This is a genomic window from Clostridioides sp. ZZV15-6383 (genome assembly GCF_020657735.1).
Classification (GTDB): domain Bacteria; phylum Bacillota; class Clostridia; order Peptostreptococcales; family Peptostreptococcaceae; genus Clostridioides; species Clostridioides difficile_D.
On the sequence record NZ_JAGWCV010000004.1, the window covers coordinates 1 to 57,671 of the forward strand.

The window sequence follows — 57,671 nt, forward strand, 5'->3', positions numbered from 1 at the left end:
CTAGACTAATATTTTTAAATCTGACCCTAGTTTCCTCAGTAAATGCAATTTTACCTTTATTTTTATAATCTTTTACCCAGTTTTGAACTTGTGTTTTGCTTCTTATATTCAGCATCTCAGCAATTTTATATGATGAGTATCCTTCTTTTATATATAAGTTTACAGCTTTTAGTTTAAGTTCTTTGCTATATTTTTTGTATTTTTTAGACATAGAAACCCCCCTTAGAGTATACGCTTTTTAGACCTATTATAATGGCCTTTTATTTGAATGTCTACTATAAGGGGATTATACTAATTTTGAGATAGCCTAGTTTTTGATATAAATAAGTTTTATTATTTTATAAAAAATTTATATAAAAATAAAAAATTATAATTATATATAAAGTTTGATAAAGTAAAGATGAATTACTATAGATTTAAATTATATTATTTTTTATTATTTTTATACCTTTCTTAGTTATAGATGAACCCTTTCTTCCTTTACCAGAAATTAAGTATCCGTTGTGTGTCAAATATTCGAGCATATTTCTTACTTCGTATTCTGTGACATTATATTCCATAAATTTCATTAGTTTTGTCCTCCCCATTGGCTTCATGTACAATGATTTTAGAATAGAAATACATATGTTTTTGTCATATTGACTCAAATCATTGAATATAGACACATTACTTGACATATAATTATTATTTAATTTTGAAGATATGTTTTGAGGTAAATCATTTATTGTAAGATAATTGGAACCCATGTAGGCCATATATTCAATACAATTTCTCAATTCCCTAATATTACCCATCCAAGTATATGAATTTAAAGCTTCTAAAAGACTTTTATCTAGTTTGATATTTTTATAGGGAAATTCTTTTAAAAATGATTCTAAAAGAATAGGTATATCTTCTAATCTATATCTAAGTGGAGGCAAATCTAAGGTGAACATGCTTATTCTGTAAAATAAATCCATCCTAAATTTATTTTCTGTAATTAATTTTTCTAAATCTTTATTTGTAGCAGCTAATATTCTCACATCAATTGGAATGATACTTGTACCACCAATTTTTCTGATTTCTTTTTCTTGTAAGACTCTCAAAAGTTTAACCTGTAAATTATGTGGCATATCTCCTATCTCATCTAGAAATATAGTGCCAGTATGAGCCAATTCAAATAATCCTTTTTTTCCACCCTTTTTTGCACCAGTAAAGGAGCCATCTTCATATCCAAATAGTTCACTTTCAAGTAGTTCACTTGGTAGTGAAGCGCAATTTATTGCTACAAAAGGTTTATTTTTTCTATTTGAATGATTATGTATTGATTGAGTAAAGGCTTCTTTACCTGTACCTGTTTCACCTGTTATTAATATAGGATTATCTGTAAGAGCCATCTTTTTTGCTTTTTTAATACAGTCTTTTATAACAACAGTATTTCCAATAATATTATTAAATTTATATTTAGCTACGTAACCTCTTTTAACAGAATCACTTCTTATTTTTTGTTCTAATATTTCTATATTGTTTACATCTTTTAATGTAATTAAGCAACCCTCTATATTTTTATAAAGATAAAACGGTTTTTTAGAAAGTATGAATTTTTTATCTATTTCATCTATGTATATAATCATATTATCTATATTTAAATTCTTTGTAATTTTATCTAAGAAACTCTTTGGTAGATATTCCATTAAGGATGGTGATTTTATAAGTTTTTCATCTAGTTCTAACATACTAAGTAAAGATTTATTTACAAAAGTAACTTTGTTAAAGGTATTGAAAAATATTAGACCATCACCTATTTCATCAATGGTCATGTATAGTATAGTTTTTAATTTAGATATATTATCTAAGGATGTATTCAAGAAGTCATGGCTTAATGTCTCTTTGGACAACCTGTATAGTTTTTCTATAAATTTTTCATTTTTTAGCTTTAGTACTACTAGTAATGACATATATGTATCTAATGAAATTTTTCTCCAACCTAGGTCGACTATATTTTTTATGTATTTTGGTATGAATCTAATTTGTCCTGGTGTTATAGCTGTATCTAAGTCATATACTTCATCACAATCTGGATATGTTGGTACAAAATCTATATGATTTATTCCAATTTTATATAGATAAGTGGCCATCTCAAATGCTGAAGTTTTATTGGTGGTCATAAGTAATGATTTTGTACCTGGAGGGAGTTGCATCATTTTTTCATATCCAAGTTTTGAAAGTGCTTTCGTTCCGTGAATAATTTCAATGTCTTCTTTAAAATGTTTTATTAAAAAATTACTAGTTAAAGGTGACAAAGAAAGTACTACATCTCCTTCTAAATTTTCTTTTATGCCATCAAGTATATTTTGTGTTTCTATGATTATTTCATCTCCAAAAAAGCTTATTAACTCCTCTTTGTAGTGGTCACTATTTAATTTATCATATGTTATAAGGATTAATTTTTTTTTGTCCATTTTATTTCTCCCAACAAAGTAATATTTATTTTTAAAGTATAAGATTAGTTATATTATACAACAAATAATAGAATAAATTTAGATATTTGATTAAATAATAGGTTTTTTTAGGTTTTTATCCTATAAAAACCTATTTAAAAATGAATTTTGTTAGATAACAAAAATCAGTTTTTTATATTGTGAAGTTTGTTTTAAATAAGTAATAAAAAAAGAATGTATTTATAAACTTGAGAAGTTAGTAATTATAAGTAATTTAATTATTGGAATAAATTTACAACAATAAATTAAACACAAAAACCTTATCATTAAAGTATTGGCATAAGTTTTGCTTATTAAATAGATATACTAATAAAATTCATTTAAACAGGAGGGAGAATTTATATGAAAAAATTGGAATCAACAACAGAAAAAGTAGAGGTAAAATGGTATGGGTATGTATCATTGATATTGGGTGCATTATTCTTTTCAGGAATATTTAAAGATGCACCAGGTGCATTAAAAGTTTTGGACTTTAATAATGTATTGGGTTCTTTTGGAACACTAGGAACAATCAATGATGGTGTAGGTACATTAGCTGCAAACTTTAGAGGAGATGGAGGTACTGGTCCTCGAGATGGGTGGTTATACGCATTGACACTAATACCATCAGTTATGTTTGCTCTTGGAATAGTTAGAGTTATAGACCATTTAGATGGAATGAAGGCAGCTCAAAAACTTCTTAGCCCACTATTAAAACCATTATTAGGATTACCTGGATTTGCAGGGTTAACTTTAATAGCTAGCTTACAATCTACAGATGCTGCGGCATCTATGACTAAAGAACTTAAAGATGATGGATATATAGATGAAAAACAAAAGGCAGTATTTTGTGCATTTCAATTTTCAGGTGCGTCTGCAATAACAAATTTCTTTGCTTCTGGAGCAGCACTATTTCCATTTATAGGAGATGTACCAATATTTATACCACTTGCTTTAATCTTAATTATGAAATTTGTTGGGGCAAACTTACTTAGATTATATTTAAATAAATTTGACAAGGGGGAAGCTTAATATGAGTGAGGTAGCAAAAAAAGAAGAAAAAGTTAAAAAAGGAAATGTGATAGATGCATTTATTGGAGGGGCTAGAAATGGATTTCAAATAAGTACAAATTCAATGGCTCCAAATGTTATATTTGGTTTTGCTATAATTTCTGTATTCAATTTAACTGGTCTTTTGGATATAATAGGGACAATATTCACACCTGTAATGAGTTTATTTGGACTTCCAGGTGTTGCAGCAACGGCTATAATGACAATATTTATATCAATGGGAGGAGCATCTGGGGTAATAGCAGGTTTGTTTACAGCAGGTCAGATAAGCCAAGCACATGTTGCAATTCTCTTACCAATGTTATTGCTTTCAGGAGCTCAGATACAATTTATGGGCAGACTTTTAGGAACGGCTGAATTAAAGACAAAGTACTATCCACACATGTTTGTGATAGCAACGTTAAATGGTTGCATTGCAATGCTTATAATGAATTATTTCATAGTATAGGTAATTATAATAAAAATTTAATATAAATTGAAGGTTTAAATTTTAAGGAGGAATTATATTATGCAGACTAACAAAGGTTATATTGAGTATGTACATAAAGTGTATGATTATCTACACACTATACCAGAAAAAGGATTTGAAGAATACAAGACATCAGAATTTGTTTTAAAAGAGCTTGAAAAAATGGGATTTGAAAATATTAATAAAGGTATTGCAGGAACTGGTATTATAGTAACTATAGATTCTAAAGAAGAAGGACCTGTATTTGCTATAAGAGCAGATATGGATGCGTTGGAATTTATAATAGATGGAAAAAAGAAAATGATACATGCTTGTGGTCATGATGGTCACACTTCTATGCTTTTAACAGCTGCAAAGTTAATAAAAGATAGAAACCTAGTAAAGAGAGGAAAATTAAAAATACTTTTTCAACCAGGGGAAGAAAAGTTATATGGAGCATTAAGAGTAATTGATTCTGGGTTATTAGATGATGTAGAAGAAATGGTAGGTATGCATTTAAGACCTGGACAAGATTGTAGGCTGGGAAAGGCTATACCTGCAATGTATCATTGTGCTAGTTGTATAATGGAATTTGCGATTAAAGGTACTACTTGTCATGGTTCTAAACCGCATTTGGGAGTAAATGCAGTAGATGCTGTTTGTTTAGCAGTAAATTCGATAAATGCAATAAGAGTAAATCCAGCTGTACCAAATTCTATAAAAGTAACAAATATATCCGTTAAAGGAGAAACATATAATAATATACCAGATGAAGCATTTATGGCTTTAGATATAAGAGCTGAAAGTAATGATATAATAGAAGAATTAAAAGAAAAAGCCATCCATGCTGTAAAAACTGCTGTAAGTTCTATAAATGCAGAAGCTATATTGCTTTCAAAGGATGGAGTACCAGCAGCAGAGTTTGATGAAGGGCTTGTGAAATTGGCTGAAGAAACTATAAAAGATGTATTGGGAACAGATGCGTCGATAGGTATATTTAAAAATTCTGGAGGAGAAGATTTCCACTATTATACACAAAAATTAAAATGTAAAACTACATATATTGGATTGGGAGCTGATGCTACACCAGGATTCCATAACCCAAATGTAACATTTGATACAAAGGCATTAGAATATGGAGTAGATATATGGTGTAGATTGGTTGAAAAGAGATTAGGATAATGTCCAAACGATTAGCTTCACATTTAAAATTTTAGAAACTATAGAAAAAGATTGCCCATGTTAGTTGAAATATAATTAATATGAGCAATCTTGTTTTGATATAATGAAGTTATTTTTACAATATTGAAAAAAACTATAACAATAAAAACAAATATATTTTAAATCTATTGGACAAAAAAGTGCTATTATTATAGTATGTAGAGTTGTAAAATAATACTAAATTATACATAGCTATAGATTTAATAATTATAAAATCTATATTTTTAGGAGGGGAAAAATGAGTAAATATAATTTTGACAGAGTAATAGATAGAGTGGGAACAGATTGTGTTAAATGGGATTTTAGAACTAATTGTTCACCAAAAGCACAAAAATATGGTTTACCTTTTTGGATTGCAGATATGGATTTTGAATGTGCAGAACCAATAATAGAAGCGTTACATAAAAAAGTTAATCACAAAATATTTGGGTATAGTTCCAATGATAGTGAGAAATACTTTGATTCAGTTTGTGGTTGGTATAAAAGGAGATTTAACTGGGAAATAAATAGAGAAGATATTGTTTTTAGTCCAGGGGTCGTACCAGCGGTGGCTATTTTAGTAAGAATATTAACTGATTCTAATGAAGGTGTAATAATTCAAAAACCAGTATATTACCCATTTGAAGCTAAGATAAAAAGTAATAATAGAGAAGTTGTAAACAATCCTCTAATATATGAAAATGGGACTTATAGAATGGATTATGATGATTTGGAAGAAAAGGCTAAGTGTAGTAACAATAAAGTACTTATACTTTGTAGCCCTCACAATCCTGTTGGGAGAGTTTGGAGAGAAGAAGAATTAAAAAAGGTTGTAGAAATATGTAAAAAATACAATTTATGGATAATAGCTGATGAGATACATTCTGATTTAATTAGAAAAGGATTTAAACATACTCCTTTGCAAGCCTTATGTCCAGAGTATAAAGATAAAATAATTACATGTATAGCCCCAAGTAAAACGTTTAATTTGGCTGGAATGCAATTGTCTAATATAATAGTTAATAATAATGAATTAAGAAATAAATATCAAGAAGAAGTTACAGCTGTTGGAGTTGGAACCTCACCAAATCCTTTTGCTATTGTATCTACAATAGCAGCATATAATGAGAGTGAAGATTGGCTTAATGAATTGAATGAATATTTAGATAACAACATAAAATTTATTGATGAATACTTAAAAGAAAATTTACCAAAAGTAAAACTTGTTTATCCAGAAGGAACATATCTAGCATGGTTAGATTTTACTGCTTATGGATTAAATGAAGTAGAACTTGAAGATTTAATGTTTAAAAAAGCTAATGTATTGTTTGATGAGGGTTATATATTTGGAAAAGAAGGAATAGGATTTGAAAGAATAAATGTAGCATGTCCACAGTCTTTATTAAAAGAATGTATGGATAGATTAAAGGCTACGTTTGAAAATTTATAAAGTATAGGTAAAAGTTCTAAAGTGTGTAAAAATAAAAAAATAATAAACTTGACAAATTTTAACTAATCACTTATCATACTATTATGAATAAATAGAAAACATAAGAGAGCTAAATTTTATTGAATTAAACTCTTAAAGACTTTGAAAGGAAGAGTAGTTATAGAATGTAATTAAAGCGAGTTGGTGATGGTGTGAGACCAATATGAAGTCTATAATGAAGAACATCCTGGAGTTGCTAACCGAAATTTTAAAAGAGTAGGCTTAGTCGGAACCAAACCGTTATCATATTGGGATGTATCGAGTAATATCTGTACATTATGAGCTGGGTTTGAATTTATTTCAGACTAATCAGGGTGGTACCGCGGAAAAGCAACCTTTCGTCCCTTTTATATAGGGATGAAGGGTTTTTTTTATGGAAAAATATATAAATATAGGGAGTGAATAATATGAGCACAATAATACCAAAGGATTATAAAAGTAGTTTGAATGTAATTGATACACAAATAGCTATAAAAAAATTAAAAGATTTTTTTGAAATGAGACTAAGTAATGAATTAAATCTTATAAGAGTTTCTTCTCCGTTATTTGTATTACCAGAAACAGGTGCAAATGATAATTTAAATGGAGAAAAGGCTGTAAGTTTTGATATACCATTTATGAATAAAAATGCAGAAATTGTTCAATCACTTGCAAAATGGAAACGATTAGCTCTTAAAAAATACGGCTTTGAAGTTGGCAGTGGTTTATATACAGATATGAATGCAATAAGAAAAAATGAAGAATTGGATAATATACATTCCCTTTATGTAGACCAGTGGGATTGGGAATTGGTTATAGATAAAAGTAGCAGAAATGAAAAGACTTTAAAAGATATTGTAAAAAGGCTATATGGAGTATTTAAAGATACTGAAATTTTTGTATGTAGTATGTATAAAGGTATAAAAGAAATCTTACCAGAAGAAATAACTTTTATAACATCACAAGAGTTAGAAGATATGTATCCTGAATTATCGCCAAAGGAAAGAGAAGACAAAGTTGTAAAAGACAAGAAGGCAGTATTTATAACTCAAATAGGAAAGACACTAATATCAGGAGAAAAACATGATGGAAGAAGCCCTGATTATGATGACTGGGAATTGAATGGAGATATATTATTTTATAATCCTGTTTTAGATTCAGCGTTAGAATTATCTTCAATGGGAATTAGAGTTGATGAAGAATCTCTTGATAGACAATTGAAACTTGCTGGATGTGAAGAGAGAAAAGAGTTTGACTATCATAAGATGCTTTTAAATGGTGAGCTTCCATATACAATTGGTGGAGGAATTGGTCAATCAAGAATATGTATGTATTTCTTGCAAAGGGCTCATATAGGAGAAGTACAGGTTGGAGTATGGCCACAAGATATGATTAAAAATTGTAGCAGTGCAGGAATTGAATTATTATAATTTAAATGTAAACTAATTAATAAAATTTATATCTAATATATTCATCAAATTAATTATATCGGTTATAATGTAGAATAACCTATAATTATAAGAGGTGATAAATATGGAATTTCTAAAAAGAGTCATTAATATAATTTTAGATTTTTTAAAAAAAATTTTGGTGAGATTTAAAAATGCTAAATTTGGTTTGCTTTTTATATTTGATTTACTTAAACTACCTGATTTTATGACAGATAAACGAATCAATATAGTCGATAAAATAAAAGTAGTTTCCGTATTAATTTTTACTATATCGTACTTTGTATCTGGAGTTGATATAGTACCTGAAATGATTGCTGGTGCATTTGGTTTTGTAGATGATGCTATAGTATTAATTTGGAGTATAGGTACTGTGAATGAAGAAATTAATAAGTATAGAATTATTGCAAAAAAGGATAAACATTCAAATATAATTGAAAATGTAGAATTTTCTATAAAAGATGAAGAAGAATAACAATTTATATGTGTTATTCTTTTTTTTATTAACAAAAAATGGTTAAATTGTTGACGGAGAGGTAAAACTCTATTATCATAATAAGTGGATATCCAATATTTAGCTAAGTATTCAATGTACAAGGATGCTTAATTTAAAAAAGTTATGGAGGGTAAATGTTATGAAGAAAAAAATAGGTTTAGTGCCCAAGCTAATCATCGGTATCATAGTCGGTATTTTAATCGGAAGTTATGCACCAGAAATAATTGTACAAATATTAGTAACAGTTAGTACTCTATTCTCAGCATTCCTAAAATTTGTTATACCATTTATAATTATAGGTTTTGTAACAGCAGGTATAGCTGATTTAGCAACAGGCGCAGGAAAGTTATTGGGAATAACTACAGGAATCGCATATGGTTCTACTTTAATAGCAGGATTATTGTCATTTGTAGTATCTACATTAATCTTCCCAAATTTTATTGATGCAAGTGTTGCAAGTCAAATTGGAGACCCAGAAGCAGGAATGTTAGCTCCAATCTTCACAATTCCATTAGAGCCTATGGTAGATGTAACAGCAGCAATCGTATTTGCATTTGTAATGGGACTTGGAATATCAGCTTTAAGAAATCATGGTAAAGGAGAAACTTTATTTAATTTCTTCCAAGAATTCCAAGAAATCGTAACGAAAACGTTGTCAACAGTAATTATACCTTTATTACCTTTATATATAGCAGGAACTTTTGCAAATATAACTATAGCAGGGGAAGTATGGACAATATTAGGGGTATTCTGGAAAGTATATTTAGTAGTAATCCCTTTACATTTTGTATATATGGCATGTCAATTTACAGCAGCAGGAATGTTTTCAGGAAAAAATCCAGTAAGAATGTTAAAAAATCAAGTACCTGGATATTTAACAGCTATAGGTACTCAATCTTCAGCAGCAACTATACCAGTTAATGTTGGTTGTGCAGAAAAAAACGGAGTAAGTAAGCAAATAAGAGAATTTGTTGTACCTCTTTGTGCAACAATACATTTATCAGGTAGTATGATATCAATAACAGGATTTACAACAGCAGTTTTAATGATGAATGGTATGCCACATGGAATAGGCGTATTATTCCCTTATATTGCAATGTTAGGTATAGCAATGGTTGCAGCACCAGGAGCACCAGGTGGAGCTATAATGAGTGCACTTCCTTTCTTACCAATGGTTGGAATACCATCAGATGGTGGTCTTGCAAGTTTAATGATAGCTTTATACTTAACTCAAGACAGTTTTGGTACAGCATGTAACGTATCAGGAGATAATGCAATAGCAGTAGTTGTAGATAAAATAAATGATGGAATTAGTAAAAAAGGAAACAAAGAAAAGCAAAGTGCTTAGTCTGTAAATATATGAAAATGAGGCCGTCTTAAAATACAGATAGGCCTCTTTTTCATTATTGAAATAATGATGAAAATATATTTGATTTCATACAAAAAAGAGTGCCTTAGAACTAAAAAGTTCATTTTGAGACACTCCCATTTTTTATATTGTACAAATTACAAAATAAAGTAATTTTTTTATTTAAAAATTGATTTAAGAGATGATATTAATAATTTATTTTCATTAGGTTTTAATATACATACCCTAAAAAAATATTCATCTAGACCTTCAAAAGAATAACAATCTCTTATTATTCTTCTTTGAGGAATTAGTTTCTCACGAAGAGATTTAGCAGTCAATTCCTTTGTCTTAATTTTGCACAATATAAAATTACCTTTAGTATCATACACATTTAAACTTTTTATATTTTTAAGTTCTTTAAGTAAATAGTTTCTTTCAGTATTCATTAAAGAAATAGTGCTTGATATGAAATTTAAATCACTAAACATGATTTCACCCATCTTAGAAGCAATTATATTTATATTCCATAAATCCAGATTTTTATTTATTTCATTTTTAACATTAGTATCAGATATAATACCATATCCAAGTCTTATACCAGGTGTTGAAAAAAACTTTGATGTACCCCTTATAACGAATAAATTAGAATAATCATCGACTACTTGAGTACAGGAGTACGTATCTGTATCAGTAAACTCTACATAAGTTTCATCAATCATCAAAAATGAGTTTGTATTTTTTAAAATTTCTCTCATTTCTGCGTTAGTAAATGCAAATCCAGTTGGATTACTAGGATTACAGATTATTACCAAATCATAATCTTTAGCGTTGATAGTTTCTATAAGATTTTCTAAATTTATATGAAAATTATCTTCTTCTTTGGCAAAGTATTTGTCGATAGAACAATTAATTTTAGATAGTTCTTTTTCATACTCTGAATAAACTGGAGAAAGTAAAAGAGCCTGTTTAGGGTTAATTGTATGTATAAATGATGAAATTAATTCTGTAGCTCCACTGCCAAGGACTATATTATCTATAGAACATTTGCAGTAATTGGATATAGAAGTTTTTAAGTCTATGTAATCGGGGTCGGGATACATAGATATCATATCTATATTGTTTACAATGTATTGTTTGGCTAAATTTGATGTACCAAAAGGATTTATATTTGAGCTAAAATCCATAAATTCCTCTTTTGAAAAGCCATACTTACTAGATAAACTATATAAATTAGCTCCATGATTCGTGCTCATAAAAGTACCTCCAAAAATAAAATTATATAATTGATAAAAATAACTGATTAATATATGTACATATAGATTATAATACAAAGGAATCTTTAATCCAAATTTTTAATGGAAAAACAAAAAAGTATGGATAAGCTGTTAATTTAGGTTTAAAAATGATGAAAAAGATTTTAATTGACATTTTGGTATGCTATAATATATAGGTTAATAGAAGGAAAGCAGGAGGATACAAAATGTACAAAGTTACAGGAAAAATGTTGACAGAAGAACAAATAAAAGAAAAAGTTTATGAATTAGGCAAAAAAATAGAAGAAGACTTTAAAGGTGAAGATTTACTAGTGGTAGGTATACTTAAAGGAGCTAGTGTATTTGTTTCAGATTTAATAAGATGTATAGATTTGGATGTAAATATAGATTTTATGAGTGTTACAAGTTATGGAAATTCAACAGAGTCTTCTGGTACAGTTAAAATATTAAAAGATTTAGATGTAGATATTGAAGGAAAAAATGTGTTGATTGTAGAGGACATAATAGATTCTGGTTTAACATTAAGTAATCTAGTTGCAGCTTTAAAAACTAGAAATCCAAAATCTTTAAAACTATGTACTCTACTTGACAAACCTCAAAGAAGAAAGGCTAATATACCTGTAGACTATGTTGGATTTGTTATTGAAGATAAATTTATTGTTGGTTATGGAATAGATTATGCTGAGAAGTATAGAAATTTACCTTATATAGGTATAGTTGAAGATGTAGAATAGACTTAAATGTGAATTAAAAGCGCTAATCTCTAAGAGAGTTAGTGCTTTTTAATTAAGTATATAAAATCTTAGTAAAGGAGACATCTATATGGATATTCAATTAAGTATATTATTATTTTTCCAAAATTTAAGAAATCCAATTTTGAACTTTATATTTCTTGTATTCACAATAAGCACAGAAGCACCATTATTAATATTAATTACAACAATCATTTATTGGTGTATAAATAAAAAATGTGGACAAAAAATACTGTTTGCTATAATTGGAAATTTTGTTGTAAATTTAGGCATCAAAGAATTTGTAAAAGCTCCTAGACCAATAGGAATAAAAGGTCTTGAGTCATTGAGAGTTTCTACTGCTGGTGGCTACTCTTTTCCAAGTGCTCATACTCAAACTGCAACTACATTTTGGGTTAGTATCATGACTATATTTAAAAAGAGATATATCCATTTAATAGGAGCAGTGATGGTTTTAGGAGTTGGATTGTCTAGGTTGTATTTAGCAGTTCATTGGCCTATAGATGTGATAGCTGGATGGGTACTAGGCATATTTTTTACAGTGATATTTGTAAAAATATTTGACTATATTGATGATAATAAAAATTATATTTTTCTTGTAGCTTTACTTATACCATTTGTAATAGTAGCTATATTTTTAAATAGCCCCGAATATTTTGAAAAATTTGGTATTATAGTAGGGTTTGTATTTGGATATATAGTTGAGGATAAATTTGTTAAATTTAATACAGATAATAATAACAAAAAAATTAACTTTAGCAGTAAAAATAAGAAGAGTAAAAATATAATTTTTTCAAGAATATGTAGGTTTTTGATTGGGATAGCAACAATAGGAATATTATACATTGGCATTAAGTTGTTTATTTCAATGTTAATAGTCACTTTAAATATAAGTGACTCTAATATGAGTATAATTTTTATGAATTTTATTAAGAATACAGTAGTTGTTTTTTATGGAGTAGCAGGAGCTCCTGCATTATTTAAACTTTTAAAATTAAATTGATTTGAGTTATATGTTAAATAGTTTAAATTAAAAAAATTAAGGGTAGAAAAGAGTGATTATTTGAAGAAAGTAGTAGTAATAGGTGGTGGACCAGCAGGGATGATAGCTGCATCAACTGCATGTGAAAGAGGATTTGATGTAACATTAATTGAGAAAAATCATAAATTAGGCAAAAAACTTGCAATAACAGGAAAAGGTAGATGTAACATCACCAACGCTTGTGATATAGAGGGATTAATAGAAAATGTTCCCACAAATGGAAAATTTTTATATAGTGCTTTTTATACTTTTACCAATGATGATGTAATAAATATGTTTAATAATCTTGGAGTAAAAACTAAAACAGAAAGAGGAAAAAGAGTCTTTCCGGAAAGTGATAAAGCATTTGATGTTGTAAAGGCTCTTGAAAAGCAACTCAAAAATAAAAAAGTAAATATATTATTAAATTCGAGAGTAGAAAAAATAATATCTAAAAACAATAAAATTGAAAAAGTAGTTCTAAACAATAAGAAAGAAATCAAGTGTGACTCAGTTATAGTAGCAACTGGTGGATTAAGTTATCCTCTTACTGGTTCTACTGGTGATGGATATAAATTTGCAATCTCACAAGGACACACAATTGTAGATACAAAACCATCTTTAATTGGCATAGAAGTCCAAGAAAGTTTTACAAAAGATTTAGAAAAATTATCATTAAGAAATGTTGAGATAAGAGTGTTTAATAGCAGAAAAAAGAAAGTTTATAGTGATTTTGGAGAACTTGAATTTACTAAATTCGGTTTAGATGGACCTATAATAAAGTCTGCAAGTTGTAGAATGAAAGACACAAGTAAAGAAAATTACACTATATTGTTAGATTTAAAACCTGCACTAGATGAAGAAAAATTGGATAAAAGAGTTCAAAAAGATTTTCAGAAGTATACAAATAAAAAATTTGAAAAAGCATTGGATGACTTGCTTCCCAAAAAACTTATACCTGTAATAATAAATTTGAGTGAAATTAATCCAGATACAGTTGTTCATCAAATTTCTAGAGAACAGAGAAAAAACTTAGTCCATTTATTAAAAAATTTAAAGTTTACAGTAAAGAGATACAGACCCATTGATGAAGCTATAATAACTTCTGGTGGTGTAAAAGTAAATGAAATAAACTCGAGTACAATGGAATCAAAATTAGTAGAAGGTTTATTTTTTGCTGGAGAAGTAATAGATATAGATGCATATACAGGAGGATTCAATTTGCAAATAGCTTTTTCTACTGGATATTTGGCAGGTTTTAATTGCTAAAAATTACCTGAATTAAAAATGTTTAAAATCACATAATATTATCAGCAACACAAAATAAATTAAACAGAAGGAAGGTAATCAACATGGCAAGTAACAATAACAACAACAGAACAGTAGTACCAGGAGCAAAAGAAGCTTTAAACCAAATGAAATTAGAAATAGCTAATGAACTTGGTATGAGTAATTATCAACAAGTTGATAAAGGAAACCTTACTGCAAGAGAAAATGGTTATGTAGGTGGATACATGACTAAAAAATTAGTTGAAATGGCTGAACAACAAATGGCTGGAAAAAGCAACAGATAGTTAATAAATAATTATTTATAACTATTGGCTATTAGTTTAGCTAGAGCTATCTCAAATATAGAAAGTAATTTCTAAATTGAGATAGCTTTTTTTTATTAAATTTTAGATAAGTACATTTTTGTGTAATAAATTTTAGAAATTTGGATAAAATAATACAAATGAATATGTTACATAAGGAGTGATGTTAAATGAGTAGTGTAAATTTTGAGGATTTAAAAAACAAATTTATTAATAGTGACCTGGATGAAAAAATAAGAATATACACAACAACAGAAGGATTATCAGTAGAACAATTTAAAGAGTTATTAAAATATTATCCAATACAACATTTATCTAAATTAGAAAAAGCACTTGGATAATATTACTTATTCTAAAAATTAAAAAGGCAATTTATTTAATATTAAAATAGTTTTTATTAAATAAATTGCCTTTTTATAATAAATTTAGATTATCATGCTTTTGATATATAATTATAGATTCTCTCATTTCCAAGTTCAATAGACCCAGTATTAATAAGAGTAACGATTCCTTCTATATCTCTAGAAGTTAAGTATTTATATGGAATTAATAAATTATAGCCAGTATTACTTAGTAAATTTTTTAATTGGGTTACTTGAGATATATTCAAACACTTTACAGTTTTATTAGATTTTTTTCTTAAGTTAGATAAATTTTCATTTTGAATCTTTATTAAAGTTTCGATATAGCCTATATAAGATGTTTTAAAGTCAGATTCATTGACTATTTTTTCATCAAGTATACTACTGATAAAATCTTGGGATAATATATTATTTACAAATTTATCTGCTGTCAATTTTCCAGATATTATACCTTTTTGATATTTTCTAAGAATTTTTTTAGTATAGCAGTATATTTTATTTCTTGTTTCTAAATCAAGTTCTTCTATTTGCACAAGACCACTTCCTTCTAATTATAAAATATTTATTAAAAAATCTATACTTAAGCAATAAAGTTTCAATAAATTATTTACAATAAATACTAAATTATAAAATATTTGTTATTTTTTATTATTACCAAGTATAAAAAATATTATAATTGTAAAACTTACAAATATATGTAAAATATTTAGGAGTGGTGAAAATGTTAAATGGGATAATAAAACTTTTTTATTCTGAAATTGTAAAAACGAAGATTAATAATTTAGATTCAAGTGCCTATTCTTTAAGAGATGAATGTAAAGAAATTAGAAATATAACTTTAAAGATAGATAGTGTATTTTTTAAACTTTTAAAGTTAGTTTTTGGTTCAATATTGCTTATGGCAGCATTTAATTTAAATATGGTTTTAGGTATAGGAGTGTTTTTAATCGGTGTAGTTTATATACTATATAAGAGAAATATGGAAGAACAAGTAAAAGAGCATATAAATAATGTGAAAAATAATATCGACATCTCTAAAATTACTTTTATGGATGAAAAAGGGAGAACAGGTCTAAATGCACTGATTACATTACTGCTTATAGGATTATTGACAGGATTTAACTGGATATTAGTTGCTAGTTTTGTCGTTGTTTTTGTTTTTACTATAAAGAATGTATGTTAAAATACTAATAAATAGTTTAATATATAGGGGGAGAAATTGAGTATGACTAATGGCAGTTATAAAATGAAGAATTTAGTGGAGATATCCGCTATGGTGACTGAATCTACAGATTTTTTTAATATAAAAGATGATATAATAGAAAAAATGTTAGAGGTTGTTCACCCCACAAAGGCATGTGTGAATCTATTTTATAAAAATGATTCTAAATATGCCTACTTAGTATGTTCACAAACCTTAGAATATGTACCTCAAATTTTTCCAATCAATAGTCTTAAAGGTGCAAAAATTGATTTTGACACATATCCAGAATATATACATGAAGCTGTAAATGAAAAAAAGATAATATATGTAAAAAATGTATTTGAAGATTCTAGAGCAGAAGGTGAACGAGATTTAGCAAAATCTGAAGGTTATATTGGGAGAATAGTTTTTCCTTTTATAATAAATAATGTAGTTGTTGGATTTATGACTTGCTTTTTAAAAGAGGAGGATTATTTAACAGAACAAGATATAGATTTTATATCATCTGTTGCATCACTCCTAAGTTTATCAATAGAAATAACTAATAAAAATAATAATGTACAAATTTTAATTGATAAGTTAAGAGGTTCAATAAGTGCCATAAATGAAGCTACTAAAAAATTATACCTTAATAAGAGTATTGATGGCTTTTTAGAAAATTTAAGTAAACAAGCATGCAATATTACTAATAGTAAAGAAGCTTTAATAATTATAAATGGTCATCATAATAAGGATACTATAGTTAGTTGTTATAATGTTGAGCAAAAAAAGAAAACAAATTTATATCCTATGATTGATACATTTTTAAAGAAGGAATCATTAGGAGGATATCTAAATAACTTAAAACCATGTTCAAAAAAGGGAATAAACTTGGAAAGTTATATATATTACAAACTTCAGGATAAAAATGAAACTATAGGATGTATAGTTTGTGCAAACAGCAAAAACTATACCAGTGATGATTTAAATATTCTTAGTATATTGTCCAAGCAAGTTTCTGTTGGGATGCAGTTATATGAACACAATGAAAAAGAAGTAAAACACAAAGTTCTTGAAAATGAGTTAAACATATTAAATAAACAACAACAGCTTATTATGGATAAGGGTAAAATGGATTGTAATGATGAGAAAGAACTTTATTTTTATCATAAACCAGCAAGGGTAGTAGGTGGAGATTTTTATTATGCTACAAAAGTAGATGATGAACATATAGTTTATATTGTTGCTGATGTAATGGGACATGGAATGGTATCAAATTATGTTGTTGCAATGATAAAAGGTGCTTTTAAAGTATTATGCAATCAATATAGTACACCAAGAGAAATAATGACAAATTTAAATAGTATGTTGTATGATGAATTTGATAAAATGGGAGTATTTACAACGTGCTTGATAGGTATTATAGACACTAAAGAAAATATGATTACAGTATCTAATGCAGGTCACTATAGTCCAGTAGTTGTAAAGAAGGATGGGACGATAGAAAGTAATTTGAACTGCAAAAAAGGTATACCTATTGGAATAATGGAAGATGCTACTTATGAAAATAATACTCTTTCAATGGAAGATTATGCAATGGTATGTATGTATACTGATGGAATTTTAGAGATAAAGAACAAATCAAAAGAAGAATATGGTATAAACAGATTAGAAAACTTTTTAAAAGAAAACTTTAGATTAAATCAGCAGTTAATAGTAGAAAATCTAAAGTTAGATTTAAAGAACTTTTCATCAAAAGATAATTATGATGATGATATTTTAATAGTTATGTTAAAGGATAGGTAGATTTATTATGGATTCAAATGATAAAAAAGAACTTAAAAGTCCAGAGATTATGATAATAAATGGAAGTCCAAGAAGTAATAAAAATTGCAGTTTTATAGCAACTGAAATAAAAGCTATGCTAGAAGAGCGTGGATTAAGTTGTAAAATATTTAATATATACGATATGGATATTGAATATTGCACTGCATGTGGGTTTTGTGAAAAAACAGGGTATTGTAAGTTTAATGATGATATGAAACCATTATATAAAATGTTTGATGGGTCAAAAGGGACTATAGTAATAAGCCCTGTGCATTTTGATTCAATATCAGCTAAATTAAAGACTGTTGTTGATAGAACACAAGCTATATATGCAAGTAAATATGTATTAAATAAGCCTTCAATTGATAGAAATAAGAAACGTATAGGTATGTATATTGCAGTAGGAGGTAGTAAATCCTATGATTCACAGTTTAAAGGAGGTCAGATTGTTATGGACTTTTTCTTTAAGAGTATAAATACTAAACTTTTACACAATATATATTTAAATAATACAGATAATATACCTTATATGGATAATCAAGAATTTAAAGATATAATATATAAAAATTTAAAAATATATATTGATTCAATATAATTTGATTTTGTAGGTAATATTATGTATAATTGTATTGCAATAATTTAAAATAATTAGAAGGAGGGAATTTCAATGAAATTACCAATAGCATTATCTAATAAACATGTTCATTTAAGTCAAGCTGATATAGACGTATTATTTGGGGCAGGTCATGAGTTAACTAAATTTAAACCATTGTCTCAACCAGGACAATATGCCTGTGAAGAAAAAGTGGATTTAGTAGGACCAAAAGGAACTTTAAAAGGAGTTAGAGTATTAGGACCAGCTAGAGCTCATACTCAAGTTGAAATATCTTTAGCAGATGGTTTCCCATTAGGAGTAAAAGCACCAATAAAAGAATCTGGTGATATAGCTGGGACTCCAGGTGTTAAATTAGTAGGGCCTGCTGGAGAAGTTGAAATGAAAGAAGGAGTTATAGTTGCTTCTAGACATATACATATGAGCAATGAAGATGCTGCTAAATTTGGTGTAACTGATAAGCAAATAGTAAAAGTTAAAACATCTGGACCAAGAGCATTAGTATTTGAAAATGTATTAGTAAGAGCTAGTGATAGCTTTAATCTAGAAATGCATGTTGACATGGAAGAAGGAAATGCAGCAGGTGTTAAAAATGGAGATTTAGTAGAATTAATAGTTGATTAATATTATAAATGAAATTTATGCTAGTGGATATTCTATTTGCTAGCATATTTTTTAAATGTAATAAATTTCTATATGATAAATTTAATCTATTAGATTAATTTATAAAATAAAGGGGTATTATGAAAAATATAATAAAAACTTACAAAAATATGATGTAATATGGTAAAATTATATATATATAAATTTACATATAATAAAGATAACTATTCTATTTTTTATATCAATATATACAAATAGATAAAAAAGTTTGAAAAATCTAACTTAATTTATTATATATTGTATACAAAATTATGAAAAAAACTTAACATATTTAATTTTAAAAAAAATCTACTTAAATATGTAATTAATTTACAATTTTCAAAGGAATTTTATCTAATCTGTAGTATTATATTAGAAGATAGAGTATTTGCGCGACTATATGTGTGTTTATATTTTTGTTGTGTAAATTATATGTAAATATAAAAAAATAGACTTGTTATAAACAAGTACAATTGTAGCTATCAAGGAGGATACATATTATGGCTAAGTTTATGAAAACACTTGATGGAAATACAGCTGCAGCTCACGTTGCTTATGCGTTTACAGATGTAGCAGCTATATATCCAATCACACCATCTTCAACTATGGCTGAAGTAGTTGATGAGTGGGCATCACAAGGAAGAAAAAATATATTTGGACAAACAGTTAATGTTGTTGAAATGCAATCAGAAGCAGGAGCATCAGGAGCATTCCATGGTTCTTTACAAGGAGGAGCTTTAACTTCTACTTTTACAGCATCTCAAGGTTTATTATTAATGATACCTAACATGTATAAAGTTGCAGGAGAGTTATTACCAGGAGTATTCCATGTAAGTGCTCGTGCTTTAGCATCTCAAGCTTTATCAATATTTGGTGACCATCAAGACGTTATGGCTGCTAGACAAACTGGATGTGTATTATTAGCTTCTGGTTCAGTTCAAGAAGTAGCTGATATAGCACCTGTTGCGCATTTAGCTGCAATAGAAGGTAGATTACCATTTATACATTTCTTTGATGGATTCAGAACTTCACATGAAATACAAAAAGTAGAATTATTAGAAAATGAAGATTATGCAAGTTTATTAAACTTTGAAGCAGTTCAAGCATTTAGAGATAATGCTTTATCTCCAAATCATCCAGTTGCTCGTGGTACTGCTCAAAACCCAGATATATATTTCCAAACTAGAGAAGCTTCTAATAAATACTATCAAAATATAGTAGGTATAGTTGAAAAATATATGGAAAAAATGAGTAATTTAACAGGTAGAAAACATAGTTTATTTGATTACTATGGAGCAGAAGATGCTAAATATGTATTAGTTGCTATGGGTTCTGTAACAGAAACAATAGAAGAAACTATAGATTACTTAAATTCTAAGGGAGAAAAATATGGTTTAGTTAAAGTTCATTTATATAGACCATTCTCAATGAAACATTTCTTAGATGTTATGCCATCTACTGTTGAAAGAATATGTGTACTTGATAGAACTAAAGAACCAGGTTCAACTGGTGAACCATTATACTTAGATGTACGTGATGTATTCTATGGAAAAGAAAATGCTCCTATGATAATAGGTGGAAGATACGGATTAGGTTCAAAAGACACTACTCCTTCAGATATAAAAACTGTTTTTGATAACTTAGTTTCAGAACAACCTAAAAATGGATTTACAGTAAGTATAGTTGATGATGTAACTAACACTTCTTTAACTCCATCTGAACCAATTAAAATAGCTTCTAAAGGAACTATAAGATGTAAGTTCTGGGGATTAGGTTCTGACGGTACTGTTGGAGCTAACAAACAAGCTATCAAGATAATCGGTGACCACACTGAAAAATATGCTCAAGCTTACTTTGATTATGATTCTAAAAAATCTGGTGGTATAACTATGTCTCACTTAAGATTTGGTGATACTCCAATAAGAGCAACTTATTTAATAGATGAAGCTGACTATATTGCCTGTCATAAACAATCATATGTTTATCAATATGATTTATTAAAAGGTCTTAAAAAAGGTGGTACATTTGTACTTAACACTATATGGGACCAAGCAGGACTTGAAGAAAACTTACCAGCTCATATGAAACAATATATAGCTAAAAATGATATAAAATTCTATACAGTTAATGCTGTTAAACTAGGACAAGAAATAGGTCTTGGAAATAGAATAAACATGATAATGCAATCTGCATTCTTTAAATTAGCTGAAATAATACCAGAAGAAGATGCTGTTAAATACTTAAAAGATTCTATAGTTAAAGCTTATGGTAAAAAAGGTGAAAAAATAGTTAATATGAACTATGCTGCTGTTGATGCAGGAATAAATGCTTTAGTTAAAGTTGAAGTTCCAGCTTCTTGGGCAAATGCTGTTGATGCAGATAAAAATGAAGTTAAAGAACCAGAATTTATAAAAAATATACTAAGACCAATGACTGCACAAGAAGGAAACAACTTACCAGTAAGTACATTCAATGGTATAGAAGATGGAACATTCCCTTGTGGTACTGCAGCTTATGAAAAACGTGGTATAGCTGTTGATGTTCCTGAATGGATAATAGATAACTGTATCCAATGTAACCAATGTTCTTTTATATGTCCTCATGCATGTATAAGACCAGTATTAGTTACTGAAGATGAATTAGCTAATGCTCCAGAAGGATTTGAAGCTAAAAAAGCATTAGGTAAAGGATTAGAAGGATTAAAATATAGAATTCAAGTTAGTCCACTTGACTGTACAGGATGTGGAAACTGTGCTGACATATGTCCAGCTAAAGAAAAAGCTTTAGTTATGAAGCCAATAGATACTCAACTTGATACAGAGTTAGATAATTGGGCATTTGCAGTAAATCCTGATGAAGTAGCTCCAAAAGGTGATGTTATGCCAGCAAACACTGTTAAAGGAAGTCAATTTAGACAGCCATTAATGGAATTCTCAGGAGCATGTGCTGGATGTGGAGAAACTGCATATATTAAAGTAGTTACACAATTATATGGAGATAGAATGATGATAGCTAATGCTACTGGATGTTCTTCTATATGGGGAGCTTCTGCACCTTCAATTCCTTATACTTGTAACCATGAAGGTAAAGGTCCATCTTGGGCAAACTCTTTATTTGAAGATAATGCTGAATATGGATTTGGTATGTACACAGCTGTTAAGCAAATAAGAAATAAAATAGTAGATGCTATGACAGAGTTAGTTTCTATGGATATCTGTGAAGACGCTAAAGCAGTGTTTACAGAGTGGTTAGATTCTAGAAATGATGGAGAAGCTTCTAAAGTAGCAAGTGCTAAAGTTGTTGAATTATTAGAAAAACCATCTTGTGATTGCACAGATGCAAAAGCTAAAGAGTTAGTAGAAGCTATAAAGGATAGAAAAGATTATCTAGTTAAGAGATCTCAATGGATACTAGGTGGAGACGGTTGGGCATATGATATCGGTTATGGTGGATTAGACCATGTTCTTGCATCTGGTGAAAATGTAAATGTACTTGTATTTGATACAGAAGTATATTCAAATACAGGAGGTCAAGCTTCTAAAGCTACTCCAGCTGCTGCTATGGCTAAGTTTGCTGCAGCAGGTAAAAAATCTAGAAAGAAAGATTTAGGAATGATGGCTATGACATATGGAAACGTATATGTAGCTCAAGTTGCTATGGGTGCTGATAAAAACCAATTTATCAAAGCCGTTCTAGAAGCTGAAAAACATGATGGACCATCTTTAATAATAGCTTATGCTCCATGTATAAACCATGGATTAAAAGAGGGTATGGGAAGAACTGTAGCTAATGAAGCACAAGCTGTTGCTTGCGGATACTGGCATTTATATAGATTCAATCCAGAAGCAAAAGCTGAAGGTAAAAACCCATTCACTTTAGATTCTAAAGAACCAACTGCAAGCTTCAGAGATTTCATACTTGCACAAGTAAGATACTCTGCTATAGCTAAACAATTCCCAGAAGAAGCTGATGGATTATTTGCTAAAGCTGAAGCTGATGCTAAAGAAAGATATGAAGGATACAAAAAATTAGCTGAATAATATTAAAAGTATTATGATGCTTATATAAAATTGATAAAAAGAGAGTGTCTCAAAGTGAGCTTTTTAGTTCATGAGGCACTCTTTTCGTATTAAATGAAATATATTTTAATCATTTCAACAATGAAAAAGAGACTTATCTCTATTTTGAGACAGCCTCATTCTTTATGAAGATATTAAGGTTTTGTTTTTACCTGTTAAGTATCTTTTTTACTTGACCTAGGTATTTTCACTTGGGATAAAGAAGAAAAAAACGTAAATTAAAAGCATTAATTTTAATTTTAGAAAGAAGTTTAGTAACACCTAAAGGAAGTTTTGATTTTTTTATAAGTGATTTTTAAAGGATATACTATTAAATAATATTTATAGTACGTATACTTGGATTTAATAATTTTGAATATAGATACAAAAGAGTATCTCATTTGTGATTTTTTTATCATTTAGAGATACTCTTTTGATATGTATGGAAAAAGAGTATTTTATCCTACAAAAATTTGTGTCCAATAAATTGAACCACCACTTTTTTGTGCTACTCCAACACCTATTTTACTGAAATTTGGATTCATTATATTTTTTCTGTGACCTTCAGAATTCATCCATGCGTTTACAACTTCTTTTGGAGTCTTTTGAGCCATAGCTATATTTTCACCAGCTGTTTTATAGCTTATCCCAAACTTTTTCAACATATCAAATGGAGAACCATAAGTTGGAGAATTGTGTGAAAAGTAATTGTTATCAATCATATCTTGAGATTTCTTTGTAGCAACATTTGATATAGAAGAATCAAGAGTAAGAGGATTTAATCCAGCTTTAGATCTTTCTATATTTACTAAATCAACAACTTCTTTTTGGTAAGCTGAAAAATTTTCATTTGTAGAGCCTGAATTATTGTTGTCATCAGGTTTATTAGACTCTGGCTTATTGTTATCAGGCTTAAGTTCTGGTTTTACAGAACAATTTGGTTTTGCAGAAAATTTGTACTTAGTATTACTGTATACTAAACTTTTATTACTTATATTTACATTGTTTTCAAGTGATGAAGCACTTGCAGTAACAGCACTGGAAGCTGTTGCTAAGGTTAACACTCCTAAAGCTAATATAGTTTTTAATTTTGTTGGTATATTTTTTCTCATTATCAAACACCTCTCAGTCTAAAAATTCTAAAAATGTTACTAAATTGTAACCTTTAGTGTAGGGGGTACCCGTGAATCTATACTAACATAAGATCAAGCATTTTTTTACTGTAAAGATATGTAAAAAATATATACATGGAATAAATAGGTATATTTCAGGGTATTTGTTAATTTGTATAAAAACCTGTGTAGTATGGAATTAGTTCTTTACAGCAAATAATATTTTTATAGTAATTCTATAATGTGAATTTATAGTTATGATAAATTTTTTTATATAGTTAGTGAAATTTACTCAATAGATACTTTAACATTAGTAACAAATTATAATTATTCAAATCTTTAAGAAATAATAAAGGGCTGTTTCAAAATAGAGATAAGTCTCCTTTTCATTGTTAAAATGATGAAAATATATTTAATTTCATACAAAAAAGAGTGCCTCATAAACTAAAAAGTTCATTTTGAGATACTCCCTTTTATATAATAAATTCTAATTTGTTTTAGGTTAATACATTAGTAACCCTAATGTAATTACAATGATTTCTGCTATTAATGAGCCAACTGCAACTACAATAAAAGTTTCTTTAAATCCAGTTTTATGTGTTAACTTAGATAAGCTTAAGAATGTAAGAAAAACACCACTTTGTGGAACCATAGGTAGTATATTTGAAGCTATTGTAGCAACACGGTGAATTAACTCTGGATTAAGACCAGTACTTAAATAATAATCTGCAAAATTTGGCATTACTATTCCTAATGCACCAGAAGATGAGCCTGTTATTGCTGACATTGTTGAAGTCAAAACAGTAAGACTTATAAGTGGACTACCTGGTATTGACATTATAAGTTTGCTGAATACATTAAAACCTGGTGCAGCCATTATCACTGCCCCAAATGCAACAGCAGAAGATGTTGCAAATATAGGACCTATAGAACCACTAGCACCTATACTCAATGTCTGTATCTTAGATGATAAAAATTTACGGAATAAAAAGGCAGATAAAAGAATTGCAACTATTAAAGCTATGTAAATTACATTTTTTTTCATAAATTCTGAGCCAAAAGTACTTCCAGTTATAGCTATAATTACAAGTGCTAATAGAGGAAAAATACTTGCAAGAAACCCTGGTAATTCTCTATCTAAAGATTCTTCTTCTAATTCTGAAGTATAAGTTGCATAAGTTTCACCTTTTCTAATGCTTTTATTTAAAGCATATTTCATGTATACAAGTCCAAATACGGCACAACCTATACTACCTGCGATACTTGGTATAGTCGCTGCAGTAAGAGAAGTATTTAGATATTGAATAGGGATAACATTTTGAATGGCTGGTGTTCCAGGCATTATAGTCATAGTAATTGTTGCAATACCAAGCCAAAGAGGTATCTGAATAAGGTTCCAAGAAATATCAAGTTTTTTAAATAGAGTTCTTGCAAGTGGAATGACTGCAAACATAACTACAAATAAACTTATACCACCATATGTTAATATAAAACTTACTATAAATATAGCAACTAAAACTATATAAGGATGTTTAGAGCCAAATTTATTTAAAATAAAATCAGCTATGGATACAGTAGCTCCACTTTCTTCCATAAACTTAGCAAGTATTGAACCTAATAAGAATATTGCAAAATAGCTCATTATATAGTTTCCAAGTGCACCCATGTAATTGTTTTTGTCAGCACCTAGCATTGATGTTACAACATCCATTTTATTTAATAGAACAACTATTAAAGTTGCTATTGGAGCAGCTATAGTTATATGAATTTCTTTAACTGAAAAATATATAATAGCTATGATACCAATAATTATACCAATTGGTGCGATAATACTCATAAATATCCCTCCTTATTAGAAGGACCTGAAGAATAATTTCTTCAAGCCCTAAATATAATAACTATTGTGCAGTATATCCTCCATCTAGTAGACAAGCTTGTCCTGTAATACCCTTAGCCTTATCACTTGCTAAGAACATAGCATAGTCTGCAATTTCTTGGACATCTAATAGACGTTTTTGTGGCACAAGTGGGTATAAAACCTCTTCTAAGACATTTTCTAATGGTATATTACGAGTTTTTGCAAGGTCATTAAACTGACCTCTGACAAGTGGAGTATCTACATATCCAGGGCATAAAGCATTAACTGTTATACCAGAATCAGCAGCTTCAAGAGCAGCAACCTTTGTTAGTCCTATAAGCCCATGTTTTGCTGAGTTATAAGCAGCTTTACCAGCAAATCCTATTACACCATTGATTGAAGCCATATTTATTATACGACCAAAGCCTTGTTTTTTCATTATAGGGAATGCTTTTTTAGTAGCTATAAAAGGTGCTGTTAGCATTATTTTTATCATAAATTCAAATTTGTCAGTTGGGAAATTTTCTATCATAGAAACGTGTTGAAGTCCAGCATTATTTATTAATATATCTAATCTACCATACTTTTCAACCGTTTTGTCTATAGCATGGTTAATTTCTTCTTCTTTAGTTACATCACACTTTACATTCATGCAATCATAACCTTCTTTTTGTAACTCTGTTGTAGCTATATCTAAGGCTTCTTGATTTATATCAGAGAACATTACTTTAGCACCAATTTTTAAGAATGATTCAGCTATTTTCTTACCTATTCCACTTGCAGCTCCTGTTACAAATACAACTTTGTCTTTAATCATTTTCATTTACTCCAATTTTATTTTTATATTAATATTTTAAGTAATACAAATTTACATCTAATACATTTTTATTTTCTAGTTTTAATTATTTTAAACAACTGATATGTTTCCATTTAATGAATCTGATAATATTAAAGGTGCTTCAGTAGCAGAAATAACATCATCCAATGAGAAAGCAGGATTTATTTCTTTAAGTAAAATTCCATCTGATGTTACTTCCATAACTCCCATTTCAGTAACTATCAAATCTACAGCATTTGTTGCAGTAAGTGGGAGAGTACAATTGTTTAATATTTTTGCTGAACCTTTTGAAGTATGTTCCATTGCCACAATAACTTTTTTAGCTCCAGTTACTAGGTCCATAGCTCCACCCATACCTGGAACCATCTTACCTGGAATCATATAATTTGCTATATTGCCATATTTATCAACTTGAAGTGCACCAAGGACAGTTATGTCAACATGACCTCCTCTGATTATCCCAAAAGAAGTAGCACTATCAAAGAAACACCCTCCAGGAAGTATAGTAACTGGTTGACCACCAGCATTTACAATAGTTTCATTACTCAAGTTTCCATCCTCAGCTGCTCCCAAACCTAAAAAACCATTTTCAGATTGTAAGATAACGTTTACATCATCTGGAATATAATTTGCTACTTTGGTTGGCAGACCTATGCCAAGGTTTACAACGGCTCCATCTTTTAATTCCTTAGACACTCTGTTTGCAATATATTCTTGCATTTCTAATTTATCCATTATAAATTACCTCCTTCAACGATGTAATTCACAAAAATACCTGGTGTAGTAACTTCATTTGGGTCAATATCACCAATTTCAACTATTTCGTCTGCTTCAACTATTGTAATCTTGGCAGCTGAAGCCATTAAATTATTAAAATTGTTCATAGAACCCTTATAAACTAGGTTACCAGCTTTATCAACCTTTGATGCAAATAGAAGAGCAACATCCGCATGAATTGGTTTTTCAAGAAGGTATTCTTTATCATCAACAACAATCTTTTGCTTTCCTTCTTCAACAAGAGTACCAATACCAGTAGGTGTTAGTATCCCTCCCAAACCATAACCAGCTGCACGGATTTGTTCAGCAAGAGTACCTTGAGGAACTAATTCAACATCTGTTTCATTGTTGTTCATTTGTCTTCCAGTTTCTTTATTTAATCCTATGTGAGAAGCAATTATCTTTTTGAATTGCTTATTTACAACCATCTTTCCAACACCTTTGTCAATAAAGCCAGTATCATTACAAATTAGTGTCAAATCTTTTGTATTTTTACTGCATAAATAATCAATTAAATTTTCTGGTGAACCATTGGCCATGAATCCACCAACCATTATTGTATCTCCATCTTTTACTTGAGATAGAGCTTCATCAATACTAACTATTTTATTCATATTTCCTCCTATCGTGAAACTACCATTGATATTCCTTGACCACCACCAATACAAAGTGTTGCAAGGCCAGTTTCAGCTTTACGTTTTTGCATTTCATAAATTAGGGTAACAAGTACTCTAGCACCACTTGCCCCTATTGGATGTCCTAATGCTATTGCACCACCATTGACATTTAACTTTGATGAATCTATTTGAAGTTCATTTTTAACAACTAGTGCTTGAGCAGCAAATGCTTCATTTGCTTCTATTAAGTCTATATCATTGATATTAAGTCCAGCTTTTTCTAATGCTTTTCTAGTTGCAGGAATTGGACCAGTACCCATTAGTTCAGGCTCAACACCAGCTGATGCATATGATTTTATTTTAGCAAGTGGTATAATTCCTAGTTCGTCTGCTTTTTGTTGGCTCATTAGTATCAACATAGCTGCCCCATCATTAATACCTGATGCATTTCCAGCTGTCACAGTTCCATCTTTTTTGAATGCAGGTTTAAGTTTAGATAAGCCTTCAAATGTCATACCTAATTTAGGATATTCATCTGTATCAATAGTTTCCATTTTTCCACGGCGTATTAAAACATCTACTGGAACGATTTCCTCTTTAAAACGATTAGCTTTTATAGCTTTCTCAGCTTTAGTTTGACTTTCTAGTGCTAGTTTATCTTGCATTTCTCTAGTAAATTCAAATTTAGTGGCAATATTTTCTGCAGTTATTCCCATGTGATATTGATTGAAAGCATCAATAAGACCATCTGTTAGCATACTATCTACCATGGTTATGTCGCCCATTTTACTACCAAAACGAGCAGTTGGAACGATATAAGGAGCTTGGCTCATATTTTCTGTACCACCTGCAATGACTATATCATTTTCACCAGATGTGATTGATTGAGCAGCTAGCTGAACACTTTTAAGCCCTGAGCCACACAGTTTATTTACTGTATAACTTGGGACAGAATTTGGTATACCTGCATTTATAGCAATTTGTCTAGCAACATTCTGTCCAAGTCCTGCTTGAAGTACATTTCCAATTATTACTTCATCTATTTCAGATAAATTAAGTCCTACACGTGATATCGCTTCTTTAACGGTGATAGTCCCAAGTTGGACAGCAGAAGTATTTTTAAATACTCCTCCAAAACTTCCTATAGGAGTTCTTACTGCTGATACGATTACTACATCTCTCATGTCTAATAGTTACCTTTCTTGAATGATAATTAAAAATTTTCTGAATAAAACGATTAGGGAACACTATAATAAATTACTTTTAATACAAGCTTGTTTTTAAGTATTTCAATTATTTTTATTCCTAATGCTTTAGGTTTTCCTGTTTCTAATTATAGATTACTGCGAAAAAAGCGTTTTGTCTAAGTCTAATTTTTTATATAGTGTATAAGAAAAATTTATAGGATAAAAATTTGGAGTATTTTTAAAAAAATATTTTGTTAAAATATTAATGAAATTATGTTGATTTTCCTATAAAATATTATTATAAGAAAAAATATAATCTAAAATATACTTTTGGGGAAGGGGGTTTAAAATGGACATAAAACAGTTGAAATATTTTGTTGAAATAGTGAAATCTGGATTTAATCTATCAATAGCATCTAAGACACTTCATATATCTCAACCAGCACTAAGTCAAATTATAAAAAATTTTGAAGAGAGTGAAGATGTATATTTATTTGAGAGGTATAAAGGCAGGTTAAATGGGTTAACACCAGCAGGAGAAAGATTTTATGCAAATGCAGAGCATATTATAGATGAATACAAAAATATGATGGAAGATTTAAGAGAAGATTCAGTTCAGTTTAAAGGAAAAGTTAGAATAGGAATCCCACCACTTATACTTGGAATAGCTTTTTCAGATGTAGTAGCACAGTTAGTTGCAAATAATCCTGATATAGAATTTGATATAGTAGAGAAGGGAGCGTATGATTTAAGTAGAATGCTTATCTTACAGGAATTAGATTATGCAGTCCTATTACATCCACATAAAATTGATAAAAGTGTGGTGACTGAACATATTCTTCAAGAAGATGAACTTACGGCATTCTTAAATGTGAATCATCCACTTGCTAAAAAAGATAAGATAGATTGGAATGATTTAAATGAGCAGTTACTTGCAATATTTAACCCTACTTTTATGATACATCATAAGCTAATGCAAAAGTTTACTGATGAAAATGTCAAGTTAAAAAGGTATATTATGTCTGGTTCATGGGATTTTTTATTGCTATCAACTACAAATTCTGATTTTATAACCATTTTACCATCACCAGTCCATGATTTTTTTGAAAATAGTAAAATTATAGAAAAACCATTTAATCATCCTATTACATGGAAAGTTGTACTATGCAGGCCTAAAAAAGAACGTTATAGCCATGTGGACCAACATGTATTTAAATTTATTATAGATTTTTTTAGTAAAAAGAATTCTTAAGAATGTTATTAAAATAACAAAGAAAATAAATTTATTTTAATTATAATAAACTATTAGTTTTTATTTACATATTTGATAATAATAATAGATTTTACATAACATGCTAGATTAGTATTAAAAATTATAATATACAAAATGTATTTTTTTAAAAACGAAAAATAAAAACAGTGAGTATCTATAGATATGCACTGTTTTTATTTTCTATATAAGATTTATTAAGTATTACTAGAAAACTTTTTGCTTATTATAGTAAAACTCATAACTGTTAAAAATATAAGTAGACCTGGAAATACAGCTAAATATAACTTGTCAAAAATATGTCTTTGAGCATCTTGAAGCATATTACCCCATGATGCAAGAGGTAATTGTATTCCAAGACCTAAAAAACTAAGAGCAGATTCAGTTAAGATAGCATTAGCAATATTTAATGAGCCAGCAACTACAATAGTCTCTTTTAAGTTTAAAACTATGTGTCTTAATAGTATATTTCTAGTTTTAATACCAGTAGCTTTAGCAGCTAGACAGTACTCATTTTCCTTTATTTTTAAGGTTTCTCCACGTACAATTCTTGAAACTTCCATCCAGCTCAAAAATCCAATAATTAGTATAATAGTTGAAACTTTAGGTGTCAGATAAGTATTTAATACAATTAAAACTAAGAAGCTTGGGATACTCATAAGCATATCTACTAGTCTCATCAAGAACTGGTCTAGTCTACCACCAATGTAGCCACTAATAACACCTACAGCAGTACCAAATACTACAGAAATAAGCATTGATAAAATACCAACACTAAGTGAAATTCTCCCACCATAAAGAGCTCTAGAGAAGTAATCTCTCCCAAGTTCATCTGTACCAAAAATATGTTTCAAACTAGGTTCTTGAAGTTTAGAAGTAGTGTCAATTGCATTAGAGTCTATATTTAATATAAAAGAGGCTATAATTAGTAATACTATTACACTAAGAGTAATACATGCAAAAGCAAAGGATTTGTCTTTTTTTAACTCTTTTAAGATATTTGTAAACACAATTAGAATCCTCCCTTGCTAGATTTAATTTTAGGGTCAATTAATAAGTATAGTATATCAGCAACTAAATTACCTAAAATTAAAAAGAGTGCTGATAACATAGTTATTGCCATAATTACAGTATAATCTCTTGAAAAAATTGAATCAATCATTAATCTGCCCATACCTGGCCAAGAGAAAACGACTTCTGTGACGAATGCACCAGTAACTAATTTTTGTATACTCATACCAAGAATTGTAACCAATGATGTCAATGAATTTTTCAAGACATGTTTAAATAGTATGACTTTTTCTGATAATCCTTTTGCTCTTGCTGTAACAACATACTGTTTTTTTAATTGCTCACTTACACTAGCTTCTACATAATTTGTAAAAATAGCAGTATTATATAATCCAAGAGTTATTACAGGTAAGACTAAATGTTTTACTAAATCTCCAAGACTATCATTTCCAATAGTATGCATACCTCCTGATGGAAAAATGTTAAATTTAACTGAAAAAATTGAAATGAGTATCATACCTATCCAAAAAGAAGGAATAGAAACACCTATATAATTAAACATAGATGATATTTTACTAGTTATTGAATTTTTATTTACAGCTAAAAATATTCCAAGAGGTATAGCTACTAATATTGAAAATGCTAAAGAAGTTCCCATAAGAATAAATGTATTTCCCATTTTTTCCATAATTTGTTCTGTAACAGGCATATGGTTTATATAAGAAACACCTAGATTTCCACTTAAAGTATTTTTTAACCAGCTCAAGTATCTTATGTGTACTGGTTTATCAAGACCCATGTTAACTCTTATATTTTCAATATCTTGCGCAGACATTAAAGGGTTTATATATGCATCTGCTGGGTCACCAGGAGCTAATTCTAAAAGTCCAAATGATAATATAGATATTAAGATTAACATAGGTATTAAAACTTTTACTCTATTCAATATTAATTTTAACATAGATAAATTCTCCTAATTAAAGGAGATGTCTCATTTTAAAATAATAAAACAATATTATTTTTAGACATCTCCTTTTCTAATTAATAATATAAAATTTTACAACAATTATTCTATATATAATTTAGACCAGTCTTCAAATAATATTGCAGGAGATGGCTTAGCATCTTTTATTCCCTTTAGATTTTTTTGAGCTGTCATTAAATTCTGTTCATAATCTATAGTGTAAATAGGTGCATCTTTAGATATATCTTGTTGTATTTGTTTGTATATTTCTTTACGTTTTTCTTTGTCTAATTCAGTAAATCCTTTTTCCCATAAAGCATCTATCTCAGCATTAGAATATTTAGTTTGGTTACAATATTGACCAGTTTCAAACATACCTCTATATGGGTTTGGTTCTAATCCCCAAGCATAACCATTTACATACATATCACATTCAGTGCTATTACTAAATAATATATTAAAGAAAGCTTTACTTTCATAAGGAACTATTTCAGCTTCTATACCAATTTTTTTCAACTCTTGTTGAGCGACTAAAGCATAGTTTTTATGTCCAAATCTACCTGTGTTATAACCTATTTTTAATTTATCAATTTTAACACCACTTTTAGCCAATAAGTCTTTAGCTTTATCTGTATCTTGGTCATATCCTTCAACACCTTCTTCTGTATAGAAGTCTGCTTCTGGAACTAATATAGACTTGGCAGGTACAGAACCTTCTTTTCCATATGCTGATTCTATCATTTCATTTCTATTTAAGGCATATGATAAGGCTTGTCTTACTTCTTTATTAGCCATGTTTGCTATATTTTGGTTAAATACAATATAGTTTAATCTTTCTTCACTATAAGTATAAGTTTGTAAGTTAGAATTTGATTTTGCTTTTTCATATCCTTCAGCAGATGTCTTCATAAGTGAAATTTCACCATTATTTAAAGCTGCTTCTTGAGATGCTTCATTAGGTATTATTTTTAGTGCTATAGAGTCTGCCTTAGGTTCTCCACCAAAATAATCCGTATTTTTTTCAAATACTATGCTTTCACCTTTTTTCCATTCTTTGAATTTGAATGCACCAGAACCAACTGGATTATTGTTTTTTTCTGACTTAGCTATGTTTGATTCTCCTTCAAATACATGTTTAGGTATTGGAGAAATCTTAGAGATACCATACAAGAAGGATTCACTTGCAGTTGGTAAAGTAATTTTAACTGTTAAATCATCAATTTTTTCTACTTTAACTGGCTTTTCACCAACTAATAGGTATTGTCTTGATGGTGAATTTTGTTTTTCATCTAAAACTGTATTAAATGTAAATAAAATATCTTCAGCAGTTATTGGTTTTCCATCATGCCACTTCAAGTCAGGTTTTAATTTTATAGTTAACTCCTTGCTATCTTTAAAATCTACTTTTTCTGCTAAATAATTTACTAAATTACCTTTTTCATAAGTATAAAGAGGAGCATAAACTATATTTGATGCAAGAGAATCTTCTTTAACATTTGCAAAAGCTCCATTTATTATATCAGGGTCACTTGCCATAGGAATTACAACCGTTCCGCCAGATTTACCTCCACTAGACTTGTCTTTATCATTAGAACTACAAGCTGTGAATGTAAGCATTAATGCTGAAACTAAGATTAATGATGCCAATTTTTTAAATTTCATATTCTTATAAAACCTCCATAAAATAATATTTGACGCACATTTTTCATTGTATAATAATAATCATTATTAAATCAATATATATAGAAATTAACTATTATACTATTTTAATTAATAGAAAAAAATAATAAAATGTAAGAAAATGTTGTAATTTAAATTTTTATAAAATACAATCAAAAAGTGTATGTTATTTTAAGCAATTTTGCTGAGAGGAGAAAATAATGAATAAAACACTAATTGAGATTAAAGATTTAAAAGTTTATTTTCATACAGATAAAGGGATTGTAAAGAGTGTAAATGGAGTAAGTTTTAATATAAATGAAGGTGAGACTATTGGAATAGTTGGAGAATCAGGATGTGGTAAATCTGTAACAGCTATGTCTTTGATGAAGTTACTTCCAACATCAAAAATAGAAGGTGGAGAAATAATATTTCAAGGTAAAGACATTTTAAAGATGAATGAAAATGAACTTATGGGAATAAGAGGAAATGAAATATCAATGATTTTTCAAGAGCCAATGACATCTCTAAATCCAGCATTTACAGTTGGAAATCAAATCATTGAAGGTATTATGCTACATCAAGATTTATCAAAAGAAGAAGCTAAAAAAAAAGTAATAGATATGATAAAATTGGTAGAAATACCAAGAGCTGAAGAAATATACAATTCATATCCACATGAGTTATCAGGTGGTATGAGACAGAGAATAATGATAGCTATGGCCTTATCATGTAATCCCAAATTACTTATAGCTGATGAACCAACAACAGCTTTAGATGTTACAATTCAAGCTCAGGTTCTAGATATAATGAAAAATATAAAAGAAAAATTAAACACATCTATAATGATGATTACACATGATTTGGGAGTTATTGCAGAAATGTGTGACAAAGTAATAGTAATGTATGCAGGCAAAATTATAGAAGTAGCAGAGGTTGTTGAATTATTTAAAAATCCAAAACATCCTTATACTATTGGGCTTTTAAAGTCAAAGCCTACTCTTGGAGAAAACAAAGAAAAAAGATTGTATTCAATTCCAGGGCAAGTACCAAATCCAATTGGAATACCAGATTCATGTTACTTTAGTGATAGATGTGAAAAAGTATGTGATAAATGTAGAACTCAGACACCTCCTTTAATAGAATTGAATAATGGTCATAGTATAGCATGTTGGTTATATAAAAAGGAGGAGATATAAGTGAAAAAAGAAGAAAGTTTATTAAAAGTAGAAGGTCTTAAAAAGTATTTTGAGGTTAAATCTGGATTATTTAATAAAGAAGTTAAATGTGTAAAAGCAGTAGATGGAGTTTCTTTTGATTTAAAAAAAGGAGAAACTTTGGCTATAGTTGGAGAATCAGGATGTGGAAAATCAACTGCAGGAAGAACAATTCTTAGATTAATTGAAAAAACTGAAGGTAAGGTTGAATTCAATGGTATAGATATATATAATTTAGAGAAGGAACAACTTAGAAAATTAAGACCAAAAATGCAAATGATATTTCAAGACCCATATAGCTCATTAAATCCAAGATTAAATGTAGAGCAAATAATATCTGAGGCAGTTATAGAACATAATTTAGTACCCAAAAATGAGATAAAAGATAATATATTAAATGTTGTAGAAAATTGTGGTCTTTCTAAGTATCATTTAAATAGAAAACCAGGCGAATTTTCTGGAGGTCAAAGACAGAGAATAGGCATAGCAAGAGCATTAGCATTAAATCCAGAATTTATAGTTTGTGATGAACCTGTTTCTGCACTAGATGTTTCTATTCAATCTCAAATTATAAATTTACTTATGGATTTACAGGATAAATATAAACTTTCATATTTATTTATATCTCATGATTTGAGTGTAGTAAATCATATTGCACATAGAGTTTGTGTTATGTATCTAGGTTCTATAATAGAAATTGCAACGAAAGAAGAACTTTACTTAAATTCTCAACATCCATATACAAAAGCACTTATGAGTGCAGTGCCAGTACAAGACCCTACACTTAAGAAAAATAGAATTATATTAAAAGGAGATATACCATCTCCAACTAATCCACCAAGTGGATGTAAGTTTCATACAAGATGCCCTTATTGCAAAGAAATATGTAAAATAGAAGTTCCAGTTTTAAAAGAAATATCAAGAAGTCATTTTGTTGCTTGCCATCTAGTATAAACAGATTTAGTTAATAAAATATACTTTAAGTGAAAAAAATATATAAATTTATGCTTTAATATATTTTGAAATATTAGTAAATTTGAGGTATTAGCAAGGTAAATATACTAATACCTCAAGTTTTTATCCAAGTAAAATTTAAAATAAATTATTTATTCATCTAAAAGGGCAATGTCTAAAGGACTTTTATTGTTTATATAGTTTTTAGGAGATACACCATAGTATTTTTTAAATGCCCTTACAAAACTAGAATAGTCATTGAATCCACATTTACTACAAACTTCACTCATAAGATGACCATTAATTATTAGTGATTTTGCCAAAATTAATCTTTTTTGAACTATATAATTGTGTATGGATGTTCCAGTATGAGATTTAAATTTTCTCATAAGATAGTACTTACTTATAAAAAATTCAGATGATATACTATCTATTGAAAGATTATTATCTATATTTGAATTTATATAGTTTAATATTTTCTTAATAGTTTCATCATAAAAAGCATCTTCTGTTGATTCTATATTTTCATTTTTTAGGAAAATTTTGTTTAAGAATATCATAAGCTGTATAAATAATGTATTTCTCAATATTTTATTTCCAAATTCATTGTTAGATTCAGTAATATTTATTTGTTCAATAAAAATCTTGATAGATTCAATATCATGTATATTTAAACGCAATCTATTACATTTATTTTCTGTAGCTATTTTAAAACATTTTTCTAAGTCGCTAGTAGTATCACTATTTTTTTTCATAAATTCTGGACTAATCCATATTGCAATTCTTTCATAAAATACATTTGAATCTATAACTGGTTTATGAATTTCATTATTACTAATAAAAAGTATATCCCAAGGCTTTAGTTTATAAGGAATTCCTTCAACAAAATAAGTTACATTTCCAGTTATAAATATAATTATCTTATTAAAATCGTGATTATGGTATTCAAATTTTATATCTTTTTTGTCTCTAATATTAAATATTTTAAAATTATCATTTAAGTACCCGATTTTATTATTCATAGTTTTTATAGAATACCTTTCTTGAGTTATATTATAGAAAATTATAGAGCATTTTTTGCAATATTTCAAGCATTTTTAGCCATTCACATAGTAAAAAATTCTTAATATAATATTATATGTAGTGTAATTTTAGCAGAAAGAGTTTAAAGGGAGGAAAGCATTTATGAAATTAAATGATATTATACAGGGGTTGGATATAATCAATGTCAAAGGCGAATTAAATATAGATATTAATAATGTACAATATGATTCAAGAAAGGTTACAGAAGGTACATTATTTATATGTATAAAAGGGTTTGTATCAGATGGTCACAAGTATATAAATGATGCCATAGAAAAGGGAGCAAGAGCCTTTATTGTTGAAGAAGATGTAGAAATAAAAGGATATACATTTATAAAGGTGAAAGATACAAGGAAAGATATGGCAAAAATAGCTGATAATTTTTACAATCATCCATCTCATAAATTTAATGTTATAGGAGTTACAGGTACTAATGGAAAAACTAGTATAACTACTATATTAAATGAGATATTAACTTTAAATAAAAATAAAGTTGGTCTTATAGGGACTATAAAAATTTTTGATGGAGAAAAAGACATTGTTTCTAATTCAACAACTCCAGAAAGTATAGATTTACAATATCATTTTAATAAGATGTTAGATAATGGATGTGATTACTGTGCAATGGAAGTTTCATCACACTCATTGGCATTAAATAGAGTTGATGAAACAGACTTTAAACTAGGCATATTTACAAACTTAACGCCAGACCATTTAGATTTTCATAAAGATTTAGAGGATTATAGAAAAGCCAAAGAGAAATTGTTTTTTAAGACTACTATGGCAAATATAATAAATATAGATGATGAAGGTGGAAAAAAGATATACAAAAATATAAAAGACATAAGTGTACCTTGTTACACTTATGGTGTTGATACTAAAGCTGATTTTATGGCTAGAGATATAAAATCAGATTCAGATGGAGTATCTTACAGATTAATAACACCTTCATATGAAGAAGTTATATTTATACCAGTTCCAGGAATGTTTACAGTGTATAATACTTTAGCAGTTATAGCTGCTTGTTATGTACTTGGTATACCTAAGCCAGTATATAAAGAAGGTCTTAGGCTTTCTAATGGAGTATCAGGAAGATTTGAAACAGTTCCAAATAATAAAGGTATAAGTGTAATTGTAGACTATGCTCATACTCCTGATGCACTTGAAAATGTATTGAAAACAACTCAACAATTTGCAGAAGGGAAAATTATTTCTGTATTTGGATGTGGTGGAGATAGAGATACTGAAAAAAGACCTTTAATGGGAGCTATTGGACAAAAATATTCTGATTTATGTATTATAACTTCTGATAATCCAAGAACTGAAGAACCAGAAGCAATAATAGAAGATATTCTTGAAGGAATTGATAAGAAAAAAGAAAATTATTATGTTGTTGTTGATAGAAAACAGGCTATAGCAAAAGCTATAAGTATGGCAAAAAAAGATGATGTTGTGATTATAACAGGTAAAGGACATGAAACTTATCAAATTATAGGTAAAGTTAAACATCATTTTGATGATAAAGAAATTGCAAATGAATATTTAAGTAAAATGTAGTATGAAAATTCAATAAAAGGTACCATCTAAGAATGTAATATCAAATTTTATTTTGATATTACATTTTTATTTTCTATATGGAAATTATTGTAAAATTGATAGTACGATAATGTAAATTCTAATATCCATACTAATTAATTTATTATTGTAATAACGTTTATAATTTTGTATAATTACAGTAAATATGGAAAAATAAGTATCATTATAAAATGCTTACAATAATTGACATAAGATAATAATTCTATACATATAGGTTCTAGAAAGGCAGGAAGTATAATGTTAAGTGATGCAAAAAATAATAGGCATGGTTTGTCCATAATTGCTGTCATAAGTATCTTAGTAATTACAATTTCCTGTTTGATTTATGGTTCAAGGTTAAATAAGACATTAGGTGAAGAAACGAATCAATATCTTTCAGAAATAGCAAATCAAAGCGTCAGTGTACTAAAAAAACTAATAATGATATTAATGTATATTCTGTACCAGTTTATAAAAATAATGAGGTTAAAGGAGTTATATTTGCTAGACCAATGCCAATAGAAGAATATGAAAAATTAATATTAGATAATTATAATGTTAAAGGCAAAGAAAAAAATTAAATAATTTTATAAAATATAGCACAAAAATTTATAAAAAATGAACCTTGTTAATCAATGCTCACTTTTTTTATATAAAAATATACTATTATAAAAACATAAATCATTATTAGAATATTACATAGTATACCTTTTTATCCATTTGAATGTTTTGGGGGTAAACGTATTTGGGATTGTAGCAAAATACTTTCGATAGTAACAATAGTAATTTCTATAGGTGTGCTATACATGTTTTAAAAAATGAAAAGATAATTTATAAATTTAAATTTTATATATGTATAAGTAATTTTATTATATCAAAGAGAGAGCTTTTTATTATAATTTATACAAATCATTTGAAATAACTCTCCTTTTGATATAAATTTTATACAATTATTATAAGATAATATTACATTATTGTAACCTTAATCTTTTACTTATAATACTTACAATAGTTAAAGTGTATACAATTAATCATTTTAAACATTAAATCTAAATAATATTACATCTCCATCTTTAACTATGTATTCTTTACCTTCCAGTTTAACTAATCCTTTTTCTTTAGCAGCAGCCATAGTACCATGCTCAACTAAATCATCAAAAGCTATTGTTTCAGCTCTGATAAATCCTCTTTCTATATCAGAATGTATCTTTCCTCCTGCTTGAGGTGCCTTACTTCCAACTTTTATAGTCCATGCTCTAACTTCTTTTGGACCAGCAGTTAAGAATGAAATTAAACCAAGTAAAGCATAAGATGATTTTATAAGTTTATCAAGCCCTGACTGTTCAAGACCTAATGTCTCTAAAAATTCTTTCTTTTCTTCAGCAGAATCAAGTTCAGAAATTTCTGCCTCTATTTGTGCACATACAACAATAACTTCAGCATCTTCTGTTTCTACAAATGCTTTAACTTGTTGAACATATTTATTATTTTCTCCATTATCAGCTAAATCATCTTCTGATACATTTGAAGCATATATTACAGGCTTAGATGTAAGCAAATCCAATGAATTTACGAATACTTGTTCATCTTCTGTAAATTGCATAGTTCTTACACACTTACTTTCTTCTAAAGTAGACATAATTGATTTTAATAAATCAAGTTCAGAAGCTAAAGTTTTATCAGCTTTAGCAGCCTTTTGAGTTTTATGAATTCTTCTTTCAAGAATCTCTATATCAGAAAAAATTAATTCTAAGTTTATAGTTTCTATATCACGAAGTGGGTCTACAGAACCATCTACATGTACAACATTTTCATCTTCAAAGCATCTAACAACATGCACTATTGCATCAACTTCTCTTATATGTGATAAAAATTTATTTCCTAATCCTTCTCCTTTAGAAGCACCTCTAACTAAACCAGCTATGTCACAAAATTCTATAGCAGTAGGAACTATTTTTTCAGAATTATATAATTCTTGTAGTTTGTTTAGTCTTTCATCTGGAACAGATACAACTCCGACATTTGGGTCTATTGTACAAAAAGGGTAATTTGCAGATTCTGCACCTGCTTGAGTTATTGCGTTAAATAGTGTGCTTTTACCTACATTTGGTAAACCAACTATACCTAATTTCATATTAATCGTCCTCTCTCTTATTCTTTTTTATATTCTTTATATAACCTTAAACAATCAATCTATAGGATTGCAAAATTGTTTTAATTATAGACATACATATTGATTATACATCATATACATCAAGCTTGTAAACTAGACTTTAAAGCATATTTATTTAAATAATCTTTATATTTAATTTAAATAAAAATATTGCTTTTAGAAAATAATAAAAAGGATATAATTAAATAGAAGGTTTTTATATGTGAGTATATGCAATTAAAAAATAAATAAATTTCAATTTAAAAATTGATGTTTAAATAAAAATAGGAGGTACATATGGTTAATACTAAAAAAATAATAAATTTAGGTAATAATATTGATCTTACTTTGATAAAAACAGAAAAATTTAAATCCAATCTCATAAGCTTATATGTTCAGAGATTACTGGATGAAAAAGAAACTACAAAAAATGCTTTAATACCATCAATAATAGCAAGTGGAAGTGAGAAATATCCTAGTGCTAGAGCAATATCAAATAAATTAGATGATTTATATGGTTCATCTATGGGAGCTGATGCTATAAAACGTGGAGAACGTCAAGTATTGAGTTTTAAAATAATTAACATAAGTGAAAAATATTTAGATGAGAGTATATTTGAAGAAGTAGTAGAATTTTTTAATGAAGTAATAAATAACACTCTTGTTGTAGATGGTGGATTTAAAGAAGAATATTTAAATATTGAAAAAGAAAATTTAAGAGAGAAGATACAATCAATAATAAATGATAAAAAAGAGTATGCACAAGATAAATGTATTGAGGCTATGTGTAAAGGTGAAAGGTATAGTGTAAGTGAATTTGGTTATGAAGATGAAATAGATAGTATAACTGCAAAAGATTTATATGAACATTACAAAAATATACTTAAAACATCACCAATAAATATAGTTGTAGAAGGTAATTTTGATGAAGATAAAGTTGTAGATATAATTAGTAGGAATCTAAAGTTTGAAAGAGAAGATATTATAGATATACCAAGAGCAGATTTTATAAAAAATGTAGATGAAGTAAAAGTTATAGATGAACAAATGGAAATAACTCAAGGTAAGTTAGTCATGGGTTATAGAGCAAATGTGGATTATGCAGATACAGATAGATATTATGCTCTTGTAGTTGGAAGCAATGTCTTAGGTGGTGGACCACACTCCAAATTATTTGTGAATGTAAGAGAAAAAGAAAGTTTATGTTACTATATATTCTCTTCAATAGAGAAGTATAAGAGTATCATGTTTATATCATCTGGTATAGAAACTAAAGATTATGATAAAGCTGTGGAATTGATAAAAAAACAAGTAGAAAGTGTAAAAGCAGGTGATATATCTGATGAAGAATTAGAAAATAGCAAACTTGCTTTAGTTAATTCTATGAAATCTATAACTGATAATATAGGTGGTATGTCTGATTTTTCTTTCTCTCAGTCTATGGCAAAGACAAATTCTGAAGTAGAAGATATAATATCTAGTATAGAAAAAGTTAATAAAAAGGATATAGTTGAAGCTATAAAAGATATAGAACTTGATACTATATACTTCTTGAGAAATTAATGGAGGATATGTCTATGGAAAAAATAGTTAATGATATATTGAGAGAAGAAGTTTATTATGAGAAATTGAAAAATGGATTAGATGTATATTTTATGCCTAAGAAAGGGTTTACTAAAAAATATGCTATTCTGGCTACTAATTATGGTTCAAATGATTTAGAATTTGTTCCAATTGGAGAAGATAAAAGAATTAGAGTGAATGAAGGAATTGCACATTTTCTAGAGCATAAGATGTTTGAGCAACCTGATGGAAGAGATGCCTTTGATAAATTTTCTAAATTAGGAGTAAACGCAAATGCGTTTACTAATTTTACGATGACAGCATACTTATTTTCTGCTACCGAAAATTTTTATGAGAGTCTGGAGCATCTAATTGATTATGTTCAAACACCTTATTTTACAGATGAAAATGTTGAAAAGGAAAAAGGTATAATAGCACAAGAAATAAAAATGTACAATGATGACCCTGATTGGAATGTATATTTTAATTGCTTGAAGGCAATGTATGTAAATTATCCTACTAGAATTGATATAGCAGGTACGGTAGATAGTATATATAAGATAACTAAAGAAGAACTATATAAATGCTATAACACTTTCTATAATCCAGGGAATATGGCCTTATTTGTTGTTGGTGACCTAGATGTAGAAAAAGTTATAGATATAACTAAAAAATCAAACAATTATGATATAGATAAACTTTCTAAGAGTATAGAGAGGTTTTATCCAAAAGAAACAGAAAGTGTAAAAGAAAAAGAAGTTATAGAAAAATTCCCTATATCTATGCCTATGTTTAACATAGGTTTTAAAGATAGTAATGTTGGTTTAAAAGGGAAAGAACTTTTACGTAAAGAAATTGTAACTGACATACTTGTAGGTATGCTATTTAAAAAAGGAAGTAAACTTTATGAAGATTTGTATATGCAAGGATTAATAAATGAAAATTTTGGAGCTGGATTTTCGTCTCAAGTGGATTACGCTTTTAGTATAATAGCTGGAGATTCTAAAGAACCTAAAAAAGTAAAAGAGATAATTCTTGAGTATATAGAAAAATCAAAACAAGAAGGATTATCAAAAGAGGAATTTGAGAGAACTAAAAAGAAAAAAATAGGGTCATTTATTAAGTGTTTTGATTCTATAAATTTTATAGGAAATAGTTTTATATCTTATGTATTTAAGGATATAAATATATTGGATTATTTAGATGTTATTAAAGATGTTACTTTTGAGGAAGTTGAAGAAAGATTAAAAGAACACTTCAAAGAAGAGTATTGTGTTATTTCTATTGTAGAACCTAAATAAAAATTTGATAATCATAAGAATAACAGTTAAATGCTAGACTGTGCATTTGAATGTTTATTCTAGTGAAACAAGAGATAGATTTGTAAAATATATATAAATTAAGTTGAAAAATTTAAGAAGCATAAATACAAATATATAAGAGATTGGTGTATACATACATCAATCTTTTTGATTTCAAAGAATTTTACGTAGTTAGATTGGTATAATATATTATAGTGTTTATAGAATAAATTTTAATATTTTTTGTAGAATTAACATTAATATGTTATCATAATTTAGTATAATTACAATTAATTGTAATTATACTAAATTGCTTTGGAAATATTTTTAATTAATACAAAGAGGTGACGTTATGGATAGAATAGCATTTACACTGTTTGGAATAGACATCATGTGGTATGGAATACTTATGGCATGTGGAATGATTTTAGGGACTTTAATAGCAATAAAAGAATCAAAAAGAGTGGGAATTAAAGAAGATGATGTATTAAATATAGCTATAATAGCAATTCCGGTTGGACTAATCTGTGCAAGAATCTATTATGTAGTATTTAATTGGAGTTATTATGCTCAAAATATATCTCAAATTTTTAATTTTAGAGGTGGTGGACTTGCTATACATGGAGGGTTAATTGGTGGAATATTAGCTGGTTATATATACACTAAGATTAAAAATATTAACTTTTTAAAAATGGCTGATACAGTTATACTTGGAATGCCTTTAGCACAAGCTATAGGTAGATGGGGAAATTTTATTAATGGAGAAGCACATGGAGGTGCTACTAATTTACCTTGGGGAATAATGGTTGATGGAGTAAAAGTGCATCCAACTTTTCTATATGAGTCCATATGGGATTTTGGTATATTTATAGTTTTATTACTATTTAGAAAAAATAAAAAATATGAAGGGCAAGTTATAGTTACTTATATAACTTTATATTCAATTGGAAGATTTTTTATAGAGGGGTTAAGAACAGATAGTTTAATGTTAGGCCCACTTAGAATGGCACAAGTGATAAGCTTGATTGGAGTTATTGGTGGTATAATTGCACATGTTTATTTATCAAAGAAAAATAAACATAATATTAGTTAATAATAGTTTAAATAGTGAGTATAAAGGAGGTAAATATGGAATTTCATCATGTATCAGTTCTTTTAAATGAGTGTATAGAAAATTTAAATATAAAGCCAGATGGAGTGTATGTTGACTGTACTATGGGAGGAGCAGGACATTCTAGGGAAATAGTAAAAAAACTGTCAGATAAGGGATTATTTATAGGGTTTGACCAAGATAAAAACGCTATAAATACAGCAAAAGAGAGATTGAGTGAATACGAAAGTAGAGTGAAGTTTGTTCATAGTAATTTTGAAAATATAAAAGAGGAATTAGAAAAAATAGGAGTTTACAAGATTGATGGTGTATTAGCTGATTTAGGAGTTTCATCTCATCAACTTGATGAAGCTGATAGAGGCTTTTCTTATATGCAAGATGCACCACTTGATATGAGAATGGATGTTAGATGTGAGTTTTCTGCATATGATGTTGTAAATACTTATACAGAAGATGAACTATCTAAGATAATAAAAGATTATGGTGAAGATAACTGGGCTAAACGTATAGCTAAATTTATAGTTGAAGAAAGAGCAAATAAACCAATAGAAACTACAGGTGAATTGGTTGATATAATTAAAAAGGCTATTCCTAAAAAAGCTAGAATAGATGGACCTCACCCAGCTAAAAGAACTTTTCAGGCTATACGAATAGAAGTAAATAATGAACTAGGAGTAATTACAAAGATGATAAATGATGCTTCCTCTATAATGAATGAAGATGGAAGAATCTGTATAATAACATTTCACTCATTAGAGGACAGAATAGTAAAAAATGCATTTAAATATCTAGCATCAGATTGTATATGTCCACAACATTTGCCTATATGCCAATGTGACAAAGAATCTGAAGTAAAAATAATAACTAGAAAACCAATATTACCTAGTGAAGAGGAAATAGAAATAAATCCACGTTCAAGAAGTGCTAAGTTAAGAGTAGCGGAAAGAATATAAATTATATAATTTAAGAGTAAGGTCTAGATATGTGATAAAATAATAAGGTTCTTAATTGTAGTTAAAAGCTATTATGATTTTTATTAGAATAGAAAATAACTATGGTATAATCGACAATATAGAAAAATATTTTCTGTTATAATATAATTAAAATAGATATTGGGAGTGAGGAAAAATAGAGAATAATTATAAAAAAGCATTGATAAAAATTTGTATTATATTGGGGGTATTTTCTATTTACTTTTTTATACCTCCTGTTAAAAAAATAGTAAATCAGATGATATTTTATCTGAGTATGCTAAATCTAGATGCAATTAAGGAATACATACTATCATTTGGAGTCTGGGCACCAATAATATCATTTGCACTTATGATATTACAATCAATAGCCGCACCCCTTCCTGCATTTTTAATCACTTTTGCAAATGCTACCTTATTTGGATGGGTAAATGGAGCTATATTGTCATGGACCAGTGCAATGGCAGGTGCTACAATCTGTTTTGTAATTGGGCGTTTTTTAGGTAGAGATGTGGTTGTAAAACTTACAAGTAAATTTGCATTAGAAAGTATAGATGATTTCTTTGATAAATATGGAAAACATACAATTTTAATTGCAAGATTGCTTCCTTTTATATCTTTTGACCTTGTAAGTTATGCAGCAGGTCTAACATCTATGAGTTTTGTATCCTTCTTTATAGCTACTGGATTAGGACAATTACCAGCAACCATTGTATATTCTTATGTAGGTGGGATGTTGACTGGTGGAGCTAAAGTTATGATGACAGGACTTTTAATATTATTTGCTTTAAGTGTATTGATTTATATGTTAAAGAAAATATATAGTGATAAAAATAAATAAAAATTAGCGTATAATCTATAGGTTCAATATTCAAGAATTAGTGAATCTATAGATTTTTTGTTGTGTATAGAAAAAAATACAATTAGATTGTGCAATAGTGTATTAATTTAGCGATGGAATTTTAGAGGAAGAGATATAATTAACAACAAATATAGTATAGAGGTGATAATTTGAAAAAAAATTATAAAATACAGAATCTAAATGAATATAAAAATAAGAAAAAGAATAATTATAAAAAGAGAAATAATAAAAAAATAGGGGCTAAATGCATTTTACTGATTGCAACTTTCGCAGTAATAATATTGAATCTATGTGGTTATTCAAAAATCTCAGAAATGAAATATGATATTTACTATTTACAAAAAGATTTAAGAAAAAAAGAGATAGTACTAGAGGAACTAAAGGCAAAAAAAACTGAAAAAACATCGATAAAAGAAATTGAGCTAAAGGCAAAAGAATTGCTCAATATGGACTATCCAAAAGATGGACAAATAAAGTATATAGATGTGGATAACTAGGGGGAATAGATTTGAGAAAAGTAAAGAGAATAAGTAAAAAAAGGCTGGTACTCGTTCTTATTCTAGCATGTGCATTGTTTTTTTGCCTTGTTATTAGGACTGGGTACTTACAACTTATGAAGGGAAATTGGTTAAGTACAAAAGCTCTAGAACAGCAAACAAGAGATATACCAATAGAACCCAAAAGAGGAACTATATATGATAGAAACATGAAAGAATTAGCAGTAAGTGTAACTAAGTATACGGTTTGGTGTAAACCTGTAGAAGTAGAAGATAAAAAGGAAGCTGCTGAAAAGGTAGCTGAGATTTTAGACGAAGATTATAAAGATATTTACGCTTTAATAAGCAAAAAAAATATGGCTCTTGTAAAGGTTAAAAGATGGATAGATGATGATAAGGCAAGTCAAATAAGAGATGCTAAATTAGGTGGAATATGGGTAGCAGAAGATAATCAAAGATATTACCCATATGGGAATTTTGCACCATATGTACTAGGACATACTTCTTCAGATGCAACAGGTATATCTGGTATAGAAATGCAATATGATAAAAAATTAAAAGGAAAGCCTGGAAAACTGATAGTAAGTACTGATGCTTCAGGAAGAGAAATACCACAAGGAATGGAAAAATATTATGAGCCTGTACAAGGCAATGGTCTTGTGTTGTCTATAGATGAAGTAATTCAACACTATACTGAAAAAGCAGTACAGAAAGCTTATGAGTTAAATAATGCAAAAAAGGTTACTGCAATAGCTATGAATCCTAAAACTGGTGATATACTTGCTCTAGCATCAAAACCAGATTATGACCCTAATGATTCAAGAACACCAATATATCCATATTATCAAGAAGAACTTGAAAAGTATAATGATAAAGATAAAATAAAAGGCTATTATCAAATGTGGAGAAATCCAGCAGTAAGTGATACATATGAACCAGGTTCTACATTTAAACTTATTACATCTTCTAGTGCTCTTGAAGAAGGAGTAATTAAAGATGGAGAAAAATTCACATGTACAGGTAGTGTAACTGTTGGAGGAAGAAAAATTAAATGTTGGAGACATTATAGACCTCATGGAACACAAGAGTTTAAACAAGCAGTACAAAATTCTTGCAACCCAGTATTTGTTGAGTTAGGAAGTAGATTAGGCGTTGGAAAAATGTATGATTATATAGAATCTTTTGGTCTTATGGATAAGACAGGTATAGATTTACCAGGAGAAGCTAAGGGAATATTGTATAACGAAAAAAATGTAGGACCAGTTGAATTGGCTACAATATCATTTGGTCAATCTATATCAGTAACTCCAATACAACTTATAACAGCTATATCATCAATAGCTAATGGTGGAGATTTAATGCAACCAAGAGTGGTAAAATCTTATACTGATAATAAAGGTAACATAACTGAAACAGTAAAACCAAAAAAAGTAAGAAGTGTTATATCTAAAGAAACATCTAAGAAAATGCTAGAAATTGCAGAGTCAGTTGTAACTGAAGGTGGAGGAAAGATAGCATATATACCAGGTTATAGACTTGGTGGTAAAACAGGTACAGCTCAAAAAGTTATAGATGGTAAGTATGCTCCAGGAAAGTATATATGTTCATTTGTTGGAATCGCACCTTGTGATGATCCACAAATAGTAGTCCTTGCTATTGTTGATGAACCAACAGGAGTAAGTGCATTTGGTAGTACTACAGCAGGACCAATAGTAAAAGAAATAATGAATGATTCTTTAAAATATTTAGGAGTTAAACCAGTATACAAAGAAGAAGAAAAAGCTGAGTATGAAAAAAAACAGGTTAAAGTGCCAGATGTAAGAAATCTAAAAATTGGTGATGCTGTAAAGGCGTTGGAAGATGTGAAGTTAAAACCAGATTTAGATGCAGATATAGAACTTCCAGAAGATACAAAGGTAAAAGATATATTCCCAAAACCTGGAGTAAAAGTTAATGAAGATTCAAGTATAACCCTATATTTTGAAAACTAAAAAGTAACAGATAATTAACATATACCCATAAACATCTTCAAAAAAACAGAAATATAGTATATAATTATAAAGTTAAGAGTTATCGTAGGCAATGTATATATAACGGTATACATTGCCTTTTGTTGCTAAGAGAATATAGCTAAGGTTTTAAAGGAGGAGTTTAATAATGGAGTGCTTAACAATAAAAGAGTTAGTACTTGCAACTAATGGGAAGTTAATATATGGAGATTATAATGACTGTGTAAGTGATATAGTTATAGATAGCAGGGAGTCAAATGCCCAAAATGCATTTGTAGCAATAGTTGGAGAAAATTTAGATGGGCATACATTTATGAAGTCTGCATATGATAGTGGATGTAAAACTTTTATAAAAAATGAAAGTAATGGAATAAAATTAGAAAGTTCGGATATAAATTTAATAGAGGTAAAAGATACATCTTTAGCTCTAGGGGATATTTCAAGATATTATAAAGAAAAATTTGATATTCCATTTATAGGTGTTACAGGTAGTGTAGGCAAAACTACTACTAGAGATATGATATATTCTGCCATATCTGCAAAGTTAAATATACTAAAAAATGAAAAAAATTTAAATAATCATTTTGGAGTTCCATTAACTTTATTTAATTTAAATAAAGAACATGAGTGTGCTGTAATAGAGATGGGTATGTCTGGATTCAATGAAATAAAATATCTAGTGGATATAGTAAATCCCCAAATTGCAGTCATATCAAATATAGGATTATCACATGTGGAAAAATTAGGTTCACAAGAAGGTATTTTAAAAGCAAAGATGGAGATTGCCTCAAATTTTGATGAGACAAATACTTTAATTGTAAATGGAGATGATAAGTTTTTATCTACATTAAAAGAAAAAGAGCATGTATATAAGTTAAAAACATTTGGATTCAATAAAAATAATGATATTTATTGCGAAAGTTATACTATGGAAGAGGATAGTTTGACATTTACATGTGTCATAAATGGAAAAAAAGAGGAAGTATTTATACCAACAATAGGAGAACATAATATATATAATGCAATGTCTGCTATACTGGTTGGTATGTGTTTAAATATTTCTTTGGATTATATAAAAAAAGGTTTAAAAAATTTTAAAGGGACAAAAATGAGATTAGACATAATAAAAAATGAAAAGTTAACAATAATTAATGATTCATATAATGCTAGTCCAGATTCTATGGATGCTGCTTTAAAGATACTTGGAAGATATAAAGGTAGAAGGGTAGCGATACTTGGAGATATACTAGAAATGGGTGAAATTTCAGAGTATGGTCATAGATTAGTCGGAAAATCATCTATGAATAATACTGATATTATAATAACTATAGGTGAAAATTCAGTGTTTATTGGAGAAGAAGCAAAACAATTAGGATTCAATTCAGCCAATATATATCACTTTGAGAATAGAGAAGATGTATTTAGCAAGTTAAATAAATTAGTAAAAACAGGAGACACTATTTTAGTAAAAGGCTCAAGAGGCATGAGATTAGAAAAAATAGTCGAATATCTAAATAAATAAGCTTAAACTAATGAGTTGATTGACAAGGGAGAGGAGTTTTATGATGTTAGGAATAACAGAGCTTACGTACACCGCATTGATTGCGTTTTTAATAGTAATTATAATAGGACCAATATTTATACCAATGCTTAGAAAATTTAAATTTGGTCAGACAGTTAGAGATGATGGACCCCAAACACATCTAGCCAAAAATGGAACACCTACTATGGGTGGAATTATAATGATTGTTGCAATTCTAATAACTGGACTTACAAGAGTAAAGGTTAGTCATGATATGGCAGTAGGTCTTATATGTATTGCAGGTTTTGGTTTTATTGGTTTTTTAGATGATTTTATAAAAATAAAGCTGAAAAGATCACTTGGACTAAAAGCATATCAAAAAATAATCCTTCAAGTTGCATTGTCTTTTTATGTTGCTTTTTATCAATATACATCATCATCAAGTGCTTCACAACTTATGATACCATTTACAGATTTTGTAATAAATGTTGGAATATTATATATACCAATAATGATGTTTATAATTGTAGCAATAGTAAATGCTGTAAATTTGACTGATGGATTAGATGGATTAGCATCAGGAGTAACTTTAATAGTTTCTGTATTCTTTATGCTATTTGCAAGTTCTATTGCTGGAAATACAGAAGTTGCAGTTTTAGCAGCAGCAACTGTTGGAGCATGCTTAGGATTTTTAGGATTTAATTCATATCCGGCTAGAGTTTTTATGGGAGATACAGGTTCAATGGCATTAGGTGGTGCAGTTGTAGCATTTTCAGTTCTAACTAACTCAGTGCTTATAATACCTATAATTGGAGGAATTTATTTTGCAGAGGCTCTATCAGTTTTGATTCAAGTTGGATATTTTAAAGCAACAAGAAAGAGATTCTTTAAGATGGCTCCAATACACCATCATTTTGAACAGTGTGGTTGGCCAGAAACAAGAGTTGTATTCGTTTTTTGGATTGTTACAGTTGTTTTAGCTTGGATAAGTATAATAGCAGTATTTTAGGCCTAGGGGGAATGAAAAATGGACTTAAAAGGAAAAAGAGTTTTATTAGTAGGACTTGCAAAGACTGGTATATCTACAATTAAACATTTAGATAAATTGGGTGCAAGTATAATAGTAAATGATATAAAAGATGAAAATAAATTGAAAAACATACTTGATGAATTGAAATCTATAAATGACATAAAATACATATTAGGACATCATCCAGAAGATGTGGATGGCATAGATATGGTTGTAGTATCTCCAGGAGTACCACTAGACTTGCCATTCATATTGAAATTAAAAAATTCAGGTAAGTATATAATTGGCGAGGTGGAATTAGCTTTTAAATTATCAAATAATCCAACATTTATAGGGATTACAGGTACAAACGGAAAGACAACTACGACTAGTTTGGTAGGAGAAATTTTTTCAAGAGCTAAAAGAGATACATATGTAGTTGGAAATATAGGGAATCCTGTAATAGATACTATAGAAACTTCAAATGAAGAATCTGTGCTTGTAACTGAACTAAGTAGCTTTCAACTTGAGAGTATAGATGAATTTAGACCTAAAGTAAGTGCTATATTAAATATTACAGAAGACCATTTAAATAGACATCATACTATGGAAAAATATATAGAAGCAAAAGCAAATATATTTATGAATCAAACTGCTGATGATTTTTGTGTATTAAATTATGATGATGAGATAGTAAAAAGTCTAGCTGACAAGTGCAATGCGAAAGTAATTTACTTTTCAAGAACTCAAAAAGTAAATGGAGGAGTATATTTAGAAAATAATGACATAATAATAGATATAGATGATAAAATCAAATTTCTAAATAAAGATGATGTAAGTTTGCCTGGAGGTCATAATTTAGAAAACTGTATGGCAGCTATAGCAATAGCGTATGTCTGTAAAATTGACTTAAATGTTATAAAGGATGTACTTATGACATTTAAGGGAGTGGAACACAGACAAGAGTTTGTAAGAAACTTAGAAAATGTAATATATGTAAATGATTCAAAGGGAACTAATCCAGATTCCACTATAAAAGCTGTACAGTCTTACAATAGACCTATAATACTTATAGCAGGAGGGATGGATAAGGGAAGTAATTTTGATGAACTTCTTGAAACTGCAAAGTCATATGTTAAATCATTGGTCTTATTAGGAGAAACTGCATCAAATATAGAAAATTGTGCTAAAAATAAAGGATTTAATGACATACATATAGTAAAAGATATGGAAGAAGCAGTTAAGACTTCTTATGAAATTTCAAAAAGTGGAGATATAGTGCTTCTTTCACCAGCTTGTGCAAGTTGGGATATGTATGAAAGTTTTGAAGTAAGAGGAAAAGACTTCAAAGATAATGTAAACAATTTAAAATAATCTCTTACCTCTAAACTTACTTAAATGGAAGAATGGAGGTAGATTAGTTGGATGCCTAAAGAAAATTTGAAAAAACAAATTGACATAAGGATGAAGACTGAATTTGATGGAGTAGTATTTTATACTACTATGCTTTTAGTATTTGTAGGAATAGTTATGGTGTTTAGTGCAAGTTTTATACAATCTTCATTTAAACACAATGATGCATACTATTTTCTAAAAAAGAATGTAATATATGCTATACTTGGTTTTATAGTTATGATTATTACATCAAGAATAGATTATAGTTTTTGGAAGAAAAATGCTACAGCAATTGGAGCTATAGCAGTAGTATTATTATTGTTAGTTTTAACCCCTTTAGGGATAGAAGCAAACGGAGCAAAAAGATGGTTAGGAATAGGAGGCTTAAGATTTCAACCTGCAGAGATAGCAAAGTTTGCCACAATAATATTAACTGCAAAATTAATTGAAAAAAATTATGATAAAATAAAATCTTTGACAAAAGGTGTTGTACCACTTCTTGTAGTTCCAGGGATATTTTTTGCGTTGATAATACTTCAGCCAAATTTGTCAACAGCAGGTACTGTAATTCTGGTTACTTTTGTAATGATATTTGTTGCTGGAATGGATATGAAAATTGTATTTGCTATGATAGGGAGTGGGGCTGCTTTATTTGCTGCATTAGTAATTGCTGAACCCTATAGACTTAGTCGTGTTACATCATTTTTAGACCCTTTTCAAGACCCTCTTGGTAAAGGGTATCAGGTAATACAAGGTTTATATGCACTAGGTTCAGGTGGATTGTTTGGTCTAGGCTTAGGAAAGAGTAAACAAAAGTATTTTTATATACCAGAGCCACAAAATGACTTTATATTTGCTATAATAGGAGAAGAGTTAGGATTGATTGGTTGTATAATAGTTATAATGCTATTTGTAGCTTTAGTCTACAGATGTGTAAGAATAGCCTTGAAGACTTCTAATGTATTTGCTTGTATGGTTGTCATAGGTATAGGTGCACAAATTGGAATACAAGCAGCTTTAAATATAGCAGTTGCAACATCATCAATGCCAGCTACAGGTGTAGCACTACCATTTATAAGTTATGGAGGAACCTCACTCACCATCTTTATGGGAGCTGTAGGCATAGTGTTAAACATCTCAAAGCATGTCAAAATTAATTAACAGGAGATGATGATTTGATGAAAGTTTTATTATCAGGCGGTGGAACTGGAGGACATGTGTATCCAGCTATAGCTATTGCTAACAAAATAAGAGATGAGCATCCAGACGCCGAGATAATTTTTGTTGGGACGGAAAAAGGAATAGAATCAGAAATAGTTCCTAAGTATGGATTTGAATTAAAGACTGTAACAGTTCAAGGCTTTAAGCGAAAAATAGACTTCGATAATGTAAAAAGAGTTTTTAAACTTTTTAAAGGTTTAGAGCAATCAAGAAAGATTGTTAAGAAATTTAAGCCAGATGTAGTTATAGGAACTGGTGGATATGTTAGTGGACCTGTTTTATTTAATGCATCTATGGGTAAAATACCAGCCATAATACATGAGCAAAATTCTTTTCCTGGTGTAACTAATAAGATTTTATCTAAAACAGTTACAAAGGTACTTACAAGCTTTGAAGATTCACATAAAAGATTTCCTGAGGCAGCAGAAGAAAAGTTAGTTTTCACAGGAAACCCAGTTAGAAAAGAAATTTTATTATCAAGAAGAAATATTGCAAGAAAAAATCTAGCAATAAGTGAAGAAAAAAAAATGGTACTTTGCTATGGTGGTAGTGGAGGCTCAAGAAAAATAAATGACGCAATGAGACTTGTAATAAAGAATATGGTAAATGAAGATATAGCTTTTATATTTGCTACAGGCAAAAGCTATTATGATGAATTTATGGGAAGCATTAGCGATATAAATCTTAAACCATACCAAAAGGTTGTACCTTACTTAGAAGATATGGCAAATGCACTTGCAGCAAGTGATTTAGTTATAGGTAGCGCAGGAGCAATTTCATTAGCTGAGATAACAGCTCTTGGAAAGCCCTCTATAATAATACCTAAAGCATATACTGCTGAAAACCATCAAGAGTATAATGCTAAGAGTATAGAAAAGCAAGGAGCAGGGATTGCGATTCTAGAAAAAAATCTAACTCCAGAAAGCCTAAATACAGCAGTATTTAAACTTTTAGGGGATAGAGAACTTTTAGTTGATATGGCAAATGCAAGCAAAACTATAGGTAAGCCTGAAGCCATAGACCTTATATATGATGAGATAATAAAAGTATACAATTCAACGCAAAAGTCAGCATCTAAGAAAACAAAAAAAGAAAAAATTATTGAAGAAGTAAAAGAAATAAAAAAAGAAACAACTCCAAGCATAGAAGGTCAAGCTAAAGTAATAGGAATAAAGAAAAGGTAAATAAATATTTACCCCCTAATTTATAATAATTTAGAAAATCTAATATATTATAAATTAGGGGTTTATTTGTATGTACACAAGATTTAAAAATATGAAGAGTATGTAGCATCTTATATTTATTTTGATGAAATATTGGTTTATTTCTATCTTTTAATACTTTGTTTGGGTGTTATGTAAAAAAATGAAAAAATTTGACTTTAAATATTATAATTTTTTTGTAGGAAAAATAAGCTCTAAAGGTGTATTTATTAACCAAAGGGGTTGATTATATTTGAAAAAAAGAAGGAAGTTAAATACGAATAATGTCATGATAGTTTTAGTTTTTATACTCATGTTGTCTTTTGGTATATGTATGATTGTAAAAAGCGATTTATTTGATGTAAAGAAAATAGATATAATTGGAAATAAGAGAGTAACTAAATCAAATATAATGAAAGAACTAAATATAAATCTACATGAAAATATATTTGCATACAATTTTAAAGATATGAAAAATGAACTTATAAAAAATCCATATATAGAAAATGTAGAGATAAAAAGAAAACTTCCAAATAAGATAATTATAAGTTTAAAAGAAAAAGAAATATTTGCAGTATTAAAAGATGGAGATAATTATTGTTATATAGATAAAAAAGGCAATTTGTTGGAAGAACTTAGAGGTACTAATGAAAGTAAAAAAGACTTGATAGTAGATGTAGATTATAGTGTAGATGATACTAAATCAATAAAATTTAAAAATTATAAAACTAAGGAGAATGTATTTAAAACTTTAAATTGTTTAAAAGAGGAAGGTATTTATAGAAAAATAAATTATGTAAACTTAAGAAAAGAAGGAAATATAAATATGCTTACAAGAAGCAATATAAAAATCTTACTTTCTAATGATGATAACTTAGATTATAATATATCTAGGGTAAGTAAAATTCTGATTGACCTGCAAAATAAAAATACTAATGGAGGGACTATAAATCTTAATTATGGAAAGTTAGCTGTGTATAGTCCAGAAGGATAGACAATTGTAAGGAAGTGATATATTGAAAAAAAGATTTATAAATAAAAGTATAGTCATAGGAAGTATTGTATTGGGTGTTCTTGTTAGTTTACAACTTAAAATTATTAATATAGAAAATAGAGGGATGACAACTTTTAAAAGAGGAGAGCAACTTACAGAAGAACTTAAATCTTTAAAAAAAGAAAAAGAGGATTTACAGTCAGAAGTTAATAGTGTGAAGAAAGATATAGAGACTTATAGAGGCAAAAATACTGAAGGAGAACAAGATATACTTAAGTCAGAGATAGAAAAATATGAAACATTAGCTGGATATACAGATGTTCAAGGAACAGGTATAAAAGTTGAGATAAATTCTACAAAAGACTTAGGAAACTTTGATAAAAATGATAGTATACTATATAATTATGATTTATTATTGTCAATGATAAATAAATTAAATTCAGCACAGGCAAGTGCTATATCTATAAATGACCAG

At 28.5% G+C, this 57,671-nt stretch carries 51 protein-coding genes and 1 other annotated feature (1 of these 52 running past the window's edge); of the genes, 36 read left to right on the forward strand and 15 right to left on the reverse strand.

All coding sequences use genetic code 11. From position 1 onward, the window contains the following. Both KGF42_RS02590 and KGF42_RS02595 read right to left on the reverse strand, forming a co-directional pair. A partial coding sequence (locus tag KGF42_RS02590; protein ID WP_227825655.1) for a helix-turn-helix domain-containing protein occupies positions 1-211 on the reverse strand: 211 nt, incomplete at its 3' end. 205 nt (positions 212-416) lie between these two features. Beyond that, the gene (locus KGF42_RS02595) at positions 417-2,441 is read right to left on the reverse strand and encodes a sigma 54-interacting transcriptional regulator (protein ID WP_227825656.1); all 2,025 of its coding nucleotides are present in this window, start codon (positions 2,439-2,441) and stop codon (positions 417-419) included. A gap of 381 nt (positions 2,442-2,822) precedes the next feature. Between KGF42_RS02595 and KGF42_RS02600 the strand changes: the two genes are divergently transcribed. From KGF42_RS02600 to KGF42_RS02630, 7 genes are all read left to right on the forward strand, one after another. Next, complete coding sequence (locus tag KGF42_RS02600) at positions 2,823-3,491, forward strand: nucleoside recognition domain-containing protein (RefSeq protein ID WP_054274671.1); 669 nt, start codon at positions 2,823-2,825, stop codon at positions 3,489-3,491. A gap of 1 nt (position 3,492) precedes the next feature. Further along, positions 3,493-3,978 (forward strand): YjiG family protein, encoded by a 486-nt coding sequence (locus KGF42_RS02605; RefSeq protein ID WP_054274670.1) that lies wholly within the window; start codon positions 3,493-3,495, stop codon positions 3,976-3,978. A gap of 60 nt (positions 3,979-4,038) precedes the next feature. Then, the gene (locus KGF42_RS02610; protein ID WP_227822258.1) at positions 4,039-5,160 is read left to right on the forward strand and encodes a M20 peptidase aminoacylase family protein; all 1,122 of its coding nucleotides are present in this window, start codon (positions 4,039-4,041) and stop codon (positions 5,158-5,160) included. 277 nt (positions 5,161-5,437) lie between these two features. Beyond that, positions 5,438-6,628 (forward strand): MalY/PatB family protein, encoded by a 1,191-nt coding sequence (locus tag KGF42_RS02615; RefSeq protein WP_227825657.1) that lies wholly within the window; start codon positions 5,438-5,440, stop codon positions 6,626-6,628. A gap of 132 nt (positions 6,629-6,760) precedes the next feature. Next, positions 6,761-7,016: a binding site (T-box leader), on the forward strand. 58 nt (positions 7,017-7,074) lie between these two features. Next, complete coding sequence (asnA, locus tag KGF42_RS02620) at positions 7,075-8,076, forward strand: aspartate--ammonia ligase (protein ID WP_227825658.1); 1,002 nt, start codon at positions 7,075-7,077, stop codon at positions 8,074-8,076. A gap of 103 nt (positions 8,077-8,179) precedes the next feature. Next, entirely contained in the window at positions 8,180-8,569 is a 390-nt protein-coding gene (locus tag KGF42_RS02625; RefSeq protein WP_227822261.1) for a DUF1232 domain-containing protein, read from the forward strand. A 160-nt stretch (positions 8,570-8,729) separates the two neighbouring features. Beyond that, complete coding sequence (locus KGF42_RS02630) at positions 8,730-9,938, forward strand: dicarboxylate/amino acid:cation symporter (protein WP_054274665.1); 1,209 nt, start codon at positions 8,730-8,732, stop codon at positions 9,936-9,938. Between the two features lie 179 nt (positions 9,939-10,117). Here KGF42_RS02630 and KGF42_RS02635 read toward each other — a convergent pair whose 3' ends face one another. Further along, on the reverse strand, positions 10,118-11,194 hold the full coding sequence (locus KGF42_RS02635) for an aminotransferase class I/II-fold pyridoxal phosphate-dependent enzyme (RefSeq protein ID WP_227822262.1): 1,077 nt from the start codon (positions 11,192-11,194) through the stop codon (positions 10,118-10,120). A 227-nt stretch (positions 11,195-11,421) separates the two neighbouring features. Between KGF42_RS02635 and hpt the strand changes: the two genes are divergently transcribed. The 5 genes from hpt to KGF42_RS02660 all read left to right on the forward strand — a co-directional run bounded on the left by hpt (position 11,422) and on the right by KGF42_RS02660 (position 14,921). Further along, positions 11,422-11,949, forward strand: coding sequence for a hypoxanthine phosphoribosyltransferase (gene hpt / locus KGF42_RS02640; protein ID WP_003416006.1), 528 nt, complete (start codon positions 11,422-11,424; stop codon positions 11,947-11,949). Positions 11,950-12,037: 88 nt separating this feature from the next. Continuing rightward, positions 12,038-12,970: a phosphatase PAP2 family protein gene (locus KGF42_RS02645; RefSeq protein WP_227822263.1), complete on the forward strand. Its 933-nt coding sequence runs from the start codon at positions 12,038-12,040 to the stop codon at positions 12,968-12,970. Positions 12,971-13,030: 60 nt separating this feature from the next. Next, complete coding sequence (locus KGF42_RS02650; protein WP_227822264.1) at positions 13,031-14,257, forward strand: NAD(P)/FAD-dependent oxidoreductase; 1,227 nt, start codon at positions 13,031-13,033, stop codon at positions 14,255-14,257. 83 nt (positions 14,258-14,340) lie between these two features. Next, positions 14,341-14,562, forward strand: a complete 222-nt coding sequence (locus KGF42_RS02655; protein WP_003416009.1) for an alpha/beta-type small acid-soluble spore protein — start codon at positions 14,341-14,343, stop codon at positions 14,560-14,562. Between the two features lie 188 nt (positions 14,563-14,750). Then, the gene (locus KGF42_RS02660; protein ID WP_003416012.1) at positions 14,751-14,921 is read left to right on the forward strand and encodes a hypothetical protein; all 171 of its coding nucleotides are present in this window, start codon (positions 14,751-14,753) and stop codon (positions 14,919-14,921) included. A gap of 92 nt (positions 14,922-15,013) precedes the next feature. Here the strand turns inward: KGF42_RS02660 and KGF42_RS02665 are convergent, their stop codons facing one another. Beyond that, on the reverse strand, positions 15,014-15,475 hold the full coding sequence (locus KGF42_RS02665; protein WP_227822265.1) for a hypothetical protein: 462 nt from the start codon (positions 15,473-15,475) through the stop codon (positions 15,014-15,016). A 188-nt stretch (positions 15,476-15,663) separates the two neighbouring features. On the opposite strand from KGF42_RS02665, the gene KGF42_RS02670 reads away from it, so the two are divergent. The 5 genes from KGF42_RS02670 to nifJ all read left to right on the forward strand — a co-directional run bounded on the left by KGF42_RS02670 (position 15,664) and on the right by nifJ (position 23,247). Next, positions 15,664-16,125: a hypothetical protein gene (locus KGF42_RS02670; RefSeq protein WP_054274659.1), complete on the forward strand. Its 462-nt coding sequence runs from the start codon at positions 15,664-15,666 to the stop codon at positions 16,123-16,125. A 42-nt stretch (positions 16,126-16,167) separates the two neighbouring features. Further along, positions 16,168-17,931: a GAF domain-containing SpoIIE family protein phosphatase gene (locus KGF42_RS02675; protein ID WP_199856109.1), complete on the forward strand. Its 1,764-nt coding sequence runs from the start codon at positions 16,168-16,170 to the stop codon at positions 17,929-17,931. 7 nt (positions 17,932-17,938) lie between these two features. After that, complete coding sequence (locus KGF42_RS02680) at positions 17,939-18,547, forward strand: flavodoxin family protein (protein WP_227822266.1); 609 nt, start codon at positions 17,939-17,941, stop codon at positions 18,545-18,547. A 72-nt stretch (positions 18,548-18,619) separates the two neighbouring features. Further along, the gene (gene pduL / locus KGF42_RS02685; RefSeq protein ID WP_003416023.1) at positions 18,620-19,189 is read left to right on the forward strand and encodes a phosphate propanoyltransferase; all 570 of its coding nucleotides are present in this window, start codon (positions 18,620-18,622) and stop codon (positions 19,187-19,189) included. Between the two features lie 518 nt (positions 19,190-19,707). Further along, on the forward strand, positions 19,708-23,247 hold the full coding sequence (gene nifJ, locus KGF42_RS02690) for a pyruvate:ferredoxin (flavodoxin) oxidoreductase (protein ID WP_227822267.1): 3,540 nt from the start codon (positions 19,708-19,710) through the stop codon (positions 23,245-23,247). A gap of 476 nt (positions 23,248-23,723) precedes the next feature. On the opposite strand, the gene KGF42_RS02695 is transcribed toward nifJ, so the two are convergent. The 6 genes from KGF42_RS02695 to KGF42_RS02720 all read right to left on the reverse strand — a co-directional run bounded on the left by KGF42_RS02695 (position 23,724) and on the right by KGF42_RS02720 (position 29,651). Further along, a complete protein-coding gene (locus KGF42_RS02695; protein WP_227825659.1) occupies positions 23,724-24,377 on the reverse strand; it encodes a CAP domain-containing protein in 654 nt (217 codons plus the stop codon). 502 nt (positions 24,378-24,879) lie between these two features. Then, on the reverse strand, positions 24,880-26,214 hold the full coding sequence (locus tag KGF42_RS02700; protein WP_227822269.1) for a GntP family permease: 1,335 nt from the start codon (positions 26,212-26,214) through the stop codon (positions 24,880-24,882). A 61-nt stretch (positions 26,215-26,275) separates the two neighbouring features. Further along, positions 26,276-27,052, reverse strand: coding sequence for a 3-hydroxybutyrate dehydrogenase (locus KGF42_RS02705; RefSeq protein ID WP_227822270.1), 777 nt, complete (start codon positions 27,050-27,052; stop codon positions 26,276-26,278). Between the two features lie 90 nt (positions 27,053-27,142). After that, on the reverse strand, positions 27,143-27,808 hold the full coding sequence (locus KGF42_RS02710; RefSeq protein ID WP_054274650.1) for a 3-oxoacid CoA-transferase subunit B: 666 nt from the start codon (positions 27,806-27,808) through the stop codon (positions 27,143-27,145). Beyond that, entirely contained in the window at positions 27,808-28,464 is a 657-nt protein-coding gene (locus KGF42_RS02715; RefSeq protein WP_227822272.1) for a CoA transferase subunit A, read from the reverse strand. Before KGF42_RS02715 ends, KGF42_RS02710 begins: the two co-directional genes overlap by 1 nt. An 8-nt stretch (positions 28,465-28,472) precedes the next feature. Continuing rightward, on the reverse strand, positions 28,473-29,651 hold the full coding sequence (locus KGF42_RS02720) for an acetyl-CoA C-acetyltransferase (RefSeq protein ID WP_227822273.1): 1,179 nt from the start codon (positions 29,649-29,651) through the stop codon (positions 28,473-28,475). 352 nt (positions 29,652-30,003) lie between these two features. On the opposite strand from KGF42_RS02720, the gene KGF42_RS02725 reads away from it, so the two are divergent. Continuing rightward, positions 30,004-30,906 carry a LysR family transcriptional regulator gene (locus KGF42_RS02725; RefSeq protein ID WP_227822274.1) on the forward strand — a complete coding sequence of 301 codons (903 nt, stop codon included), beginning with the start codon at positions 30,004-30,006 and terminating at the stop codon, positions 30,904-30,906. A gap of 215 nt (positions 30,907-31,121) precedes the next feature. On the opposite strand, the gene KGF42_RS02730 is transcribed toward KGF42_RS02725, so the two are convergent. From KGF42_RS02730 to KGF42_RS02740, 3 genes are all read right to left on the reverse strand, one after another. Beyond that, positions 31,122-31,934 carry an ABC transporter permease gene (locus KGF42_RS02730; RefSeq protein WP_054274646.1) on the reverse strand — a complete coding sequence of 271 codons (813 nt, stop codon included), beginning with the start codon at positions 31,932-31,934 and terminating at the stop codon, positions 31,122-31,124. Positions 31,935-31,936: 2 nt separating this feature from the next. Continuing rightward, positions 31,937-32,896, reverse strand: a complete 960-nt coding sequence (locus KGF42_RS02735) for an ABC transporter permease (protein WP_227822275.1) — start codon at positions 32,894-32,896, stop codon at positions 31,937-31,939. 105 nt (positions 32,897-33,001) lie between these two features. Then, the gene (locus KGF42_RS02740; RefSeq protein ID WP_227822276.1) at positions 33,002-34,561 is read right to left on the reverse strand and encodes an ABC transporter substrate-binding protein; all 1,560 of its coding nucleotides are present in this window, start codon (positions 34,559-34,561) and stop codon (positions 33,002-33,004) included. A gap of 218 nt (positions 34,562-34,779) precedes the next feature. Here KGF42_RS02740 and KGF42_RS02745 point away from each other — a divergent pair, with 218 nt between their 5' ends. Both KGF42_RS02745 and KGF42_RS02750 read left to right on the forward strand, forming a co-directional pair. Beyond that, positions 34,780-35,757, forward strand: a complete 978-nt coding sequence (locus KGF42_RS02745) for an ABC transporter ATP-binding protein (RefSeq protein ID WP_227822277.1) — start codon at positions 34,780-34,782, stop codon at positions 35,755-35,757. Then, positions 35,758-36,729, forward strand: a complete 972-nt coding sequence (locus tag KGF42_RS02750; RefSeq protein ID WP_107595500.1) for a dipeptide ABC transporter ATP-binding protein — start codon at positions 35,758-35,760, stop codon at positions 36,727-36,729. A 152-nt stretch (positions 36,730-36,881) separates the two neighbouring features. On the opposite strand, the gene KGF42_RS02755 is transcribed toward KGF42_RS02750, so the two are convergent. Then, positions 36,882-37,751 carry an AraC family transcriptional regulator gene (locus tag KGF42_RS02755; protein WP_227825660.1) on the reverse strand — a complete coding sequence of 290 codons (870 nt, stop codon included), beginning with the start codon at positions 37,749-37,751 and terminating at the stop codon, positions 36,882-36,884. 163 nt (positions 37,752-37,914) lie between these two features. Here KGF42_RS02755 and KGF42_RS02760 point away from each other — a divergent pair, with 163 nt between their 5' ends. Together KGF42_RS02760 and KGF42_RS02765 are read left to right on the forward strand one after the other, a co-directional pair. After that, on the forward strand, positions 37,915-39,369 hold the full coding sequence (locus KGF42_RS02760) for a UDP-N-acetylmuramoyl-L-alanyl-D-glutamate--2,6-diaminopimelate ligase (RefSeq protein WP_227822279.1): 1,455 nt from the start codon (positions 37,915-37,917) through the stop codon (positions 39,367-39,369). A 276-nt stretch (positions 39,370-39,645) separates the two neighbouring features. Continuing rightward, positions 39,646-39,909, forward strand: a complete 264-nt coding sequence (locus KGF42_RS02765; protein ID WP_227822280.1) for a hypothetical protein — start codon at positions 39,646-39,648, stop codon at positions 39,907-39,909. A gap of 514 nt (positions 39,910-40,423) precedes the next feature. On the opposite strand, the gene ychF is transcribed toward KGF42_RS02765, so the two are convergent. Continuing rightward, positions 40,424-41,521: a redox-regulated ATPase YchF gene (gene ychF, locus KGF42_RS02770; protein WP_227825661.1), complete on the reverse strand. Its 1,098-nt coding sequence runs from the start codon at positions 41,519-41,521 to the stop codon at positions 40,424-40,426. Between the two features lie 315 nt (positions 41,522-41,836). Between ychF and yfmF the strand changes: the two genes are divergently transcribed. The 14 genes from yfmF to KGF42_RS02840 all read left to right on the forward strand — a co-directional run. Further along, on the forward strand, positions 41,837-43,102 hold the full coding sequence (gene yfmF, locus KGF42_RS02775; RefSeq protein WP_227822281.1) for an EF-P 5-aminopentanol modification-associated protein YfmF: 1,266 nt from the start codon (positions 41,837-41,839) through the stop codon (positions 43,100-43,102). A 14-nt stretch (positions 43,103-43,116) separates the two neighbouring features. Beyond that, on the forward strand, positions 43,117-44,403 hold the full coding sequence (yfmH, locus tag KGF42_RS02780; protein ID WP_227825662.1) for an EF-P 5-aminopentanol modification-associated protein YfmH: 1,287 nt from the start codon (positions 43,117-43,119) through the stop codon (positions 44,401-44,403). 352 nt (positions 44,404-44,755) lie between these two features. Then, the gene (gene lgt / locus KGF42_RS02785; RefSeq protein WP_227821161.1) at positions 44,756-45,496 is read left to right on the forward strand and encodes a prolipoprotein diacylglyceryl transferase; all 741 of its coding nucleotides are present in this window, start codon (positions 44,756-44,758) and stop codon (positions 45,494-45,496) included. Positions 45,497-45,531: 35 nt separating this feature from the next. After that, entirely contained in the window at positions 45,532-46,467 is a 936-nt protein-coding gene (rsmH, locus tag KGF42_RS02790) for a 16S rRNA (cytosine(1402)-N(4))-methyltransferase RsmH (RefSeq protein ID WP_227821160.1), read from the forward strand. 277 nt (positions 46,468-46,744) lie between these two features. After that, positions 46,745-47,326 (forward strand): TVP38/TMEM64 family protein, encoded by a 582-nt coding sequence (locus tag KGF42_RS02795; protein ID WP_413926984.1) that lies wholly within the window; start codon positions 46,745-46,747, stop codon positions 47,324-47,326. 170 nt (positions 47,327-47,496) lie between these two features. Then, on the forward strand, positions 47,497-47,844 hold the full coding sequence (locus KGF42_RS02800; protein ID WP_054274633.1) for a hypothetical protein: 348 nt from the start codon (positions 47,497-47,499) through the stop codon (positions 47,842-47,844). 11 nt (positions 47,845-47,855) lie between these two features. Continuing rightward, positions 47,856-49,835 (forward strand): stage V sporulation protein D, encoded by a 1,980-nt coding sequence (locus KGF42_RS02805; protein ID WP_054274632.1) that lies wholly within the window; start codon positions 47,856-47,858, stop codon positions 49,833-49,835. 166 nt (positions 49,836-50,001) lie between these two features. Further along, positions 50,002-51,375, forward strand: a complete 1,374-nt coding sequence (locus KGF42_RS02810; protein ID WP_227825664.1) for a UDP-N-acetylmuramoyl-tripeptide--D-alanyl-D-alanine ligase — start codon at positions 50,002-50,004, stop codon at positions 51,373-51,375. A gap of 40 nt (positions 51,376-51,415) precedes the next feature. Continuing rightward, positions 51,416-52,384 carry a phospho-N-acetylmuramoyl-pentapeptide-transferase gene (mraY, locus tag KGF42_RS02815; protein WP_079740141.1) on the forward strand — a complete coding sequence of 323 codons (969 nt, stop codon included), beginning with the start codon at positions 51,416-51,418 and terminating at the stop codon, positions 52,382-52,384. Between the two features lie 18 nt (positions 52,385-52,402). Continuing rightward, positions 52,403-53,758, forward strand: a complete 1,356-nt coding sequence (murD, locus tag KGF42_RS02820) for a UDP-N-acetylmuramoyl-L-alanine--D-glutamate ligase (protein ID WP_227821157.1) — start codon at positions 52,403-52,405, stop codon at positions 53,756-53,758. A gap of 51 nt (positions 53,759-53,809) precedes the next feature. After that, a complete protein-coding gene (gene spoVE / locus KGF42_RS02825; protein WP_227821156.1) occupies positions 53,810-54,940 on the forward strand; it encodes a stage V sporulation protein E in 1,131 nt (376 codons plus the stop codon). A 17-nt stretch (positions 54,941-54,957) separates the two neighbouring features. After that, positions 54,958-56,184: an undecaprenyldiphospho-muramoylpentapeptide beta-N-acetylglucosaminyltransferase gene (gene murG, locus KGF42_RS02830; RefSeq protein WP_227821155.1), complete on the forward strand. Its 1,227-nt coding sequence runs from the start codon at positions 54,958-54,960 to the stop codon at positions 56,182-56,184. A gap of 271 nt (positions 56,185-56,455) precedes the next feature. Next, entirely contained in the window at positions 56,456-57,196 is a 741-nt protein-coding gene (locus KGF42_RS02835) for an FtsQ-type POTRA domain-containing protein (RefSeq protein WP_227821154.1), read from the forward strand. Positions 57,197-57,218: 22 nt separating this feature from the next. Further along, on the forward strand, positions 57,219-57,671 hold the 5' portion of the coding sequence (locus KGF42_RS02840) for a DUF881 domain-containing protein (protein ID WP_107595490.1). 246 nt of this gene lie beyond the right edge of the window; only the first 453 of its 699 coding nucleotides appear in the window; the start codon lies at positions 57,219-57,221; its stop codon lies beyond the right edge, outside the window.

Excerpts from the sequence above, each read along its gene's own strand:
- KGF42_RS02595 (WP_227825656.1), bottom strand. The coding sequence starts at position 2,441 with ATGGACAAAAAAAAATTAATCCTTATAACATATGATAAATTAAATAGT.
- KGF42_RS02600 (WP_054274671.1), top strand. The coding sequence starts at position 2,823 with ATGAAAAAATTGGAATCAACAACAGAAAAAGTAGAGGTAAAATGGTAT.
- KGF42_RS02605 (WP_054274670.1), top strand. The coding sequence starts at position 3,493 with ATGAGTGAGGTAGCAAAAAAAGAAGAAAAAGTTAAAAAAGGAAATGTG.
- KGF42_RS02610 (WP_227822258.1), top strand. The coding sequence starts at position 4,039 with ATGCAGACTAACAAAGGTTATATTGAGTATGTACATAAAGTGTATGAT.
- KGF42_RS02615 (WP_227825657.1), top strand. The coding sequence starts at position 5,438 with ATGAGTAAATATAATTTTGACAGAGTAATAGATAGAGTGGGAACAGAT.
- asnA (WP_227825658.1), top strand. The coding sequence starts at position 7,075 with ATGAGCACAATAATACCAAAGGATTATAAAAGTAGTTTGAATGTAATT.
- KGF42_RS02625 (WP_227822261.1), top strand. The coding sequence starts at position 8,180 with ATGGAATTTCTAAAAAGAGTCATTAATATAATTTTAGATTTTTTAAAA.
- KGF42_RS02630 (WP_054274665.1), top strand. The coding sequence starts at position 8,730 with ATGAAGAAAAAAATAGGTTTAGTGCCCAAGCTAATCATCGGTATCATA.
- KGF42_RS02635 (WP_227822262.1), bottom strand. The coding sequence starts at position 11,194 with ATGAGCACGAATCATGGAGCTAATTTATATAGTTTATCTAGTAAGTAT.
- hpt (WP_003416006.1), top strand. The coding sequence starts at position 11,422 with ATGTACAAAGTTACAGGAAAAATGTTGACAGAAGAACAAATAAAAGAA.
- KGF42_RS02645 (WP_227822263.1), top strand. The coding sequence starts at position 12,038 with ATGGATATTCAATTAAGTATATTATTATTTTTCCAAAATTTAAGAAAT.
- KGF42_RS02655 (WP_003416009.1), top strand. The coding sequence starts at position 14,341 with ATGGCAAGTAACAATAACAACAACAGAACAGTAGTACCAGGAGCAAAA.
- KGF42_RS02660 (WP_003416012.1), top strand. The coding sequence starts at position 14,751 with ATGAGTAGTGTAAATTTTGAGGATTTAAAAAACAAATTTATTAATAGT.
- KGF42_RS02670 (WP_054274659.1), top strand. The coding sequence starts at position 15,664 with ATGTTAAATGGGATAATAAAACTTTTTTATTCTGAAATTGTAAAAACG.
- KGF42_RS02675 (WP_199856109.1), top strand. The coding sequence starts at position 16,168 with ATGACTAATGGCAGTTATAAAATGAAGAATTTAGTGGAGATATCCGCT.
- KGF42_RS02680 (WP_227822266.1), top strand. The coding sequence starts at position 17,939 with ATGGATTCAAATGATAAAAAAGAACTTAAAAGTCCAGAGATTATGATA.
- pduL (WP_003416023.1), top strand. The coding sequence starts at position 18,620 with ATGAAATTACCAATAGCATTATCTAATAAACATGTTCATTTAAGTCAA.
- nifJ (WP_227822267.1), top strand. The coding sequence starts at position 19,708 with ATGGCTAAGTTTATGAAAACACTTGATGGAAATACAGCTGCAGCTCAC.
- KGF42_RS02695 (WP_227825659.1), bottom strand. The coding sequence starts at position 24,377 with ATGAGAAAAAATATACCAACAAAATTAAAAACTATATTAGCTTTAGGA.
- KGF42_RS02700 (WP_227822269.1), bottom strand. The coding sequence starts at position 26,214 with ATGAGTATTATCGCACCAATTGGTATAATTATTGGTATCATAGCTATT.
- KGF42_RS02705 (WP_227822270.1), bottom strand. The coding sequence starts at position 27,052 with ATGATTAAAGACAAAGTTGTATTTGTAACAGGAGCTGCAAGTGGAATA.
- KGF42_RS02710 (WP_054274650.1), bottom strand. The coding sequence starts at position 27,808 with ATGGATAAATTAGAAATGCAAGAATATATTGCAAACAGAGTGTCTAAG.
- KGF42_RS02715 (WP_227822272.1), bottom strand. The coding sequence starts at position 28,464 with ATGAATAAAATAGTTAGTATTGATGAAGCTCTATCTCAAGTAAAAGAT.
- KGF42_RS02720 (WP_227822273.1), bottom strand. The coding sequence starts at position 29,651 with ATGAGAGATGTAGTAATCGTATCAGCAGTAAGAACTCCTATAGGAAGT.
- KGF42_RS02725 (WP_227822274.1), top strand. The coding sequence starts at position 30,004 with ATGGACATAAAACAGTTGAAATATTTTGTTGAAATAGTGAAATCTGGA.
- KGF42_RS02735 (WP_227822275.1), bottom strand. The coding sequence starts at position 32,896 with ATGTTAAAATTAATATTGAATAGAGTAAAAGTTTTAATACCTATGTTA.
- KGF42_RS02740 (WP_227822276.1), bottom strand. The coding sequence starts at position 34,561 with ATGAAATTTAAAAAATTGGCATCATTAATCTTAGTTTCAGCATTAATG.
- KGF42_RS02745 (WP_227822277.1), top strand. The coding sequence starts at position 34,780 with ATGAATAAAACACTAATTGAGATTAAAGATTTAAAAGTTTATTTTCAT.
- KGF42_RS02755 (WP_227825660.1), bottom strand. The coding sequence starts at position 37,751 with ATGAATAATAAAATCGGGTACTTAAATGATAATTTTAAAATATTTAAT.
- KGF42_RS02760 (WP_227822279.1), top strand. The coding sequence starts at position 37,915 with ATGAAATTAAATGATATTATACAGGGGTTGGATATAATCAATGTCAAA.
- KGF42_RS02765 (WP_227822280.1), top strand. The coding sequence starts at position 39,646 with ATGTTAAGTGATGCAAAAAATAATAGGCATGGTTTGTCCATAATTGCT.
- ychF (WP_227825661.1), bottom strand. The coding sequence starts at position 41,521 with ATGAAATTAGGTATAGTTGGTTTACCAAATGTAGGTAAAAGCACACTA.
- yfmF (WP_227822281.1), top strand. The coding sequence starts at position 41,837 with ATGGTTAATACTAAAAAAATAATAAATTTAGGTAATAATATTGATCTT.
- yfmH (WP_227825662.1), top strand. The coding sequence starts at position 43,117 with ATGGAAAAAATAGTTAATGATATATTGAGAGAAGAAGTTTATTATGAG.
- lgt (WP_227821161.1), top strand. The coding sequence starts at position 44,756 with ATGGATAGAATAGCATTTACACTGTTTGGAATAGACATCATGTGGTAT.
- rsmH (WP_227821160.1), top strand. The coding sequence starts at position 45,532 with ATGGAATTTCATCATGTATCAGTTCTTTTAAATGAGTGTATAGAAAAT.
- KGF42_RS02795 (WP_413926984.1), top strand. The coding sequence starts at position 46,745 with ATGATATTTTATCTGAGTATGCTAAATCTAGATGCAATTAAGGAATAC.
- KGF42_RS02810 (WP_227825664.1), top strand. The coding sequence starts at position 50,002 with ATGGAGTGCTTAACAATAAAAGAGTTAGTACTTGCAACTAATGGGAAG.
- mraY (WP_079740141.1), top strand. The coding sequence starts at position 51,416 with ATGATGTTAGGAATAACAGAGCTTACGTACACCGCATTGATTGCGTTT.
- murD (WP_227821157.1), top strand. The coding sequence starts at position 52,403 with ATGGACTTAAAAGGAAAAAGAGTTTTATTAGTAGGACTTGCAAAGACT.
- spoVE (WP_227821156.1), top strand. The coding sequence starts at position 53,810 with ATGCCTAAAGAAAATTTGAAAAAACAAATTGACATAAGGATGAAGACT.
- murG (WP_227821155.1), top strand. The coding sequence starts at position 54,958 with ATGAAAGTTTTATTATCAGGCGGTGGAACTGGAGGACATGTGTATCCA.